The sequence below is a fragment of the Paraburkholderia sp. BR10141 genome, from assembly GCF_056155635.1.
In genome coordinates, this window is sequence record NZ_JBMIQH010000008.1 from 230687 (window position 1) to 287345 (window position 56659).

48 protein-coding genes and 2 pseudogenes (2 of these 50 cut by a window edge) are annotated in these 56659 nt (G+C 66.0%); 26 read left to right on the forward strand and 24 right to left on the reverse strand.

Features of this window, described 5'->3' with window-relative positions; translation table 11 throughout:
- A protein-coding gene (locus ACOJB8_RS14270; RefSeq protein WP_368617804.1) for an AraC family transcriptional regulator crosses the window boundary here: on the forward strand, nt 1–448 show its 3' end. It extends 512 nt beyond the left edge of the window; only the last 448 of its 960 coding nucleotides appear in the window; its start codon lies off the left edge, out of view; the stop codon is at nt 446–448.
- Between the two features lie 87 nt (nt 449–535).
- On the opposite strand, the gene ACOJB8_RS14275 is transcribed toward ACOJB8_RS14270, so the two are convergent.
- The gene (locus tag ACOJB8_RS14275; protein WP_475013005.1) at nt 536–1093 is read right to left on the reverse strand and encodes a M14 family metallopeptidase; all 558 of its coding nucleotides are present in this window, start codon (nt 1091–1093) and stop codon (nt 536–538) included.
- Nucleotides 1094–1228: 135 nt separating this feature from the next.
- Between ACOJB8_RS14275 and ACOJB8_RS14280 the strand changes: the two genes are divergently transcribed.
- The 3 genes from ACOJB8_RS14280 (at nt 1229) to ACOJB8_RS14290 (ending at nt 4158) form a co-directional block, all read left to right on the forward strand.
- Nucleotides 1229–1963 (forward strand): PadR family transcriptional regulator, encoded by a 735-nt coding sequence (locus tag ACOJB8_RS14280; RefSeq protein ID WP_475013007.1) that lies wholly within the window; start codon nt 1229–1231, stop codon nt 1961–1963.
- Between the two features lie 46 nt (nt 1964–2009).
- Nucleotides 2010–2819, forward strand: a complete 810-nt coding sequence (locus ACOJB8_RS14285; RefSeq protein ID WP_069269396.1) for a siderophore-interacting protein — start codon at nt 2010–2012, stop codon at nt 2817–2819.
- Between the two features lie 61 nt (nt 2820–2880).
- Nucleotides 2881–4158, forward strand: coding sequence for an MFS transporter (locus tag ACOJB8_RS14290; RefSeq protein WP_475013010.1), 1278 nt, complete (start codon nt 2881–2883; stop codon nt 4156–4158).
- Between the two features lie 194 nt (nt 4159–4352).
- On the opposite strand, the gene ACOJB8_RS14295 is transcribed toward ACOJB8_RS14290, so the two are convergent.
- Nucleotides 4353–5507: a porin gene (locus ACOJB8_RS14295; RefSeq protein ID WP_069266003.1), complete on the reverse strand. Its 1155-nt coding sequence runs from the start codon at nt 5505–5507 to the stop codon at nt 4353–4355.
- A 595-nt stretch (nt 5508–6102) separates the two neighbouring features.
- Between ACOJB8_RS14295 and dbpA the strand changes: the two genes are divergently transcribed.
- From dbpA to ACOJB8_RS14325, 6 genes are all read left to right on the forward strand, one after another.
- On the forward strand, nt 6103–7509 hold the full coding sequence (dbpA, locus tag ACOJB8_RS14300; RefSeq protein ID WP_069266004.1) for an ATP-dependent RNA helicase DbpA: 1407 nt from the start codon (nt 6103–6105) through the stop codon (nt 7507–7509).
- 95 nt (nt 7510–7604) lie between these two features.
- Nucleotides 7605–8255: a DsbA family oxidoreductase gene (locus ACOJB8_RS14305; RefSeq protein WP_475013012.1), complete on the forward strand. Its 651-nt coding sequence runs from the start codon at nt 7605–7607 to the stop codon at nt 8253–8255.
- A 164-nt stretch (nt 8256–8419) separates the two neighbouring features.
- A complete protein-coding gene (locus ACOJB8_RS14310) occupies nt 8420–9130 on the forward strand; it encodes a DUF3348 domain-containing protein (protein WP_475013014.1) in 711 nt (236 codons plus the stop codon).
- Nucleotides 9131–9152: 22 nt separating this feature from the next.
- Nucleotides 9153–11771 carry a DUF802 domain-containing protein gene (locus tag ACOJB8_RS14315; protein ID WP_475013016.1) on the forward strand — a complete coding sequence of 873 codons (2619 nt, stop codon included), beginning with the start codon at nt 9153–9155 and terminating at the stop codon, nt 11769–11771.
- The gene (locus ACOJB8_RS14320; protein WP_368617800.1) at nt 11768–12415 is read left to right on the forward strand and encodes an OmpA family protein; all 648 of its coding nucleotides are present in this window, start codon (nt 11768–11770) and stop codon (nt 12413–12415) included. The genes ACOJB8_RS14315 and ACOJB8_RS14320 overlap by 4 nt, the downstream gene beginning before the upstream one ends.
- Nucleotides 12405–13052: a DUF2894 domain-containing protein gene (locus ACOJB8_RS14325; protein ID WP_342950166.1), complete on the forward strand. Its 648-nt coding sequence runs from the start codon at nt 12405–12407 to the stop codon at nt 13050–13052. Before ACOJB8_RS14320 ends, ACOJB8_RS14325 begins: the two co-directional genes overlap by 11 nt.
- 5 nt (nt 13053–13057) lie before the next feature.
- Here the strand turns inward: ACOJB8_RS14325 and ACOJB8_RS14330 are convergent, their stop codons facing one another.
- From ACOJB8_RS14330 to ACOJB8_RS14340, 3 genes are all read right to left on the reverse strand, one after another.
- Nucleotides 13058–14179, reverse strand: a complete 1122-nt coding sequence (locus tag ACOJB8_RS14330; protein ID WP_368617798.1) for a 3-deoxy-7-phosphoheptulonate synthase — start codon at nt 14177–14179, stop codon at nt 13058–13060.
- A gap of 179 nt (nt 14180–14358) precedes the next feature.
- Nucleotides 14359–15366 (reverse strand): sterol desaturase family protein, encoded by a 1008-nt coding sequence (locus tag ACOJB8_RS14335; protein ID WP_342950168.1) that lies wholly within the window; start codon nt 15364–15366, stop codon nt 14359–14361.
- 13 nt (nt 15367–15379) lie between these two features.
- Nucleotides 15380–16366: a YVTN family beta-propeller repeat protein gene (locus ACOJB8_RS14340; RefSeq protein WP_342950169.1), complete on the reverse strand. Its 987-nt coding sequence runs from the start codon at nt 16364–16366 to the stop codon at nt 15380–15382.
- Between the two features lie 237 nt (nt 16367–16603).
- Between ACOJB8_RS14340 and ACOJB8_RS14345 the strand changes: the two genes are divergently transcribed.
- Entirely contained in the window at nt 16604–17929 is a 1326-nt protein-coding gene (locus ACOJB8_RS14345; protein WP_368685139.1) for an Nramp family divalent metal transporter, read from the forward strand.
- 228 nt (nt 17930–18157) lie between these two features.
- Complete coding sequence (gene zwf / locus ACOJB8_RS14350; RefSeq protein ID WP_069266013.1) at nt 18158–19633, forward strand: glucose-6-phosphate dehydrogenase; 1476 nt, start codon at nt 18158–18160, stop codon at nt 19631–19633.
- 52 nt (nt 19634–19685) lie between these two features.
- Here the strand turns inward: zwf and ACOJB8_RS14355 are convergent, their stop codons facing one another.
- Both ACOJB8_RS14355 and ACOJB8_RS14360 read right to left on the reverse strand, forming a co-directional pair.
- Nucleotides 19686–19835, reverse strand: a complete 150-nt coding sequence (locus ACOJB8_RS14355; protein ID WP_176732918.1) for a hypothetical protein — start codon at nt 19833–19835, stop codon at nt 19686–19688.
- An 81-nt stretch (nt 19836–19916) separates the two neighbouring features.
- Complete coding sequence (locus tag ACOJB8_RS14360; protein WP_133180547.1) at nt 19917–20333, reverse strand: MarR family winged helix-turn-helix transcriptional regulator; 417 nt, start codon at nt 20331–20333, stop codon at nt 19917–19919.
- Between the two features lie 204 nt (nt 20334–20537).
- Here ACOJB8_RS14360 and ACOJB8_RS14365 point away from each other — a divergent pair, with 204 nt between their 5' ends.
- Both ACOJB8_RS14365 and ACOJB8_RS14370 read left to right on the forward strand, forming a co-directional pair.
- Complete coding sequence (locus ACOJB8_RS14365; RefSeq protein WP_368729229.1) at nt 20538–21602, forward strand: alcohol dehydrogenase; 1065 nt, start codon at nt 20538–20540, stop codon at nt 21600–21602.
- Nucleotides 21603–21934: 332 nt separating this feature from the next.
- Complete coding sequence (locus tag ACOJB8_RS14370; RefSeq protein WP_475013022.1) at nt 21935–24064, forward strand: tetratricopeptide repeat protein; 2130 nt, start codon at nt 21935–21937, stop codon at nt 24062–24064.
- A 44-nt stretch (nt 24065–24108) separates the two neighbouring features.
- Here ACOJB8_RS14370 and ACOJB8_RS14375 read toward each other — a convergent pair whose 3' ends face one another.
- From ACOJB8_RS14375 to ACOJB8_RS14390, 4 genes are all read right to left on the reverse strand, one after another.
- On the reverse strand, nt 24109–24327 hold the full coding sequence (locus ACOJB8_RS14375; RefSeq protein WP_028206128.1) for a hypothetical protein: 219 nt from the start codon (nt 24325–24327) through the stop codon (nt 24109–24111).
- 187 nt (nt 24328–24514) lie between these two features.
- On the reverse strand, nt 24515–24796 hold the full coding sequence (locus ACOJB8_RS14380) for a hypothetical protein (RefSeq protein WP_475013024.1): 282 nt from the start codon (nt 24794–24796) through the stop codon (nt 24515–24517).
- The gene (locus ACOJB8_RS14385; RefSeq protein ID WP_368685137.1) at nt 24777–25295 is read right to left on the reverse strand and encodes a DUF2778 domain-containing protein; all 519 of its coding nucleotides are present in this window, start codon (nt 25293–25295) and stop codon (nt 24777–24779) included. The genes ACOJB8_RS14380 and ACOJB8_RS14385 overlap by 20 nt, the downstream gene beginning before the upstream one ends.
- Before the next feature lie 19 nt (nt 25296–25314).
- Nucleotides 25315–25797 (reverse strand): Hcp family type VI secretion system effector, encoded by a 483-nt coding sequence (locus tag ACOJB8_RS14390; protein WP_133180138.1) that lies wholly within the window; start codon nt 25795–25797, stop codon nt 25315–25317.
- A 312-nt stretch (nt 25798–26109) separates the two neighbouring features.
- Between ACOJB8_RS14390 and ACOJB8_RS14395 the strand changes: the two genes are divergently transcribed.
- The 4 genes from ACOJB8_RS14395 to ACOJB8_RS14410 all read left to right on the forward strand — a co-directional run bounded on the left by ACOJB8_RS14395 (nt 26110) and on the right by ACOJB8_RS14410 (nt 30997).
- Nucleotides 26110–26457, forward strand: coding sequence for a DUF1330 domain-containing protein (locus tag ACOJB8_RS14395; RefSeq protein WP_368604759.1), 348 nt, complete (start codon nt 26110–26112; stop codon nt 26455–26457).
- A 157-nt stretch (nt 26458–26614) separates the two neighbouring features.
- Nucleotides 26615–27073 (forward strand): hypothetical protein, encoded by a 459-nt coding sequence (locus ACOJB8_RS14400; RefSeq protein ID WP_475013026.1) that lies wholly within the window; start codon nt 26615–26617, stop codon nt 27071–27073.
- A gap of 78 nt (nt 27074–27151) precedes the next feature.
- The gene (locus ACOJB8_RS14405) at nt 27152–29281 is read left to right on the forward strand and encodes a phosphocholine-specific phospholipase C (RefSeq protein ID WP_475013028.1); all 2130 of its coding nucleotides are present in this window, start codon (nt 27152–27154) and stop codon (nt 29279–29281) included.
- A gap of 273 nt (nt 29282–29554) precedes the next feature.
- Nucleotides 29555–30997 (forward strand): NAD-dependent succinate-semialdehyde dehydrogenase, encoded by a 1443-nt coding sequence (locus ACOJB8_RS14410; RefSeq protein ID WP_069266019.1) that lies wholly within the window; start codon nt 29555–29557, stop codon nt 30995–30997.
- A gap of 35 nt (nt 30998–31032) precedes the next feature.
- Here the strand turns inward: ACOJB8_RS14410 and ACOJB8_RS14415 are convergent, their stop codons facing one another.
- A complete protein-coding gene (locus ACOJB8_RS14415; RefSeq protein WP_475013030.1) occupies nt 31033–31431 on the reverse strand; it encodes a GFA family protein in 399 nt (132 codons plus the stop codon).
- 223 nt (nt 31432–31654) lie between these two features.
- Here ACOJB8_RS14415 and ACOJB8_RS14420 point away from each other — a divergent pair, with 223 nt between their 5' ends.
- Together ACOJB8_RS14420 and ACOJB8_RS14425 are read left to right on the forward strand one after the other, a co-directional pair.
- A complete protein-coding gene (locus ACOJB8_RS14420) occupies nt 31655–32713 on the forward strand; it encodes a catalase family peroxidase (RefSeq protein WP_475013032.1) in 1059 nt (352 codons plus the stop codon).
- The gene (locus tag ACOJB8_RS14425) at nt 32710–33255 is read left to right on the forward strand and encodes a cytochrome b (RefSeq protein ID WP_475013034.1); all 546 of its coding nucleotides are present in this window, start codon (nt 32710–32712) and stop codon (nt 33253–33255) included. Before ACOJB8_RS14420 ends, ACOJB8_RS14425 begins: the two co-directional genes overlap by 4 nt.
- On the opposite strand, the pseudogene ACOJB8_RS14430 reads toward ACOJB8_RS14425, so the two are convergent.
- Nucleotides 33253–33432: pseudogene (locus ACOJB8_RS14430) on the reverse strand (2-keto-3-deoxygluconate permease); the annotation flags it as partial. The gene ACOJB8_RS14425 and the pseudogene ACOJB8_RS14430 overlap by 3 nt on opposite strands.
- Here ACOJB8_RS14430 and ACOJB8_RS14435 point away from each other — a divergent pair.
- Nucleotides 33433–33588, forward strand: a pseudogene (locus tag ACOJB8_RS14435) (DNA-binding transcriptional regulator KdgR); the annotation flags it as partial.
- On the opposite strand, the gene ACOJB8_RS14440 reads toward ACOJB8_RS14435, so the two are convergent.
- The 3 genes from ACOJB8_RS14440 to ACOJB8_RS14450 are packed head-to-tail and all read right to left on the reverse strand — an operon-like array spanning nt 33585 to nt 37828.
- Nucleotides 33585–35093 (reverse strand): efflux transporter outer membrane subunit, encoded by a 1509-nt coding sequence (locus tag ACOJB8_RS14440; protein WP_475013036.1) that lies wholly within the window; start codon nt 35091–35093, stop codon nt 33585–33587. The pseudogene ACOJB8_RS14435 and the gene ACOJB8_RS14440 sit on opposite strands and share 4 nt — an antisense overlap.
- 16 nt (nt 35094–35109) lie before the next feature.
- A complete protein-coding gene (locus ACOJB8_RS14445) occupies nt 35110–36756 on the reverse strand; it encodes an MDR family MFS transporter (protein ID WP_475013038.1) in 1647 nt (548 codons plus the stop codon).
- Entirely contained in the window at nt 36692–37828 is a 1137-nt protein-coding gene (locus tag ACOJB8_RS14450; protein ID WP_368685129.1) for an HlyD family secretion protein, read from the reverse strand. Before ACOJB8_RS14450 ends, ACOJB8_RS14445 begins: the two co-directional genes overlap by 65 nt.
- Before the next feature lie 95 nt (nt 37829–37923).
- Between ACOJB8_RS14450 and ACOJB8_RS14455 the strand changes: the two genes are divergently transcribed.
- The 4 genes from ACOJB8_RS14455 to ACOJB8_RS14470 all read left to right on the forward strand — a co-directional run bounded on the left by ACOJB8_RS14455 (nt 37924) and on the right by ACOJB8_RS14470 (nt 40767).
- On the forward strand, nt 37924–38646 hold the full coding sequence (locus tag ACOJB8_RS14455; RefSeq protein WP_406953037.1) for a CerR family C-terminal domain-containing protein: 723 nt from the start codon (nt 37924–37926) through the stop codon (nt 38644–38646).
- Between the two features lie 112 nt (nt 38647–38758).
- Entirely contained in the window at nt 38759–39394 is a 636-nt protein-coding gene (locus ACOJB8_RS14460) for a LysE family translocator (RefSeq protein WP_069266027.1), read from the forward strand.
- A 101-nt stretch (nt 39395–39495) separates the two neighbouring features.
- Entirely contained in the window at nt 39496–40062 is a 567-nt protein-coding gene (locus tag ACOJB8_RS14465; RefSeq protein WP_069266028.1) for a TetR/AcrR family transcriptional regulator, read from the forward strand.
- Between the two features lie 279 nt (nt 40063–40341).
- The gene (locus ACOJB8_RS14470; protein WP_069266029.1) at nt 40342–40767 is read left to right on the forward strand and encodes an organic hydroperoxide resistance protein; all 426 of its coding nucleotides are present in this window, start codon (nt 40342–40344) and stop codon (nt 40765–40767) included.
- A gap of 77 nt (nt 40768–40844) precedes the next feature.
- Here ACOJB8_RS14470 and recD read toward each other — a convergent pair whose 3' ends face one another.
- The 8 genes from recD to ACOJB8_RS14510 all read right to left on the reverse strand — a co-directional run bounded on the left by recD (nt 40845) and on the right by ACOJB8_RS14510 (nt 56197).
- Nucleotides 40845–43055: an exodeoxyribonuclease V subunit alpha gene (gene recD, locus ACOJB8_RS14475; protein ID WP_475013042.1), complete on the reverse strand. Its 2211-nt coding sequence runs from the start codon at nt 43053–43055 to the stop codon at nt 40845–40847.
- Complete coding sequence (gene recB, locus ACOJB8_RS14480; protein WP_475013044.1) at nt 43052–46888, reverse strand: exodeoxyribonuclease V subunit beta; 3837 nt, start codon at nt 46886–46888, stop codon at nt 43052–43054. The genes recD and recB overlap by 4 nt, the downstream gene beginning before the upstream one ends.
- A complete protein-coding gene (recC, locus tag ACOJB8_RS14485) occupies nt 46885–50469 on the reverse strand; it encodes an exodeoxyribonuclease V subunit gamma (RefSeq protein ID WP_475013046.1) in 3585 nt (1194 codons plus the stop codon). Before recC ends, recB begins: the two co-directional genes overlap by 4 nt.
- A 264-nt stretch (nt 50470–50733) precedes the next feature.
- On the reverse strand, nt 50734–51810 hold the full coding sequence (locus ACOJB8_RS14490) for a sn-glycerol-3-phosphate import ATP-binding protein UgpC (protein WP_368617782.1): 1077 nt from the start codon (nt 51808–51810) through the stop codon (nt 50734–50736).
- 25 nt (nt 51811–51835) lie between these two features.
- A complete protein-coding gene (gene ugpE / locus ACOJB8_RS14495) occupies nt 51836–52681 on the reverse strand; it encodes a sn-glycerol-3-phosphate ABC transporter permease UgpE (protein WP_475013048.1) in 846 nt (281 codons plus the stop codon).
- Nucleotides 52681–53562, reverse strand: a complete 882-nt coding sequence (ugpA, locus tag ACOJB8_RS14500; protein ID WP_475013050.1) for a sn-glycerol-3-phosphate ABC transporter permease UgpA — start codon at nt 53560–53562, stop codon at nt 52681–52683. The genes ugpE and ugpA overlap by 1 nt, the downstream gene beginning before the upstream one ends.
- Nucleotides 53563–53883: 321 nt before the next feature.
- Entirely contained in the window at nt 53884–55125 is a 1242-nt protein-coding gene (locus tag ACOJB8_RS14505) for an NAD(P)/FAD-dependent oxidoreductase (protein ID WP_475013052.1), read from the reverse strand.
- A 163-nt stretch (nt 55126–55288) separates the two neighbouring features.
- Complete coding sequence (locus tag ACOJB8_RS14510) at nt 55289–56197, reverse strand: glutamate/aspartate ABC transporter substrate-binding protein (RefSeq protein WP_069266175.1); 909 nt, start codon at nt 56195–56197, stop codon at nt 55289–55291.
- 283 nt (nt 56198–56480) lie between these two features.
- Here ACOJB8_RS14510 and ACOJB8_RS14515 point away from each other — a divergent pair, with 283 nt between their 5' ends.
- On the forward strand, nt 56481–56659 hold the 5' end (the start) of the coding sequence (locus tag ACOJB8_RS14515) for a nucleoside 2-deoxyribosyltransferase (RefSeq protein ID WP_069266034.1). The gene runs 346 nt beyond the window's last position; only the first 179 of its 525 coding nucleotides appear in the window; the start codon lies at nt 56481–56483; its stop codon lies beyond the right edge, outside the window.

The window sequence follows — 56659 nt, forward strand, 5'->3', positions numbered from 1 at the left end:
CACAATGGTGCTGGTGCAGGCGTTGCGGCTGCAGCTTTCCAACGCGCGGAGCGATGGAGTCGGCTGGCTTTTCGCTCTCGCCGACAAGCGCATGCGCGCGGTGATCAATGCAATGCACGAGGCACCGGGCACCAAATGGACCCTGCAGACCCTGGCCGGCCAAGCGGCCATGTCACGCACCGCTTTCGCGCTCAAGTTCAAGGAACTCGTAGGGCTCTCGCCGATGGACTATCTGACGCGCTGGCGAATGACGCTCGCCGCGGACAAGCTGAGGCATTCCCGTGACTCCGTTGCCGAAATTGCGCGGGCGCTGGGGTATGAATCAGAGAATTCATTCAGCACAGCGTTCAAGCGGGTCATGAATTGCTCGCCTCGCCAATATGGGCGCAGGGCAAGCACAGGCAACGTATCGGCGAAACAGAACGAGACAGGAACGCGGGTTTTATGAGTTCCGCCGCTATTGACTGAAGCCAAGCGAAATCTGCTGCGGACCACGTGGAGCGGTAGTCCGAGATTTACCCGTGAAAACGGACACCTAACCTTTTATCGGGAGGTGTCGAAATGGGCAGGCAATGTACCCATACCCAGGGGAGAGAGCATTGACAATCGCAGCATAGGCAATGTCTATCGATTTCGGATCGTCGTGCGTTCCGCACTCGACCGTCACGCCGAACCATCCAACTGCGCGCATGTACTCGGTCGTTCCACGGCCCTCTGAGACAGGGCCGCGCGGATATCCGTGACGTGCACGCACCTCGAGAAAGCGCGCGTAAATCTCCAGCCAGCCGTGAGTGACGATTGACGGCCCCAAAACTGCCGCGAACGAACCCTCTGCCTCCGCATGGTGGAACGGTTCCAACATGCCATCGTTGTTCTGTGGCCCAAGAAAGATAAACGGCTCGCCCTTGCTGCGAAACGAGTGGAGGTCGAGCAGGATGTCATGCTCCCGCATCAGCGAGCACAACTGGTTGCCGATGTGGTCCTCATAGTCCACAGGAGCGCTCTTCTCGCGTAGATCGCGATTCAGGTCGCGCTCACCTTCCCGTGTCCGCTGTCGAAATGCCTTCGGGTTGGCAACGGGAACGAACGTCACGCTGCCACGCCGGATGGCGAGCCAGCCACTGCGGCAATCCGCAAGAGCCGATAGCCAAATATTCTGTTTGACAAACACTCTTACGATATATATCTTAAGACATGTTTTAAGACACTCTCCAGACAAGGAGGCCCTATGCGCCACCATTCGCACTTTGGTCAGACTGGCCGTCACGGCCATCCCGCGCGCGATCCGCGCGACTTCTTCGGCGGCCGCCACCCAGCCATGCAGGCGCTTCACGCGCTGCGCCACGCAATGGGCCGCCATCGCGGCGGCGAAGGCCCCGGCGACTTTGGCGACCGCTTCGGCGACGGTTTCGGCCGCGGCTTCGGCGGTTTCGGCGACGGCGACGGTTTTGGTCGTGGCCGCAAGTTCACGTCCGAAGACCTGCAACTCATGCTGCTCGTGCTGCTCGCCGAGCGCCCGAGCCACGGCTACGAACTCATCAAGGCGCTCGACGCACGTTCGAACGGCTTCTACAGCCCGAGCCCCGGCATGGTCTATCCAGCCCTCACGTACCTCGAGGAACTGGGCTATGTAAGCGTGACGCTCGAAGGCAACCGCAAGCGCTACGAGCTTTCGCCCGAAGGCCGCACGTACCTCGAGGCCAACCGCGAACGCGCGGACCTGATCCTCGCGAAGCTCACGCACTTCGGCCGCAAGATGGAAGTCATGCGCCGCGCCATGGCCGGCGAAGATCCGGCCGAAGGCAGCGCCTGGGTGCGCGAGTTGATCGAGGCGCGCCGCGCGCTCAAGCGCGCGCTGCTGCGTCGCACCGACGCCGCGCCGGAGGAACAGCGCCGCATCGCAGCGATTCTTGCGCGCGCCACCCAGGAAATCGAAACCGGCAGCGACAACAGCGACATTTGACAACCCGCTTCCACGCCGCGCCACCCCAACATCATCGGAGCCATACATGCAGAACCCGTCCCAACTCGAAGTCGTCCGTGTGCGTCACCCGCTGAAGTTCCGACTGTTGCGCGTGGCGCGCGTCACGGCGCTCTCGCCCTCGCTCGTCCGCGTGACGCTCACGGGTGATCTGAGCGACTTCGTCTCGGCGTCGTTCGACGATCACATCAAGGTATTCTTTCCCGCCGCCGGTGAGGAAAAGCCAGTACTGCCAACTTTTGGCCCTGACGGCATCGTGTTCCCCGAAGGCGTCGAGCGCCCTGCCGCGCGCGATTACACGCCGCGCCGCTTCGATACGCAAACCAACGAGCTCGATCTGGAATTCGCGCTGCACGAAGCCGGCCCGGCAACGGCATGGGCGGCACAGGCGCAGGCCGGCCAGTATCTCGGCGTGGGCGGCCCGCGCGGCTCCATGGTGATTCCCACGGGCTTCGACTGGCATCTGCTGATCGGCGACGAAACGGCGCTGCCCGCCATTCAGCGGCGCCTCACGGAGCTGCCGGCCGGCGCGCGTGTAGCGGTGGTCGTCGAAGTGGCGAATCGCGCGGCCCGCATCGAGCTGCCCACCGAAGCCGATCTTTACGCCACGTGGTGCTATCGCGACGAAAGCGAGTCGGAGCACCCGCTCGTGGACGGCGTGTCCGAAGTGTGGCTGCCGCCGGGCGAGGGCTACGTCTGGGCTGCCGGCGAAGCCTCGGCGATCCGCGCAGTGCGCGCGCATCTGTGCAACGAACGCGGCGTCGACAAGAAGCGCATTCGCGCTTGCGCCTACTGGCGCCGCGGCGCGCAGGGGGCCCACGAAACGATCGACGACTGATCGATCTCGCTGGCGCGGCAATACTGCCGCGCCTTTTTACGTTCAGGCTCGAAGCCAATACATGACCACTTCTCTCACATCGCTGCGCGAACGCACCCTGCTCTGGCTGCTGGCGCTCACGCAGTTCACCGTCATCATGGATTTCATGGTGATGATGCCGCTCGGACCGCAGATCATGCGCGCGTTCGCGATCACGCCCGCGGCGTTCGCGACGGCCGTTTCCGCGTATTCGCTCTGTTCGGGTCTATCAGGACTCCTTGCTGCGACGTATATCGACCGCTTCGATCGCCGCCGCCTGCTGCAAGCGACTTACGCGCTTTTCGCGTTTTCCAATCTCGCCTGCGCGCTCGCCACGAACTTTCATCTGCTGCTCGCCGCGCGTGCGTTCGCGGGTCTCACCGGCGGCGTGCTCGGCTCGATCGTGATGGCGATCGTGAGCGACGTGATTCCCGCCGCGCGGCGCGGCGCGGCCACGGGCATCATCATGACGGCATTCTCCATCGCCGCGATCGCGGGCGTGCCGGCCGGCGTGCTGCTCGGCGCGCATTACGGCTGGAGCGCGCCGTTCATGCTGCTCGTCGTGCTCTCGGTTGCGATCTGGCTCGCGGGCTCGCGCGTCGTGCCCTCGCTCACCGAGCACCTCGGCCAGCGCACGCCGCTCGCGCAAGTGCTGCCGAACCTCTGGCGACTGCTCACGCTGCCGCGTCACCTGAAGGCCTTTGCACTGACCTTCACGATGATGGCCGGCCATATGCTCGTGATCCCGTTCATCGCGCCGATGCTCGTCGGCAATCACGGCATCGCGCCGCAGCAGCTTTCGTGGCTCTATATGGCGGGCGGCGCGGCGACGTTCGTGACCTCGCGCGCGGTGGGCCGTCTCGCGGACCGCTACGGCAAGCGCCGCGTGTTCCGCGTGATGGCGCTCGTTTCGCTCGTGCCGGTGCTGTTCGTCACGCATCTGCCCACGCTGCCTTTCCTCGCACTCGTGGCGTTCTTCGCCCTGTTCATGATCTCGATGTCGGGCCGCATGGTGCCGATGCAGGCATTGCTCACGACGATTCCCGAGCCCGCGCGGCGCGGCGCCTTCCTGAGCGCCAACAGCGCGGTGCAGGCGCTCGGCACCGGCATCGGCGCGTGGCTGGGCGGCCAGTGGCTCACGAATGGCGCGCACGGCGCGATCATCGGCTTCGGGCAGAACGGCTGGATCGCCGCAGCGCTCACGTGCGTGGCGGTGTTGTGGGTTTCGCGGGTGCGTGGGGCGTCGGAAGACGTGTCGAATGACGTCGCCGCAACTGTGAGCGCAGCACCGGCGGCTGCGGCTGCGGCTGCGAAATTCTGAGCCACAAAAGAAAACCGGTTCGCAGCCGTGGCGCGCCTCATGAGCGCGTCACGCACCGCGAACCGGTCGTGCTTCAGGTAGAAAGCGGATGAAACCGCGGGCCTTGGGTAGCTTGCCCGCGTGCAGCGCGGGACCCGACCGGCCGATCGGGTGCCCGCGCTGCGTCACTCCGCGAGGGAGCGAGCCAACGATGCTTAGAAGCGGTGACGCAGACCCACCGTTGCGGCGACCTGGTTCTGCGAGGTCGACGGCGACAGCGTGTTGATCATCGCAACGTTCGCGCCAGCGTCGCCGAGTTCGCCCGAAGCGTGCTGATACACGGCGCCGGCGTAGACGTCGGTGCGCTTCGACAGCGAGTAGTCAGCCGTCAGCGAAACGGTGTGCCACTTCGGATCGCCCGAACCGTTCGAACCCGTGACCTTGCCGTCCGTGAACGTGTACGACGCGTTCAGGGCGAGAGCCGGCGTGAGTGCATAGGCGCCGTTCAACTCGAAGTTGTCGAGGTGCAGGTTCGTGCCCGTGGGGATCGAGAACGTCGTGCCGCCCTGACCGCCGGCGATCAGGTTCTGGTACTGCGTGTGCGTCCACACGAAGCCAACCGTTGCCGGGCCGTAGTTGTAGTTCGCGCCTGCGCCGAACGTGCGTTGCGTTTGAGCCGACAGGTTGAAGTTGTTGCCGTTCGATGCCGAGCTCGCGCCGTTCGTGTTACCGGTGCGCGTGTTGTTGATCTGCAGGTAGGCAGCCGAGAAGTTCAGCGGGCCGTTGCCGTACGATGCGCCTGCGCTCCATGCGCGGTTGTTCGCGAACTGGCCGGCGTCGTTGCTGAAGCCATACAGGCCGCCGAACTTGAAGCCCTGGTAGTTGACACTCTGGTACTTGACCGAGTTCTTGATCGAGAACGAGTGGTCGAGGTTGTCGTTGTCGAACGGGTGAGCCGCGAGGTTGTTGCCGTAGCCGCTGCCGGTTGCCGAGAGCGGTGCCAGGTAGTCGACCATCGAGTCATACTGGCGGCCGAGCGTCAGCGTACCGAAGCGGTCGCTCTGCAAACCGACGAACGCCTGGCGGTTGAACATCGTGCCGCTCTCGGTGTCCTTGCCGTTGTTCAGGTTGAAGCCGTTTTCCAACGTGAAGATCGCATGCAGACCGCCGCCCAGGTCTTCGCTGCCCTTCAGGCCGAAGTACGTGTCGCCGACGGTGCCGCTACCCTGGTTCCATGCGGCGTGGCCGCCGGCATTGTTCGCGTAGACGATACCCGCATCCAGTGCGCCGTAGAGAGTAACGCTGCTTTGTGCGTGAGCGGAGGCTGCGAATGCGCCGAGGACGCCCGCGATAATCAAAGTATTCTTCATGACTTTCCTTATGACATTCAGACCGCGCTGACGCGGCTCCGGGTATTGGAGCCACACCGGCAATCCCGGGCGAAGTCTACGTGTCAAAGGCTTTAAATCGTCTTGGCAAACGCTGTAACAGTTATTTGCTAAATCTGGAAATATCGGAATAATAATCCGTAAGTCATTGTGGCGAATGGGAAATACGGAGTAATGCGCAGATCGGCCGGAATAGGCCGTGTGGCAAGGACGCGACGCCCGCTTCAGCGCGGAGATTCGATTATTGTGAAAAGTGGATTAATTCCAGGCGATTTCGCGAGATTAAAATCTTCGCGGCCGATGAAACTTTATGAGCACGATCATAGTCTTATCGCGCGCGTGCATTATTGCTATATACAGCGATTATTATTGCGCGAAATCGCGATTATCAAACCGATGATTTTCGGCGTCCTTTGAGGCGCTCGCGGGCGCCCCTCGCGCGGCACGCGCGCGGGCGCGAGCGCGCGCATCCGTTAAAATCCCGAAACGCGTGCGCACCGCGCGCGCACCACCCGCATCGACGCCACTTCTACCGAACGGCCGCGTCGCCCTCACCCGTCCGGCGCGAGACCCCGTCATGACAAACAAAGCCACTCCTACGCAAGCCCAGCCCTTCAGCGAGTTGCCGCTCGCACCCGCCACGCTCGAGAACCTCACGCGCCTCGGCTACGTCGACATGACGCCGATCCAGGCCGCGAGCCTGCCCATCGCCTTCGCAGGCCACGACCTGATCGCCCAGGCCAAGACCGGCAGCGGCAAAACGGCGGCGTTCTCGCTCGCGCTGCTCTCGCGCCTCGACCCGCGCCGTCAGGATGTGCAGGCCATGATCCTCTGCCCCACGCGCGAACTGGCCGACCAGGTCACGCAGGAAATCCGCCGTCTCGCACGCGCGGAAGAGAACATCAAGGTGCTGACGCTGTGCGGCGGCACGCCCATGCGCCCGCAGGCGGCGAGCCTCGAACACGGCGCCCATATCGTCGTGGGCACGCCGGGCCGCATCATGGATCATCTGGAGCGCGGCAACCTCGCGCTCGGCGCGCTCAATACGCTCGTGCTCGACGAAGCCGACCGCATGCTCGACATGGGCTTTTTCGACGACATCGCCACCGTGGCGCGCCAATGCCCCAAGGAGCGCCAGACGCTGCTCTTCTCGGCGACCTACCCCGAAGGCATTACGAAGCTGAGCCAGCAATTCCTTCGGAATCCGAAGGAAGTCAAGCTCGAAGAGCATCACGACGACAGCAAGATCCGCCAGCGCTTCTATGAAGTCACGGAAGACGAGCGTCTGCACGCCGTGGGCATGCTGCTCAACCACTACCGCCCCGTGAGCACGCTCGCGTTCTGCAACACCAAGCAGCAATGCCGCGACCTGCTCGACGTGCTGCGCGCGCAGGGCTTTCACGCGCTCGCGCTGCATGGCGAGCTCGACCAGCGCGAGCGCGACCAGGTGCTGATCCAGTTCGCCAATCGCAGCTGCTCGGTGCTCGTGGCGACCGACGTGGCCGCGCGCGGCCTCGACATTGCTCAACTCGAAGCCGTGATCAACGTGGACGTCACGCCCGACCCGGAGGTGTACGTGCACCGTATCGGCCGCACGGGCCGCGCCGACCAGGACGGCTGGGCGCTCAGCCTCGCGAGCATGGACGAGATGGGCCGCGTGGGCGGCATCGAGCAGGCGCTCAAGCGCGAAGTCGAGTGGAGCCCGCTCGCAGAACTGAAGCCCGCCAGCAACGAGCCGCTGTTGCCGCCGATGGAAACGCTGCAGATCCTCGGCGGCCGCAAGGAAAAGATCCGTCCCGGCGACGTGCTGGGCGCGCTCACCGGCGAAGCCGGCTTCAGCGGCTCGCAGATCGGCAAGATCAACGTGACAGACTTTTCGACCTACGTGGCCGTGGAGCGCAGCATCGCGCGCGACGCGCTGCGCAAGCTCAACGCGGGCAAGGTCAAGGGCAAGAAGGTCAAAGCCCGTATGATGGACGAATGAACTGACGAATCATCCGCGCCGGGTGCGCACGCTGCTTGCGCACCCCCGCTGCACCGCGCCTCAGTTGCCCGGCGTTCAACCGGATCAGGAAAGCCATGAAACAACCGCTCAGAATCGATTTCGTCTCCGACATCGCGTGCCCGTGGTGCGCAATCGGCCTCTCTTCGCTGAACCTCGCGCTCGAACGGCTGCGCGACACCGTCGATGCACAGATCGTCGTGCACCCCTTCGAACTCAATCCGCAGATGGGCCCGGGCGGCGAATCCGTGCTCGAGTATCTCGGCAAGAAGTACGGCCGAACGCCCGAGCAGATCGCCGAGACGCAGGACATGATCCGCGAGCGCGGCGCGAGCGTCGGCTTCACGTTCGGGCCGCGCGAGCGCATCTACAACACCTTCGATGCGCATCGTCTGCTGCACTGGGCCGGCATCGAAGGCAAGCAGCTGCCGCTCAAGCTCGCGCTGCTGCGCGCGTATCACGGCGAGGGCAAGGACACGAGCGACCACGCGGTGCTCGTCGCGGCGGCGCAGTCCGTGGGGCTCGACGCGGATCAAGCGCGTGCAGTCCTGGAAAGCGGCCAGTATGCCGACGAGGTGCATGCAGAAGAGCACGAATACCAGGCGGCCGGTGTCCAGTCCGTGCCGGCGATCGTCTTCAACCAGCAGTATCTGGTCAGCGGCGGCCAGCCCGTCGAAACCTTCGAGCAGGCGATCCAGCAGATCCTGGCCGAGAGCGCCAAGGCCTGAACCGCTCAGGCGCCTGAAGCCCCCGTGTGGCGCGGCCTCGCGCCCGCGGGCGCCGCGCTTTCACGGCCCGCTGCGCCATCACATTCAGACGCCCGGCAGACGGCCGATGCCGGCCGCCCCCTCGCGGGCGTGTAAACTAGCGGGTTTTTTGCCCAGGTGGAAAAGTGCTAGCCCCGCAGCGCCTCGCGTTGAGCGGCCCGACGCTCGTTCGCTTACTTGCCCGCTTCGGCGACGCCGAAGTGCCCGAATCCCGGCAATCGATCTCGGACCAACTGAGCCAGTGGCTCGGCTGGACGGACGCGATCGCGCTTTCGACGGCGCTGAGCGTCCAGACGCCGGGCGGCGAGCCAGCCACGCGTGTGGGCGCCACTGCCGAACAAAGCCAGAGCGAGCGCGTGCGCGCGACGCTGAGAAGGGCCATCGTGGGCGAAGGCGCGCCTGCGCGGCGCGACGGACGACGCACGCAGGCCGCCAGCCAGCCTGCCGATGTGGAAGCCGATTTCGCGGATTTCCGCCAGCGCTACCTCGCCCTGCAGCAGGCGATGGAGACTGACATCGCCACGCTGCGCGCCCGTCTGCGCGCCACGCTGGCCGCCCGTGCGCCTGCGCTCGCGCGCCTCGCAACGGTGGACGCCGTGATGGAGCAGGCACTCGGCGCGCGCGAGCGCAGCCTTCTCGCCGGCGTGCCCGGGCTGCTCGGCGCGCATTTCGAGCGGCAGCGCGCAGCGGCCGCGTTGGAATCCGCCGGAGAAAGCGGCGCGCCTCACGCCTGGCTCGCCGGCTTTCGCAAAGATATGCAGAGCGTGTTGCTCGCCGAACTTGAGATTCGGTTTCAACCGGTGGAGGGGCTGCTTGCCGCCCTTCGCACCAGCTAACCCAAACGCTATGTCCCGAGCTATGTCCCGTTTTCGCATTGAACCTGTTGTCTTCGTCGTCGGTCTCGCCGCCGTGTGCTGGATCGGCGCCGGCTACGCGGTCACGAACCCGCTTGCGAGCGCCGTCACGCTGTTGATCGGCGCGTGCTATGTCACGGGCGCCTGGGAGCTTTATCGCTTCCACCAGGCCACGACCACGCTCGCCCAGGCCATCGCGCAACTGAACACGCCGCCCGCGCGCCTCGCGGGCTGGCTCGACACGCTGCATCCGGGCCTGCGCAACGCCGTGCGCGCGCGTATCGAAGGCGAGCGCGTGGCCCTGCCGGGCCCGGCGCTCGCGCCCTACCTCACGGGCCTGCTCGTGCTGCTCGGCATGCTCGGCACGCTGCTCGGCATGGTCGTCACGCTCAAGGGCACGGGCGCGGCGCTGGAAAGCGCCACCGACCTCGACGCCATCCGCGCCTCGCTCGCCGCGCCTGTGAACGGCCTCGGCTTCGCGTTCGGCACCTCGATCGCCGGTGTGGCCACCTCCGCCATGCTCGGCCTGCTCTCCGCGCTTTGCCGCCGTGACCGCATCGAAGCCGCGCAACAGCTCGACGTGAAGATCGCGACGACGCTGCGCGCCTTCTCGCCGGCCCATCAGCGCGAAGCCTCGTTCAAGCTGCTGCAGCGCCAGGCCGACGCCATGCCCGCGCTGGTCGACAAGCTCGGCGCGCTGATGATGCTGATCGAACGCCAGGGCGCCGCGCAACACGAACAGCAGATCGCGACCCAACAGGCCTTTGCCGCCAACGCCGAAGCCGCCTGGAGCCGCCTTGCGGCTTCCGTGGGCCAGTCGCTCAAGTCGAGCGCCGCCGAAAGCGCACGCGCCGCGGGCGCGGCGCTGCAGCCCGTGGTCGAAGCGACCATGGCGGGCCTCGCGCGCGAATCGGCGTCGATGCAGGGCGCGCTCACGCAGGCCGTGCAGCAACAGCTCGAAGGGCTCGCGCGCGGCTTCGAGGCGTCGACGGCGAACGTGGCCGAGATCTGGAACCGCGCGCTCGCGCAGCACCGCGAGACCAACGAGGCGCTTGCCGCCGACCTGGGCGGCGCGCTGGAGCGCTTCAACGCAAGCTTCGAGCAACGTGCCTCGGGCCTGCTCGATGGCGTGTCGACGCGCTTCGAAAGTGCGTCCGGAACGATGTCGCAGGCGTGGCAGGCGGCGCTCGAACAGCAAGAACGCGCCGGCGAGAAGCTCGCCGCAGGCAACCAGCAGGCGCTCGCGACGGCAGCGGCGGCGTTCGAGCAGCATTCGGCGTCGCTGCTGCGCGCGGTCGATGCATCCCATGCGGACCTGCAGACGAAGCTCGGCGCGCGCGACGAAGCGCGGCTCGCAAACTGGGCCGAAGCGCTCGCGGCGATGGCCGCCACCTTGCGCACGGAGTGGGAAGCGACCAGCGCGGTTTCGGCGCAGCGTCAGCAGGAAATCTGCGCGACGCTCGCGCAAACCGCGAACGACATCGCCGCGCAAGCGCAGCAGCACGCCAGCAAGACGATCGCCGAAATCGATCGTTTGGTCGATGCCGCCTCGCAAGCGCCGAAGGCCGCAGCAAACCTGCACGCGGAAATTTCCGCGCGCGACGATCAGCGCATCGCAACATGGACCGCATCGCTCGCGGCGATGGCCGCCACGTTGCGCACGGAGTGGGAAGCGACGAGCGCCGCCACCGCGCAACGTCAGCAGGAAATCTGCGCCACGCTCGCACAGACCGCGAACGAAATCGCTACGCAATCGCAGCAGCAGGCGAGCAAGACGATTGCCGAGATCGATCGTCTCGTCGATGCCGCCGCCGACGCGCCGAAGGCCGCAGCGAATCTGCACGCGGAAATCTCCTCGCGCGACGAGCAACGCCTCGAAGCATGGAGCGCGTCGCTTGCCGCAATGTCGGCTGCATTGCGCACGCAATGGGAAGCCACGAGCGCGGCCACCGCGCAGCGCCAGCAGGAAATCTGCGCAACGCTCGCCCAGGCCGCCAGCGACATCACCACGCAATCGCAGGCCCATAACGCCAGCACGATCGCCGAAATCGGCAGCCTCGTGCAGGCCGCATCGGCCGCGCCGCAGGCGGCAGCCGAAGTCATCGCCGAGCTACGCCAGAAACTGTCGGACAGCATGGTCCGCGACACCGCGATGCTCGACGAACGCAACCGCCTGCTCGCCACGCTCGAAACGCTGCTCGACGCCGTGAACCGTGCCTCCAGCGAGCAGCGCTCGGCGATCGACGCGCTCGTCTCCACGTCGTCGGATCTGCTCGAGCGCGTGGGTGGCCAGTTCAGCGCGAGCGTCGAAGCCGGGAGCGGCAAGCTCGGCGCGATCGCCGCGCAGGTCAGCGGCAGCGCCGTGGAAGTGGCGAGCCTCGGCGACGCGTTCGGCGCGGCCGTGAGCGTGTTCGGCGAATCGAACGACAAGCTCGTGGCGCACCTGGAGCGCATCGAAGCCGCGCTCGACAAGTCGCTCGCGCGCAGCGACGACCAGCTCGCCTACTATGTGGCGCAGGCGCGTGAGGTCATCGACCTGAGCATGCTGTCGCAGAAGCAGATCGTCGAGAACCTGCAGCAGCTCGCGAGCCAGCGCGCCACCGCTGGAGTGGATGCGGCATGAGCGACGAAATCGACGGCGGCGCGGCCCCCGCTGCGCCGGTCTGGCCCGCGTTCGCCGACCTGATGTCGGTGCTGCTGGGCGCGTTCCTGCTGATCCTCGTCGGTGTGGTCGGCATGCAGCTCGAACTGTCGAGCCGGCTCGCGAACGAGGTGAAACAGCGCAAGGCCGAAACCGAGCGCCGCAAGACGCTCGAAGAGGCGCTCGCGGGCCCGCTCGCGGCGGGGCGCGTGACGCTCGTGAACGGACGCATCGGCATTAGCGGCAGCGTGCTGTTCGCGCTGAACTCGGACCAGTTGACGCCGCAAGGCCACGATCTGCTCAAGAGCCTCGCCGGGCCGCTCACGGCGTATCTGAAGAGCCGCGACGAAATCCTGATGGTGAGCGGTTTCGCCGACGACCAGCAGGTGCACGCAGGCAACCGCCGCTTCGCCGACAACTGGGAGCTTTCGGCCGAACGCGCGCTGACGGTCACGCGCTCGTTCATCGACGCGGGCGTTCCCGCGTCGTCGGTGTTCGCGGCTGCGTTCGGCTCCGAGCAGCCGGTGAGCGCCAACACGGATGAAGCCGGCCGCGCGAAGAACCGCCGCGTGGAGATTGCGCCGGTGCCGCGGCCGACCGTCGGCGAGGGCAAGCATGCTCAATGATGCGGGCCTGGAGGTCGAACGAACCGCTGCGCCCGCCGCCCGCGCGCTGCTCGACGCCTGGCGCGCACGCGGGGCGGATCAGCTCGACCCGGTGCGCTTTCACTTCATCGAGGCGCTGGAACGCCGCGCCGCCGCACACGCGGGTGAAGCGCGCCGGCTCCTCGACGCGCGACTCGCACAACTACTTAAAGCCTTTTCAGACGACCTCGCACGCGAGACATCGAAAATTACGCACCAGTTCGACGGCGATACGCCGAGAAGCGAGCTGGGCCGCCTCGTCGATTCGCTAGTGCGCGCGGAACCCGCTCAACCGGCGACGCGCGTGCCGCACGAGCCGGACCCGGAACTGGTCGAATACTTCCGGCAAACGTGGCTGCGCGTGCGCTCCGAAAAGCAGTTGCGGCAGTCGCTGGACCAGGTGCCCAGAAACGCGGGGCCGCTCAATTCGAGCAGCCTCGTGCATCGCGCGCTCTCGCTGATGCGAGAAGTGTCGCCGGGCTATCTGCAGCAATTTCTCGCCTATGCCGATGCGCTTTCGTGGCTCGAGCAGCTGAATGCGAGTGTGGGAGTGGCGGCGCCGGTCAAGGAGGCGCCGCGAACAACGTCTGCGAAGAAAGGCTCGCGCAAGGGGCGTTAGCGCCCTCAGGCCGCCTTGCGCCGCTCCCGCACCGCCTGCGCCAGCCCATCGAGCACCGGCGCCGTCTGCGCCCAGCTGATGCACGCATCGGTGATCGACACGCCGTGCTTGAGCGGAACGCCCGGCTTCTGGTCCTGGCGCCCCTCTTCGAGATGGCTCTCGATCATCACGCCGACAATGCGCTTGTCGCCGCCCGCCAGTTGCTCGCCGATATCGCGCGCCACATCGATCTGGCGCTGATGCGCCTTGTTCGAGTTCGCGTGCGAGCAGTCGATCATGACCTGCTCGCGCAGCCCCGCCTTCGCGAGCGCCGCGCAGCACGCCGCCACGGAAGCCGCGTCGTAGTTCGGCCCGCTCTTGCCGCCGCGCAGGATCACGTGGCAGTCGTCGTTGCCGCGCGTTTCGAAGATTGCGGCCATGCCCATCTTCGTCATGCCCATGAACGCGTGGCTCGCGCGCGCCGCGACGATGGCGTCGGCGGCGACCTGCACGCCGCCGTCGGTGCCGTTCTTGAAGCCGATCGGGCACGAGAGGCCCGAGGCGAGCTGCCGGTGGCTCTGGCTCTCGGTCGTGCGCGCGCCGATCGCGCCCCACGCCACGAGGTCGGCAATGAATTGCGGGCTCAGCAGATCGAGGAATTCCGTGGCCGTGGGCAGACCGAGCGCGTTGATGTCGAGCAGCAACTGGCGCGCGGCGCGCAGGCCCTCGTTGATGCGGAAGCTGCCGTCCAGACGCGGGTCGTTGATATAGCCCTTCCAGCCCACCGTGGTGCGCGGCTTCTCGAAGTACACGCGCATGACGATCAGCAGGTCGTCCTCGAGCGTATCGGCCTTCGCCTTGAGCAGCTTCGCGTATTCGATCGCCTGGTCGTGGTCGTGGATCGAACATGGGCCCACCACCACCACGAGCCGGTCGTCGCGCTGCGCGAGCACATCCGCGATCTCGCTGCGGCTCGTTTCGACGAGCGTTTGCGTCTCCTGAGGCACCGGCAGCTCGTCGAGCAGCAGCGCGGGCGAGATGAGCGGGCGCACGGCGCCGATGCGCGTGTCGTCGATGCGGGTCGTGTCCTGGGTGGCGTCGGCCACGCCGACTTCCTGGTCGTGCTGCGGATTGTCGATACGGCTCAAGGTGTTCTCCAACTGCGCTTTTGACGCGCGCATCATGCATGTGTTTGGGGGATGAATGCGCGATTATCGCATCCGGCGCGCCGCCGGCATCCCGAAACAGCATGACACGTCGTCCTGAAACGAAACGAGGCGGCCCGAAGACCGCCTCGCACGAGGAACCCCAACGAACACCGCAACGCTCAGCGCGCCGCGTCCCCCATCGGATACCCCTTGCCCGCGAGGCGCCGCGCGATGCGCACGAGCGCGAACCACTGCTGCGCGAGCAGCCCTTCGCCATAGTTCGCGCCCCGGCCGTACGGCGCGGGCAACTGGTCGCGAATGCCGGTCGGCTCATGCTGCTTGTTCCACGACGCCGTGCGGAACATCACGTCCCACCACGGAAACAGCACGCCGAAGTTGCAGCCGTAGCGCGTGCCCTCGTGGCCATAGCCGATCGCATGATGGCGGCGATGAAACGCCGGGCTCACGACGATGCGCTCGAGCAGCCAGCCGAAGTCGATTCGCGCGTTCACGTGCTGCACGCTCTGCATGAAGTTGCTCACGGCCACGAGCACGACGAACTGCGCGGGCGGCACGCCGATAAGGAGCGAGATGCCCGCAAAGAACGCGGCCTGCACGATATCGTCGAGGAAGTGATTGCGATCGTCGCACCACAGCGACATCTGCTGCTGGCTGTGATGCACGGCGTGCAGTTCCCACCACACGCCGAAGCGATGTTGCCAGCGGTGATACCAGTAGCCCGCGAAATCGAGCACGACGAGATAGATCAGGAACGACACGATCGGCTTGTCGGTCACGCCGGGCCAGAGGCTATCTACTTCGATGTTCGGTATGTTGTGGATCGCCATCAGGCTCTGCCAGTGATTGAACACGGGCGTGAGCAGAAAGAAGAACGCGATGTTCAGAATGCCGAGTTTCGCGATCCATGTGTACCAGACGTCGGCGCGCAGCGCACGGCGATCGCCCCAGTCTTCCGCGGGCCGCAGCGCTTCGAGCGGGCGCAGCAGCACATACGAGGCACAGATCTGCAGCACGCCGACGATCACCCAGTAAAGCGCGTCATAGGTGTCCTCGTCGTAGCCCATCAGGCCGACCTTGTAGAAGACCGGCTGCACCACGTCCACGTAGACGAGCGTCTGCAGCCACGAAACGAGGTTGTCGGCCTGCGAAATCAGCGTATCGAGCATCGAGACTCCTCAATCAGTCCGGGTTCGGCGCGTACACCGGCGCGCTGTTCGCGAAGTAGATGCCATGCGGCGAGCGGCCCACCGCGATCGTGTCGATCAGCTTGCGCGTGTTCAGGTCGATGATGCCCACGTGCTTCGCGAAACGGAACGTCACCCATAGGTAACGCTTGTCCGCCGAAAGTTCCATGTCGTCGGGACCGGGGCGCAGGCCCGTGATGTCGGCGACTTTCGTGAGCGTCGTGTAGTCGAGAATGCTGATCGTGCTCTCGACGCGATTCGACACGGCAATATGTTTGCCATCGTCCAGATTGCGAAAGTTATGCGCGCCGCGGCCGGTCTGGATCTTTTTCACGACCGTGCGGTTGTGCCAGTCCACCACGGCCACGTTGTCCTCACCCGTCATGCCCACGAGCAGGTACTTGTCGCCCGGCGTCATCCACAGACCCGCGGGCGTGGTGCCCACCTGCAGCTTCCAGAGCACCGTTTGCGTCGGCAGGTCGATGGCGGCCACTTCGCCCGTGTCCTGCAGCGTAACGAATGCCGTTTTGTTGTCGGAGGCGAACGTGATGTGGCTCGGCGTTTTCCCGAGCGGAATGCGCTTGGCGATCGTGAGGTTCTTGCCGTCGTAGTGATAGACGTCCACGCGGTCGAGTCGCAGGCCCGCGGTCACGAACCATTTACGGTCGGGCGAAAAGCCGAGCTGGTACGGGTCTTCGATCCCTTCCAGGCGGCTTTGCACCTGACCCGTATGCGGGTCGAGGAACAGCAGGTCGTTCGACACCGAATCGGCGACGATGAGCGACTTGCCGTCGGGAGTGATCATCAGGTGGTGCGGTTCCTTGCCCGTGGGCTCGGTGCCGACCACGGTGCGGCTTGCCTGGTCGATGAGCGAGAGCTTCGCCTCGCCCGAGTCGAGCACGATGACCTTGTCGTCGGCGTGGGCGAGCGCGCCCCATGCGAGGCCGCTTATCAGCAGCGCAGTCGCGAACGGTTTCTTCATACGGACCGGTGTAAACGAAAAGATCGGGAATTCAGGCATTTCGTAAGGGAAAGAGAGCAGCGAAGGCGCGGCGCGCCGGTTTGTGCTGAGATAGCGCCAAGACAGTCGTGCGGATTGCCTGCTTAACGCGTGAGGGCCCGATTCCGATGACGCACTTTCAACGTATTCACACCTGCTCGATGCGTGCCACAGAGCGATGGGCTGCGTCTTCTGACCCCGGCCCGCGCGAGAAGTTGCATGGATCATCGCGCCCGCGATGACGAGGTGCAGCGCGCCCCCGACGGCCTCACACGCAACACGGCCGCCGCGGTACGCGAAGCGCTCGAAGGACGCCGCCGCGGCGTCGCCCTTCTGCTGCCGCTTGCGGGTCCGGCCGTGGTCATCTCGGTGGCGTATATCGACCCCGGCAATATCGCTACCAACATCCAGGCCGGTGCGCGCTACGGCTACGCGCTGCTCTGGGTCGTGCTGCTCGCCAACGTCATCGCCATGCTGTTTCAGGGGCTTTCCGCGAAGCTCGGCATCGCCACGGGACGCAATCTCGCCGAACTGTGCCGCGACAGCCTGCCCGCGCCGCTCGTGTGGCTCATGTGGGGCGTGAGCGAGATCGCGGCCATGGCCACCGATCTCGCCGAATTCCTGGGCGGCGCGATCGGCCTTGCGCTGCTCTTTCGTCTGCCGCTGCTCGCGGGCATGGCAGTCACGGCTGTCGTGACCTATGCGCTGCTGTTTCTCCAGCGCGCGGGCTTCCGGCCGCTCGAATTGCTGATCGGCGCGCTCGTGGGCGTGATCGGCATTTGCTATGTTCTGGAGCTTTTCATTACGCCGATCGAGTGGCAGACCCTGCTGCGCCACCTCGCCACGCCACGCCTGCCCGACGCGCAAGCCGTGACGATCGCGGTGGGCATCATCGGCGCCACGGTCATGCCGCATGCGCTCTTTCTGCACTCGGGGCTCACCCAGGCGCGTGTGCTTGCGCGCAACGACGCCGAGCGCAAGCGCCTCGTGAAGTTTTCTAACGTCGAGGTCGTGGTCGCGCTTTCGGTGGCCGGGCTCATCAACATGGCGATGGTGGTAATGGCCTCCGGCGCGTTCCACCAGGGCTACGCGGATGTCGCCGAAATCGAGACCGCCTACCGCACGCTCGCGCCGCTGCTGGGCGCGGCAGCCGCCAGCATCTTCCTCGTTTCGCTGATCGCCTCGGGCATTTCGAGCTCGGTGGTCGGCACGCTTGCGGGGCAGATGATCATGCAAGGCTTCGTGAACTTTCGCATTCCGCTGTGGCTGCGCCGCGCGGTGACGATGGTGCCGAGTTTCGTCGTGGTGGCGCTGGGCGTGAACGCCACCGACGCGCTCGTCATGAGCCAGGTCGTGCTGAGCCTCGCCTTGCCGTTCCCGATGGCCGCGCTCGTCTGGTTCACGGGTCGCGGCGACGTGATGGGGTCCCATCGCAACCGCGCGCTCACGGCTGCGGCAGCCGTGGCGGGCGCGGCCGCGGTGCTCTCGCTCAATGTCGTGCTGGTGCTCACGACCTTCGGCGTGGCGGTGCCGGGGCTCGGGTAAGGATCGGCTCGCTGCCAGGCGATGGATGCATGAACGGCCGGTCGGTTTATCGACGACAGGCGTCTCGCGCGACGGCTCGTTCGCGCCATGCGTGCAAACTCGCGCGAAACCATGCACCATTAGCGTTTTCGCCGCACCCCGCTCTTGCGCCGGGTGCGGGTTCTGCAACCGCGCGCTAGCGGTCGTGCTCAACAACGTTGCCCGAGCGCGCGTCACCTCCGACCTGCCATGACGAATCAGCCTGCCCAAGCCTTGCCCGAACAGCCCGTCGACATGATCATTTTCGGCGGCGGAGGCGACCTGGCCGCGCGCAAACTGCTGCCCGCGCTCTACATGGCGCACCTGCACGGCAACCTGCCGCCGGAAACGCGCATCATTGCCGTGGGCCGCAAGAACTGGACGATCGACGACTATCGCAAGTTCATGGAAGAGCAGTCGCGTCCGTTCATCGACGCGAAAGCGTTCGATGCGCAAGCGTGGGACCGCTACCTGAACCTGTTCCAGTACGTGATCATCGACGTGAACGACCCCGTCAATTACGCGAACCTGAAGGCGGCGTCGCGCGAGCATGCCCTGCGCGTGTTCTATCTCTCGACTTCGCCGGAACTGTTCACGACGATTTGCGACAACCTCACGGCGGGCGGCCTGATCGACGGCAGCTCGCGTGTGGTGCTCGAAAAGCCGCTCGGCCACGATCTCGCCTCGGCGCAGGAGATCAACGAATCGGTGGGCCGGCACTTCTCCGAATCGCAGATCTACCGGATCGACCACTATCTGGGCAAGGAAACGGTGCAGAACCTGATGGTGCTGCGCTTCGGCAACCCGATCTTCGGGCCGCTATGGCAAGCGCCGTATATCCGCAGCGTGCAGATCACGGTGGCGGAAACGGTGGGCGTGGGCAGCCGCGCGGGCTTCTACGATCACACCGGCGCGCTGCGCGACATGGTGCAGAACCACCTGCTGCAACTGCTGTGCATCGTGGCGATGGAACCGCCCGTCTCGCTCGACCCGGACGCCGTGCGCGACGAAAAGCTCAAGGTGCTGCGCTCGTTGCGCCCCATGTCGCTCGCCGATATCGCACGCGACACCGTGCGCGGCCAGTACGCGGCAGGCGCCGTGGACGGCCAGCCCGTGAAGGGTTATCTGCAGGAAGACAACGTGCCGGCCGACAGCAAGGCGGAAACGTTCGTCGCGCTGCGCGCGCACATCAACAACTGGCGCTGGGCCAACGTGCCGTTTTTCCTGCGCACGGGCAAGCGCATGCAGAAGCGCCAGTCGGAAATCGTGATCGAATTCGCGGACCTGCCGTTCTCCATCTTCCCGAGCGGCCCGCGCAATTACGGCAACCGCCTCGTGATCCAGCTGCAGCCGGAGGAGTCGATCCAGCTGCAGATGCTCGCGAAGGAGCCGGGCAGCGGCATGAACATGCTGCCCGTGAGCCTGAATCTCGACCTGCAGCAGGCCATCCCCGAGCGCCGCGCAGAAGCCTACGAGCGCTTGCTGATCGACGTGATTCGCGGCCGCCTCACGCACTTCATGCGTCGCGACGAACTGGAAGCCGCATGGACGTGGGTCGAGCCGATTCTCGACGGCTGGAAGGAGCTGAACGACCGCCCGCGCACTTACACGGCGGGCACGTTCGGGCCGGCGGCATCGTCGGCGCTGCTCGCGCGAGAGAACATGTCGTGGGCCGAAGAGATGTAAATGTGAAGGACCGCGAGCGCCGCGCATCATGCGGGGCGCTCGCAGCACGGCTTTACCGGTCGCCCGAATCCGGACGAAAAAGATCGAAGCCGGCGAATACGATCACACCGCTGAGCGCCATCAACGGCACCGAATGGCGGCCGAGAAAAAGAACCGCGGCCGCAAGCCAGGTTGAAATACAGAAAGCGCCAATGCGCCGCATGATGCCACTCCCTACTCTTTAATGCCCTTTTGAATGAAGCGTGGCGGCGCATGACGCGTGCCGCACGTTTGCAGCCCGACATCAGCCCAACGTGGCCCGCGCCGTGCGCAGACGCGACACCGTATCCACGAACGCCTCCCCGCCGAGCGTGCGCTTCAGGCGGCTCGCGACCGTCGCGCTCGCCGCATTGAGCGCTTCGCGAATCGCGATGGCCTGGGCCGTGGGCACGATCGCCACTTCGCGGCCGTCGCCATCCGTGCGCTGGCGCTCAACGTAGCCGCGCGCCTCCAGGCCGTCGAGCACGCGCGTGGCCGTGGGGCGCGCGATGGAGAGCAGATCGGCCAGTTCGCGCTGCGGCAAACCGGGACGCTCCAGCACGGCGCGCAGCATGAAACCCTGCGGCGGCGTGAGCTCGAAGCACTCGAAGGCTTGCGCCCATTCGCGCTCGAGGCGCCGCGCGAGCGCCGTGGTGTTGAAGTAAAGGCAATGATCGAACATGCACACAGGATAACCCAATATAGTTAGCTATGCAACGATCTGCACCGAACGCATATGCCGGCCTTCTGACAAATCAAAGCGCGCAGCAGCAGAAAATAGAACGATCGGACGAATTTAGACGGCATCGGCTATGATGCAAAGACGCCGCAATCGTCTGGCCGGGCATGGCCGCCGTATACAACACTCACGGAGACATCGATGCAAATGCGCTGTTACTGCGTTATCCATCACGGCAAGCCGCTCGAACTGGTCGAGCGCGACGTGCCCGAACCCAAGGGCACCGAGGTATTGCTGCGTGTGAAGGCCGCGGGCCTGTGCCACTCCGATCTGCACATCTGGGAGGGCTATTACGACCTGGGCGGCGGCAAGAAGCTCTCGCTCGCCGACCGCGGCATCAAGCTGCCGCTCACGCCGAGTCATGAAATCTGCGGCGAGGTTGCGGCGCTCGGCCCCGACGCGCAAGGCGCACCGGAAGCGCTCCCGGCGGGCACGTCGGTAGTGGTGCATCCGTGGATCGGCTGCGGCGCATGCGCGGCCTGCGAGCGCGGCGAAGAGAACATCTGCGCGAAGCCGCAATCGCTTGGCGTGCTGCGCGACGGCGGCTTTGCCGATTACGTGATCGTGCCGCATCCGCGCTATCTCGTGGATCTCGCCGGCCTCGATCCCGTCAAGGCCGCGCCGCTCGCCTGCGCGGGCGTGACGACGTATTCGGCGGTGAAGAAGTTCGGCGCGCGCATCCATGAAGGCCCCGTGGTCGTGATCGGCGCGGGCGGCCTCGGTATGATGGCGCTCGAAGTGCTCAAGGCGATGGGCGCACAGGGCGCGATCGTCGTGGACGTGGACCCCGCGAAGCGCGAAGCCGCGCTTGCGGCGGGCGCGCTCGCGGCAATCGATGCGCGCGCGGACGACGTCGTGCAGCAAATTATCGCGGCAACGGGCGGCGGCGCACGCGCGGTGCTCGACCTCGTCGGCGCGACGCCCACCGTCAAGCTCGCGCTCGACTCCTGCGCGCGCGGCGGCCACGTGGTGATCGTCGGGCTGATGGGCGGCGACCTCACGCTCTCGCTGCCCGTGATCCCGATGCGGCCGTTGAGGATCGAGGGCAGCTACGTGGGCACGCTGCCCGAGTTGCGCGAACTCGTGACGCTGATGCGCGAAGGCAAGATGCAGCCCTCGCCCGTCTCCACGCGGCCGCTCACGGAAATCAACGCGGCGTTCGAAGCGCTCATGCGGGGCAAGGTGGTCGGGCGGCAAATACTGCTGCCCTGATGCATTTCATCGCGCGCGGCCTGTTTCGGCGCGCGCGATAGCAAATCGTTCGGAATTCGAATCAACCGGGGAGATCGGCCCACGGCGTCGATTCCCCTTCCGCGCGCGCAAGCGCCCCAAACGCTCCCTTACGGCCTACCCCTGCGCTCGCTCCATTTTGCAAGCCACCTGCAAGCTTTTGCGGGCCAGGTGCGCTTATCGCCCGAATAAGCGCACCGGATGCGCTCAATTCGCGCCGTTGACTGAGCACGAGCTGTCGTAATCTCGACACTGCCGCATTGTCCGTGTCGCCCACGCGTCGCGCCCCGTCTCTTACGATTTTCACTGTGACCATGTCGACGCCCCTCGCGCCCGCCCCCGACGACATCCTGCGGGAAGCCAATGCGCATTGCGAAGCGCACCGCTTCGCCGACGCACTCGCGTTGCTGGAACCGCATGTCGGCGGCCAACCCGATGCAATGGACGACGCCGCGCTCGCGCCGGCGCTCAATCTCGCGGCCCTGAGCGCCATGGGTACGGGCGACGCGGCGCGCGCTCAGGCGTTGTGGCAGCGCTGCCTCGCGGCAAAACCCGACTTCGCGCAGGCGTACAGCGGCCTCGCTGCACTCTTCGCGGCGCTCGGCGTCCTCGATCAGGCCCAGTCGCTCTATGAACGGCTGCTGAGCCTCACGCCCGCCGACGCCGACGCACGCAGCAACCTGGGCGTCGTCCTGCAGCGCCAGACGCGCCACGCCGAAGCGGAAGCCGCCTTTCGCGCCGTGCTCGTGGACCGCCCAGATCACGCCGACGCCCACTACAACCTCGGCCTCCTGCTGCAGGGACAAGGCCGCCACGCAGAAGCCGAAAGCGCGTTTCGCGGCGCCGTCGCGGCGAATGCGCGTCATGCGAAGGCATGCAACGCGCTGGGCACACTGCTGCGGGATCAGGCACGCGGCGACGAAGCCGCCGAAGCTTTTCGCCAGGCCCTGCTGATCCACCCGCAGTATCCGGAGGCGCTCAACAATCTCGCCACGCTGCTCAAGGCGTCCGGCAAGCTCGCCGAAGCGGAACTCGCGGTGCGCCTCGCGCTGCAGATTCGCCCCAATTTCGTCGATGCGCTGAACAACCTGGGTTGCGTGCTCACCGACCTCGAGCGCGTACCCGAGGCGGAGACGGCTTTTCGCCAGACGCTCGCACTCGCGCCGAATCACGCCGAAGCGCAGTACAACCTCGGCGTCGCGCTGCATACGCTCGAACGGATGCCCGAGGCCGAAGCGGCGTATCGCGAGACGCTGCGCCGCCTGCCGGGCCGCGTCGAGGCTTATAACAATCTCGCCTGTGTGCTGATGGCGCTCGGGCGCCGCGCCGAAGCGCTCGACGTGCTCCAGGAAGCCATCGCCGTGCGGCCCGATTTCGCCGAGGCGCACTTCAATATCGCGAGCCTGCACAAGGAATACGGCCGGCTCGACGAAGCCGAGGCCGGCTACCGCCGCGCGCTCGACGCGAACCCGGAATACGGCGACGCGAAGTTCCGCCTCGCCACGCTACTCATCAGCATGGGCCGCTTCGAAGAAGGCTTCTCGCGCTACGAATGCCGCTACACCATGCCCGGCTTCGTGCATCACGCGACGCAACGTCTGCTCCAGTGTCCCGCCTGGCAAGGCGAGCCGCTCGCCGGCAAATCGCTGCTGCTATGGCAGGAAGACGGCCTCGGCGACATGCTGCAATTCGGGCGCTATGCGCGCCTGCTCAAGGAACAGGGCGCGACGCACGTCGCGTTCGCCTGCCAGCCGCCCCTGCAGCGGCTCTTTCGCAGCGTGGACGGCATCGACGCCGTGCTGGGCCATGAAGCCGGCGCAGCGGCAGCCGGCCAGTTCGACTACTGGGTGAGCCCGATCAGCGTGCCCCATCGCCTGGGCACGACGCTGGAGACCATCCCCGCGCCGCTCATCTATACGCCCGAGCCCGCGCTCGTCGATCACTGGAGGGCGCGCCTCGCCACGCTCGCGCCGGGCCCGCGCATCGGCATCATCTGGAAGGGCAATCCGAAGCATTTCAACGACGCGCACCGCTCGCTGCCCTCGCTGGCCGCGCTCGCCCCGCTCTGGAACCTGCCGGGCGTGCAGTTCGTGAGCCTGCAAAAAGGTCAGGGAGAAGACGAGGCGCAGAATCCGCCCGCGAGCCTGCCGCTGCTCCACCTCGGCACCGACGTGCGCGATTTCGTCGATACCGCGGCGATCATCGCGCAGCTCGATCTCGTGATTTGCGTGGATACGTCCACGGCGCATCTGACGGCGTCGCTCGGCAAACCGTGCTGGGTGCTGCTGCCGCAGTACGACCTCGACTGGCGCTGGATGCACGAGCGCGAAGACTCGCCGTGGTATCCGGGCACGATGCGCCTGTTCCGCCAGCGCATGAACGAGGCGTGGAGCGCCGTCGTGGAGCGCGTGCGCGCGGCGTGCGCGGAGCGCTTCGGCGTTTGAAAATGCGCGGGATTTCGGGGGGATGAGGGAGGCGCTCGCGCGCCTCAATCCCAGATGTTGCGGAACGCCACGGCGGCGATCACCGGCACGCACATGACGAGCGGAATGGCGAAGTACGGAATCTCCAGATCGACGACCCACTTGTAGACGATCCAGCCGATACCCAGCGCGAGCGTGAGTACGCCCACGAGCGCAGTGAGGGTGTTCAGCAGCCACGTGGGCGGCTGCTTGCGCGCGGGTTTATTCTCGGGTGACGGGTTCATGGCGGCGGTGGCGGAAAACGAAAGCGTCTCGATCCGGAGTGCGGATGGTGGGTATTTTACTCTCAGAGATGCCAGGCGATTGAACCGCGCCACAATAGACATTTGCATGGACAGCGCCGCTCGAACCTGAGCAGATCACAGCGCTCGACGCTCCGCTCACCAACATCGCACTCCGACGGCATTACGGTTAGCCTCGAGCCGTCATGCCCCGGCGCTTTGTCCAGTAGTAGCGCCAGAATTTGACGATCGTCGCATATAGAAAAACCGTAACGGCGAGTTCTGCAATTAGCATCACTGGAATGTAGAGATCGTCCGGATCCCGGATACCCATGCGGTTTGAAACAGATAGCCACATGGAAAGCTGGCTCTCAGGCATCCGCAGCGGATACGTATGGACGTAGCGAACGGAAAGCAAAAACAATCCGACGAACAATGTCGCTTTAGCGAGCCTACGGGCAAGTGTCGCCATATGCTATTACCTCGATGGTTCCATACGCGCGAAGTCCCGAGTCACGAGCCGAGACGGCAGGCGTGTGCAACAGAGCCTGCCGGATCCTCGCGAAATCGGCATAACTCGGCAAGGTGATGCAGCCTAACGAGATACCGCGGCCTCCAGCCGGATGCAAGCGGAAGTGTCCGCGCTCTACGCCTTTAACCCACGTGAAATCGTCAATCTTTCCGTCGTCGCGGTAGAGCGCGAACCACTCCGAATGATGGGAAGGGATACCAGTGACGGTATTCCACGCGTCTTTCGTCCAGGTCCAGGCCTGCGACCCGATACCACCTTTAGGTCGGTCCACTATCCAGTATCGACCGGAAGGGATCGGACCGTTGTCCGGAATTGCTGTACACCCTCCCCGGTTGCGATATATACCGTTACCCGAGAACGCACTAAACGTTCCGACTCCGCAAATCGCCAAAGGTGAGAAAGGCGCGTTGTTCACGAAGAATTTTCCTTGCAGGGCCATTTGACGCTTCTCCCAATAATCAGCGCTCAGTCCATGCGTCGGTGTGTTTTATGTTTCCATCCGTGTAGTGCCACGTGATGCGATCGTACATCATGGAAACACATTCAACGTGATTCAGCGCCGATGCTTGTGCCAGCTTGATATTAACCATACCGGGATTGACACCAGTGATTTTCACACCCTCCAGGAGCATGATGAAATACACCTCTTCCTTTCCGGCGTCATTGATGCGATACCACTTTATTTCCGCTGATTTCAGCGTTTGCCCTCTTGATACTGCTTTATAAAGATAAGGGCTGGAGGCATCAAATTCCTTCTCTATCACCATCGGCGCATGCGTGCGCGCACCGGTAACTTTTCCGGCGATGCTGTCCACGGGAAGGTTGACTCCGTGACTGAAGCTGATGATTTCGATACTCCCTTCACGACTTTCGACCGTCGACGAGCCCCTGATATCGGCGCCACCATCATCTTTAAGCCATAAATGAGCAGGAATTGGCATATCGAAATACTCCCTCGAAAAGCGAATGAGCCTCGCGCCACAACGGGGCCATTTGAACAGCCATGCGCGATTAGAACGGTGAACCCACACTTCTACCCGAGGGATCTCTCCTGCGCAATGAAGGTGCAATGGGAATTGGGTAAATAGTGCCTTAGCCCGATACAGGTCAAGAAAAAGCCTTTCGAGAGAGGCTTAATCGAGAGGAAGGGCCGCCGCTCCCGCGGTCTTTACCTCCCAGGTAATCGATTCCCTGCCCGGCGCGCCCTATTCTCGCAAGCGTGGCCCCACCCTTTCACGCTCACGAGACCTGCCATGACCGCCTACGCCATTGCCCATCTGCGCGACGTCGAACCTTGCCCCGCCATCGTCGAATATCTGGAGAAGATCGACGCCACGCTCGCCCCTTTCGGCGGCCGCTTCATCATTCACGGAGGACGCGTGGAGCGGCTCGAGGGCAAGTTTTCCGGCGACCTCATCATGATCGAATTCGCGAACCGCGAGATCGCGCGCGCGTGGTATCGCTCGAGCGCCTATCAGGCGATCCTGCCGCTGCGCGCGGAGCACTCGCGCGGCGAAGTGTTCCTGATCGATCAAGTCGAGATGCCGCATCGCGCGACCGACGTGCTGCGTCCCGCTCACGAAACCGGCTCTGCAAAGTGAAAGGATTTCGTTAACTGGCGATCGGCAGCGATTGGTTATCGCACGGCACGTTTGCAAAGAAAATTCATCGTGTGCAAACGTTTTCGTGCATTTCACAATTCTTTCTTCATCGACGGCGAAACTGTGCGCGACCCATCCCCACAGAACGGATGCGCACATGAGAATACGCCTTCCCAACCGCGTGTCGACGACCCTGTCGACCGCGGCGATCGTTGTACTCGCAACCATCATGCTCGATGCATGCGGCCCGGGCGACGGCTCGTCGGCAGCTTCGTCGACGGCTGATCCATCGGAAAGTCAGAGCGCCGCAACGCAATCGCCATTGGCGAATAGTGCGCGCATATCGCCGCTGCCGACCGACACGAACACGGCGGCGAATGCGTCGGCGAACGCCTCGACCGACACTTCGGCGAACCCGAGCGCCATACCCGCTTACGGCGCGAACGCGGCCACCGCCACGAACAACGCGAGCGACCCCGTGCAAGGCGCACAGGCCAGCCTCGCCGCCGACAGCGACCAGGTCACGCCGGTCTTGAGCTACGCGCCGGGAGACAGCGCGCAGACCCAGGCCAGCAACGGCAACGATTCCGGCAGTCCCGCAACATCCAGCCATTGAAGCATTGCACCTGCGTGCCCTTGTGCGAGTACGCCGTCGGGCACGACACTCCAACCCCAAGCAGATAGGTGAGCAACAATGACGTCAAACAGCCGTCGCCGTTTCCTGCAGACCGTCGCGCAATCGGGCGCCGCCGCCGCAGCGATGACCGTTCTTCCCGAATCGATCCGCAATGCGCTGGCCATTCCGGCCAATTCGCGCACGGGCACGATCCGCGATGTCGAGCACATCGTCGTGTTCATGCAGGAGAACCGTTCGTTCGACCACTACTTCGGCCATATGCGCGGCGTACGCGGCTATAACGACCGCCTGCCCATTGCGCTGCCGGGCGGCCTGCCGGTGTGGTACCAGCCGTCGAAAGAAGACGCCACGAAGCCCGTGCTGCCGTTCCACCTCGACACGTTCAAGACGAGCGCGCAATGCGTGGGCGACCTCGACCACTCGTGGTACCCGACGCAGTACGCAATCAATAACGGTCTGTACAACCAGTGGCCGCAGTACAAGACCGACATGACGATGGGTTATTACCTTCGCGCGGACATTCCGTTCCACTACGCGCTGGCCGACGCCTTCACGGTGTGCGACAACTACTTCTGCTCGCTGCCTGGCCCAACGCACCCGAGCCGCTCGTATCTCATGACCGGCATGGTCGATCCGACCGGCACGATGGGCGGCCCGCTACTCGACAACAACGACTTCGTGGACGGCGACGTGCCGCCCACGTACCAATTGCTTTCGTGGACGACCTACCCCGAGCGCCTGCAGGCCGCCGGCATCTCCTGGCAGATCTACCAGCAGGGCACGAACGGCAGCGACCCGCTGAACGGCAACTACGGCACGAACATCCTGCAGAACTTCGCGAACTTCATCAACGCGCAACCCGGCTCGGCGCTTTACCAGCGCGCGCAAACGGTGCGCACCATCGCCGACCTGAAAAACGACGTACTCCAGAACAATTTGCCGCAAGTCTCATGGCTGCTGCCCCCCGCGGCCTTTTCGGAGCATCCGAAGTACACCCCGGCCTATGGCGCCGAATACACTTCGCAGATCATCGAAGCGCTGACTTCGAATCCCGATGTGTGGAGCAAGACCGTGCTCTTCATCATGTATGACGAGAACGACGGCTTCTTCGACCACATCGTGCCGCCGCAGCCGCCCACGACGTCCGCGCAGGGCAAGTCGACGGTGAGCGTGGACGGCGAGATCCACAACGTGGTCAACCCGCTGCGCGGCGGCAAGTACACTGCCGACGGTCTGCCCTATGGTCTCGGACCGCGCGTGCCGATGACGGTCGTCTCGCCGTGGACCAAGGGCGGCTTCGTCTGCTCGCAGGTGTTCGACCACACGTCGGTGATCCGCTTCATCGAGGCGCGTTTCGGTGTGCAGGAGCCCAACATCACGGCGTGGCGCCGCGCGGTGTGCGGCGACCTCACCACGTGCTTCGACTTCCGCACGCCCGACGCCACGATGCCCGCGCTGCCCGACACGAGCAACTACATGGCGCTCGCCGACAAGCAGTGCTCGGCCAACTCGGCGCCCACGGTGCCGGCCACGCCGCTGCCGATCGACGCGCAGGAGCCCGGCGTGCGCTACGCGCGTGCGCTGCCCTACGAGCTTCATGTGAACGGGAAGGCCGAAGCGCGTAACAACACGCTGTCGATCACGTTCGCGAACAAGGGCCGCCAGGGCGCGCACTTCTACGTGTACGGCACGAACCGCAGTGACGGCCCGTGGCGCTATACGGTCGAAGCGGGCAAGTCGCTCGACGACACGTGGGACCTCACCGTGACGAACGGCGTCTATGCGTTCGAGGTGCATGGCCCGAACGGCTTCTTGCGCCGCTTTGCGGGTGCGGCCGCGCAATCGGGTCCGGGCAAGTCGGGCCGCGCACCGGCGCCTGCCGTGACGGCGCATTACGACGTGGCCAACGGCAACCTCTTCCTCAGGTTCTCGAACGCGGGCAGCAGCGTCGCGCACCTGAACGTGACCGACAACGCCTATGGCGCGCACGAGCGCAACGTCGTCGTGCCGGCCGGCGCGCAAATCGACGAAGTCTGGGTTCTTGCGTCGAGCCATCACTGGTACGACCTCACGGTCACGAGCCGCGACGACGCGACGTTTGCCTGGCGCTTCGCCGGACACATCGAGAACGGCCGGCCGAGCATCAGCGATCCGGCGGCCGTTGCGCCGGTCACGAAGCTGAGCTGAAGCCCAGCACAGAACGAAGGTCTGACGATTGCTTTTCTGTTTCTCTGGTTGCGGCGCCTTCAGGCGCCGTTTTTTTTGCCCTCGCGCAGCGGATGCACTGCGTCTCAAAGTGTGGGTAAAAGGGGCCAACGCACCCTTCGCAATGGCACGCCCTGCAGCCTCGGCGAAGCAGTGGCACAATGGGCGCTCCGCATTTTCCGGCGCCCGCCGCGCGCAATGCCGTGCGCGCAGGCGGGCGCCTGTCGTTGAACCGTTGACAAGGATCGTCCCATCATGAGTTCCAGCGTGAAGCCCTATCCCGACACCCAGATCTACATCGACGGCGCATGGCGCGCCGGCGCGAAGACGATTGCCGTGATCGACCCCGCGACCGAAGCGGAAATCGGCCGCCTGAGCCTCGCAAGCGAACAGGACCTTTCGGATGCGGCCAGCGCGGCCGAGCGCGCCTTCCGCGAATGGCGCAAGGTCTCGCCGCTCGAGCGCAGCAAGCTCATGCGCCGCGCCGCGCAATTGCTGCGCGATCGCGCAGACGACATCGCCGCGATCATGACGCGCGAGCAGGGCAAGCCGTTTGGCGAAGCGAAGCTCGAAACGCTCGCGGGCGGCGACACGATCGACTGGTTCGCCGAAGAAGGCCGCCGCACCTATGGCCGCGTGATTCCCTCGCGTACTGACGCCGTTCGCCAGATCGTCACGCGCGAGCCGGTGGGTCCGGTCGCCGCGTTCACGCCCTGGAACTTTCCGCTCAATCAGGCCGTGCGCAAGGTGTCGGCCGCGCTCGCCTCGGGCTGTACCGTCGTGCTTAAGGGACCGGAAGAAACGCCGGCCAGCTGCGCCGAACTCGTGAAGGTGTTCACCGACGCGGGCCTGCCCGCAGGCGTGCTGAACCTCGTGTTCGGCGTGCCCGCGGAAGTATCGTCGTACCTGATCGCGCATCCGGCGATCCGCAAGATCTCGTTCACGGGCTCGACGCCGGTGGGCAAGCTGCTCGCCTCGAAGGCCGGCGAGCACATGAAGCGCGCCACGATGGAACTGGGCGGCCACGCCCCCGCCATCGTCTTCGCCGACGCGGACGTGCCGCGCGCCGCCAAGCTGCTCGCGAGCGCCAAGTTCCGCAACGCGGGCCAGGTATGCATCTCGCCCACGCGCTTCATGGTGGAAGACGCCGCGTACGACGAGTTCGTCGAGCATTTCGTCGCGACGACGCGCGCGATCAAGGTGGGCAACGGTCTCGAAGACGGCGTGCAAATGGGCCCGCTCGCGAACGACCGCCGCCTCGCCGCCATGGAGCGCCTCGTCGCCGACGCGCGCGAACAGGGCGCGAAGGTGCTGACGGGCGGCGAACGCGTGGGCCGCGAAGGCTACTTCTTCGCACCGACCGTGCTCACCGACGTGCCGCTATCCGCGCGCATCATGAACGAAGAGCCGTTCGGCCCGATCGCGCCGATCTCGCGTTTTTCGAGCTACAAGGACGCGATCGTCGAAGCGAACCGTCTGCCGTACGGTCTCGCCGCGTATGCCTACACGCGTTCGAGCGCGACTTCGGCCGCTCTCTCCGACGACGTGGAAACCGGCATGCTGTCGATCAACCACCACGGCCTCGCCCTGCCGGAAACGCCGTTCGGCGGCGTGAAGGACTCGGGTTACGGCTCGGAAGGCGGCAGCGAAGCGATGGAAGCCTATCTCGTCACGAAGTTCGTGACCGAGCATCGTTGATTGCTTCGCGCTGAAAACGCGCGCGCTTCTCCGGCTTACGGCCCGGGAAGCGCACGCGGATATTGCGGCAAGCCGTCCGCGAGCTGCACCCAGGCCAGCTTTTGCGAGGTCCAGCTGTGATTGTCGGGCGGCGCGTCGTCGGGACGATCGAGCGTGCCGGTCGCGATGTCGATCTCGCCCACGAACGCCGCGTGCCGGTACGTGAGCGGCGTGCCACAATCGGCGCAGAACGCGCGCTCGACACCCGGACTCGACGCATGCGTTTTCGTTGCGCCCGCAACGAGCCGGAACGCACTCCACGGCACGCTGAGCCAGCCGACGAACGGCGCACCTGTTGCACGCCGGCAATCCGCGCAATGGCATACCGTGCTGCCGACCGGCGCAGCCGAAATCTGGTAGCGGACCTTGCCGCATAAACAGCCGCCAGTCAGCATCGCTCTCTCCTTCGCACACCACGCCTGCTCAACGCTTTCGGCACGGTAACCACGGCCGCCCGGGCATGGTTGCACGATTTCGCTTCGCGCATGGAATAAAACGCGGCGACGTGTTGTTGACGCCAGTAACGACCCTCGGACCATCGACTGGATCCATCATGCATACACTCGCACACATTTCGCTTTCGCATGCGTTGCGGCGCATGCGCACCGGAGCCCGCCCGTGAACCGCGCCTCGATCTGCGTGCCGTGCCGGCTCGCGGCCATTGCGGTGGTGGTGGGTTGCGCTGGCGCGGCATTTGCATGGACGGCCGGCTGGCTCACGCCGAAGCGCATCACCGCGCCACATATCATCAATACGTTCGAGTCGAACTACGGCATCCACACGGGCTATCGGCGCAACCACGCCAAGGGGCTTTGCGTGGAAGGCTGGTTCGAAAGCAACGGCAACGGCGCGCAGGTCTCGCGAGCAGCGGTGTTCGCGCCAGGACGCACACCCGTGATCGGACGCTTCGCCATTCCCGGCAGCAACCCCGGCGCGCCGGACGCGAGCACGCCCGTGCGCAGCATGGCGTTACTGTTCCAGCTGCAGGACGGCGAGCAGTGGCGCACCGGCATGAATTCCGTGCCCATCTTCGTCGTTCGCACCCCGAAGCAGTTCTATAGCCAGCTAGTCGCCTCGAAGCCGGACCCGGCGACGGGCAAGCCCGATCCCGCGAAGCTCGACGCCTTCTTCCAGGCGAACCCGGAAACGCTGCCGTTCCGCCAGTGGCTCAAGGCGCACCCGCCCTCCTCCAGTTTCGCGAATACGGCGTTCTACAGCGTCAACGCGTTCATCGCGACCGATGCCGCGGGCAACCAGCACGCCGTGCGCTGGCAGACCGTGCCCGAAGTGGCTTATGCACCGCAAACCGCGGCCGAAAAAGCCGATCCGAACTTCCTCGCCGACGACTTCTCCACGCGTTTCGCCGGAGGACCGCTACGCTGGCATCTGGTGCTCACGGTCGCCGCACCGGGCGACCCCACGAACGACGCCACGCAGTCATGGCCAGCGGACCGCCAGCAGATCGACGCCGGCACGCTGGTCTTGCAGCGCGCCGAGCCGCAAGCCAACGGCATGTGCCGCGACGTGAACTACGATCCGACCATCCTGCCCAACGGCCTGAAGCCTTCGGACGACCCCTTGCTCGCCGCCCGTTCGGCAGCGTATGCCGTTTCGTTCAATCGACGCACGCGTGAAGAGGCCAACCTCACGCAAACGCATGGAGACGCGCAGCCATGAAACAACCGGGCCAACACTTCAGCGCACTCCAGCGCCTGCTTCACTGGTCGATGGCAGTCCTGATCGTTACGATGCTGTTCGTCGGCGTAGGGATGGTCTCGACCGTCTCGAGGCTGCATGACACCTTGATCGCGCTCCACCGGCCGCTGGGCATCGCGCTGCTCGCGCTCGTGCTGCTGCGCCTGGCCGTGCGGCTCACGCGCGGCGTACCGCCCCTGCCGGCCGATCTGCCCGTCTGGCAGCGCCTCGGCGCGCACGCCTCGCATCTCGTCCTCTATGCGTTGATGATCGCCATGCCGCTGATCGGCTGGTCGATGCTATCCGCGGGCGGCTATCCCATCGTGATGTTCGGCGGCGTGCACCTGCCGCCCATCGTGCCGCATAACGTCACGCTCTATGCATGGCTGCGTGCCGCGCATACGTGGCTTGCGATGGCGCTCTACGCGACTGTGCTGCTGCATCTGGGCGCCGCGCTTTTTCACGCGCTCATTCGCCGTGACGGCGTACTCGCCAGCATGGCACGCGGCGAGACACGCAGCTGACGCGAGCATCGGCACGAGGATCGCGGTCACGAGGCAGGCGGTGGCGACCATCGCCGTCGCCGCCGGCACGAGCGGTTCGAAACGCGGAATCATCTCGCCGATGATGGCCGGATTCGCCACCGCCGCGCCCGCCGTTGACGATGCCGCGAGGCCCGCCGCACCGTTGCCGCGCGCAACGCCGGCCTCTCGATCTCGTTTCCGACCATGCGCTGCGGCGCGGATACGAAAGCGCACGACCTCGCCCTGCTCGAGCGCGCGAGCGCGGCGATCTCGGCGCGGCTCGGCTATCGTAAGCCGGCCGCGCACGAGCATGCGCCTGCCGAACCCTGTTAGCCCGGCGCGGCGGCTGTCGCGACCGTGGCTGCCGCAGTGGTCTGCCAGCCGAGACCGAGGCTCTTCTGCAGCGACACGTAGTCCTTGAGCAAATCGGCCTGGCCCGACACCACGTTCTGCTGCGCGGCGAATTCCGTGCGCTGCGTGTCGAGCAGGTCGACGAGGCTCGACGCCCCTGCGCGGTAGCGCTGGCGCATGAGCGTCGCGGAACGCTCGGCAGAAACCTGCACCTTCTGCAAAGTCACCAGATGCTCGCGCTGATAGCCATAGCGCGAGAGCGACGCGTTGGCGTCCTGCAACGCCGCGAGCACGGCCTTCTCGTAATGCGCTTCGGCTTCGTCGCGCGAAGCTTGCGCGCCGTGCACCGCGCCCAGCGTGCGCCCGAAGTCGAACACGTTCCACTGCAGATACGGCGCCCCAACCCAGCTGAAATTGCTTTTACGGAACAAGTGCCCCGGCTCAGCAGCCGTAAAGCCGAGGTCGCCGAACAGCGTGAGCTTGGGCAGAAAATCCGCCACGTGCTCGCCGATCTGCGCGTTGCTCGAGGCGAGGCGGCGCTCCGCCGCGCGAATATCGGGACGCTGCGCGAGCATCGTGGTGGGATCGCTCACGGGCACGCTGGCGGGCAGCGTGGGCAGCGGCTGCGCCGTCGCCAGTTCCGCATCCAGCGCGCCGGGCGCCTTGCCGGTGAGCACGGCCAGTTGATCCAGCGATATTTCCACTTGCGCCGCGAGCGGCGTAATCGTGGAGCGCGTGTTCTCCACCTGGGTGGTGAGCCGCTCCACGTCCACCTCGGCCGCCGTACCGCCCGCGCGGCGCTGCTCGGTGAGCGTGAGCATCTCCTGCTGCAGTTGCGCCGTGCGCTGCGCGATGGTCAGGCGCTGCTGCTCGTCGCGCAGGTCGATATAGGCCTGCGCGACTTCGGCCGCGAGCGATACCTGGGTATCCGCAAGATCGGCGTCCACGGCATCGGCCTCGTCGCTCGCTGCTTCCACGGCGCGGCGCGTGCCGCCGAACAGGTCGATTTCCCACGAGGCATCGAAGCCCGCCGTGTAGAACGTGATCGGGCCGCCGCCCGAAGAGCCGCCCTGACCCGAGCTGCTGCTCGACGACGTCAAGGCGCCCAGGTTGGGCTCACGCATGCGGATCGCCGCCGCGCTCGCGCCGACCTTCGGCAATTCGGCGGCGCGTTGCTGCTGCAGTTGCGCGCGCGAGGCGCGCAGACGCGCCTGCGCCGCGCGCACATCGGGATTGTGGGCAAGCGCCGCTTCGATCAGCGTGTTCAGTTGCGGGTCGTTCAGCGCAAGCCACCATTGGCTCGGTGCACGCGCGGGCGTCACGCCTCGCGCGGGCGTGCGCAGGAACGAAGCGGCGTTCGCCGCTTCCGGCGCGACGGCCGGTGCGCCGTGATAGTCGGGGCCGACGGTGCAGGCGGCCAGCGAGCAGGCGGCCGCGAACGCGCTCAGCGCGGCGTAGGAGATTCGGGAGTAACGGGTTGCCGTCATGAGTCAGTGATAATCTTCAGTGGCCGCCAGACGGCGTTTGTGCGCCAGGCTGCGGCTTCTTGAGCAGGAGCGCGAGCGGCACGCACGCCGCCAGCGCGATGCCGAGCACCCAGAATGTTTCGGAGTACGTGATGACCATCGATTGCTGCGTGATCTGCGCCGCGATCTGGCCGAGCGCCTGCATTTGCGAATGCGCCATGTCGCCCGTCTGCGTGAACCAGTTGGCCGCGCTCCCGGCCACGCGCTCCTGGCCGATGACCGAATTGGCGCTGAGCGCTTCGCGCAGCACGGCGGTATGGAACGTCTCGCGCCGGTCGATGAGCGTGCCGATGATCGCAAGACCCACCGAGCCGCCCAGATTGCGCGCCATGTTGTAGAGGCCGGCCGCGTCGCCGGAATCTTCGCGCGACACCGCCGCCATCGACGCCTGGTTCAGCGGCATCATCGCGAGCATTTGCGCGACGCCGCGTACGAGCTGCGACCAGACGAAATCGTGACCGACGCTCTGCGCCGTGAGCGAAATGTCGAGCATGCAACTCAACGTGAAGAGCAGCAGCCCGGACACCACCAGGATGCGAAAGTCCACCTTGGCTAGCAAGCGCGGCAGAATCGGCATCACGAGGAAAGCGGGCAGCCCCGAAAGCAGCATGATCGCGCCGGACTGCTGCGCGTTGTAGCCGGCGACGAGGCTCAGAAACTGCGGCAGCAGATACGAAATACCGTAAAGCCCGGCGCCGACTGCAAACACGATGACGATGACGCTCGCATAGCGCGGATTGCGCATGAGCGACAGACGCAGAATCGGCTTTTTCGCGGTGAACTGCGAAAGCGCGATGAGCACCATGCCCGCGAGCGAGACCCACGTGAGCGTGACGATGAAGCTCGACTCGAACCAGCGTTCGCGCTGGCCTTCCTCGAGCACGACGGTCAGCGAACTCAGGCCCACTGCCAGTCCGGCAATGCCGAGCCAGTCCGCCTTGAGAAAGGCTTCCCAGTGCGGCCGGTCGGGCTCGAGGCCGACGATAAGCAGCGTGATGAGTGCGAGACACACCGGCAAATTGATGAAGAAGCACCAGCTCCAGCTGATGTTCTCCGCCAGCCAGCCGCCCACCACGGGCCCGAGCAGCGGGCCGAGCAGCACGATCAGGCCGAACACCGTCATGCCCACGGGCAGTTGCGAAAGCGGCAGGCGCGTGCGGATGATGGTCTGCCCGGTCGGAATCATCGCGCCGCCCGTGAAGCCCTGGCCGATACGCCCGGCGATCATCATGCCGAGCGTAGTCGACCAGCCGCACATCATCGAAAAGGCGATGAAGAGCGCCGAGTTCGCGAGCAGGAAATTTCGCAGTCCGAACACCCGCGTGAGCCACGCGGCGAGCGGAATCATCACGATCTCGGACATCAGATAGCCCGTGGAGATCCACGTACCCTCGGTGCCGGTCGCGCCAATCTGCCCCTGGATCTGCGGCAGCGCCGAGTTCGTGATGGAAATGTCGAGCGTGGCCATCAATGCGCCCAGCGCACCCGCCGCGACGGCGATCCAGTCGGCCGCGCTCGCGCGCTCGCCGTGCGAATGCGGCACCGCTGCGCGAGCCGTATTAGCCACGGTGGTTCTCTTGGTCGATACGGCGGTCGTCCTCACGCGCGGAGCGCGTGTCGACATCGACGGTCACCGACATGCCCGGCAGCAGCACGCTGCGCGTTTCGGGCCCGGTATCGAGGCGGATGCGCACCGGCACGCGCTGCACGATCTTCGTGAAGTTGCCGGTGGCGTTCTCGGGCGGCAAGAGCGCGAACTGCGCGCCGGTGCCCGGCGAGAAGCTGTCCACCACGCCGTGCAGCGTGTGGCCAGGCAGCGCGTCGACGTGCAGCTCCACGGGCTGGCCCGCGCGCATGCGGCCGATCTGCGTTTCCTTGAAGTTCGCTGTGAGGTAGGTGCGCTGCACGGGCACGACGGTCAGCATGCGCGTGCCCGGCTGCACGTACTGGCCCACACGGACGGTGCGGTCGCCCACGCGACCCGCCAGTGCGCTCTTCACCACGGTATTGTCGAGGTCGAGTTGCGACTGCGCGGCGTTCGCACGCGCCGCCTCGAGCTGCGCGCGCGCCTGCGAGAGCTGCGCGTTCAGCGCCGAGATCTGCGAGCGTGCGGACGTGACGGCGGCTGCGTCGGCGGCGAGCGTGGCCTGCGCCTTGTCGCGTTCGCTCTTCAGTTCGGCAAGCCGTTCGGTCGTTTCTGCCCCCGTGGCCGCGAGCGGCGCGTAGCGCGCCACTTCGTCGTTCGCGTGGCGCAGGCTCACCTGGGCGACTTCCTGCTGCGCCTGTGCCTGAGCGACGTTCGCCCGCTGCTGCTCGATCTGCGCCTGCGCATGCTCGATGTCCGCTGTGCGCGCATCGACGGTGGCCTGCGCCTGGTCGAGCGCCACCTGATACTGGCGCGCGTCGAGCTTCACGAGCGGGTCGCCCATTTTCACGGCCTGGTTGTCGGCCACGTAGACGTCCGTCACATAGCCGCTCACCTTCGGGGCGATCGTCACGCTGTCGGCCTGCAGATAGGCGTCGTCAGTGGATTCGATGAAGCGCCCGACGACCCACCAGTGGCCCAGCCACACCGCAGCGGCGATGAGCGCTGCCAGTCCCAACAGGATCAGAAGGGTTCGTTTCGCGCCGCTGCGCGCAGGTGCAGCGGCGGCGTCCGGCGCGTCGCGTCCGGGCGCGCCTGCAGTCGTAGACATGTGGTTGATTCTCAATTTATTCCAGTCGGCAAAATTATTCCACCTGGAAAAATTGTGTCAAGTGTTATATTTCGCAGGGATACGAAAGGAAATGCATGAGCGAAGGTAAGAAACTGCGACGCTCGCCCGACGGAGGCTATGCGCGTGGCGACGAGACACGTCGCAAGATCATCGAGGCGGCCATCAGCCTGTTCGGGCAGCACGGCTTCGACGGCGCCTCCACGCGCGACATCGCCGCGCGCGCGGGCGTGAACGCGCCGGCGCTGCAGTATTACTTCGAGAACAAGGAAGGCCTCTATCGCGCCTGCGCGGAGTCGATCGCCGACGAATCGTGGCAATCGTTCGCGCCGGCCGTGCTGCGTGCACGCGAAGCGCTCGAGCACAACGCGGACATCGAAGCGCTGATCGACGCCTTCATCGACATCCAGTCGGCCGTGGCCGACCGTTCCTTCGTCAAGCAGCACGGGCCGGACCAGCGTCTCTTCTTCGCGCGCGAACAGGGCGGCGGCGAACCGGAGATCGGCTCGGAAATCCTGCGTGAGCGCGTGCGCTCGCCGCTGAACACCATCAACGTGGAACTGCTCGAACGCATTACCGGCATGCCGGCCCACGATCCGCTCACCGTGGTGCGCATGTTCAGCCTGTATGGGCAGTTTCTGCTTTTCTTCATTGCCCGCCGCTCCACGCTCTCGATGCTCGGCTGGGACGACATCGACAGGGCGAAGGCCGATTTTCTGAAAGACAGCATCGCGGAACAAACGCGCGTGCTGCTGCGCCACTGGAATCGCGAGCGCGACAAGCCCAATCGCTCAAGATAACTAAGCACTATTCGGGCGGCCGGCACGATCCCCCGGCGCCAGTGAGGAATCCCCGCGGCGCATCTGCGCGCGTGTTAGCGTTCGAATTTCCCACCCGCATGGAGCCGCCAGCATGTCTCCCCTCGCCGCCGTTGCCAGCATTCTCCTCGCTGTCCTGATCGGGGCCATGAGCCCCGGGCCGAGCTTCGTGCTCGTCGCGCGCAACTCGATCGGTCTCTCGCGCCGCGACGGCGTCGCCACCGCGCTCGGCATGGGCACGGGTGCGATCTGCTTCGCGGGCATCGCACTCGCCGGCCTCTACACCCTGCTTGCCACCGTGGCCTGGCTGTACGCCGCGCTCAAGATCGCAGGCGGCGCCTATCTGCTCTATATCGCTTCGCGCATCTGGCGCGGCGCGGGCTCGCCCGTCACGGTGAGCAGGACGGCCGCACCCGGCGAGCGCCCCGGCAAGTCGTACTGGAGCGGCCTCACCACCCAGCTCAGCAACCCGAAAACGGCCATTGCCTACGGCGGCATCTTCGTCGCGCTGCTGCCGCATAACCCGCCGCTGTGGTGCTACTTCGCGTTGCCACCGCTCGTCTTCGCGATCGAAACCGGCTGGTACACGGTCGTCGCGCTGTGCTTTTCGAGCCAGCGTCCGCGCGATCTCTATCTGCGCGCCAAGAGCTGGATCGACCGCGTTGCGGCCGGCGCGATCGGGGCCTTGGGCCTGCGCCTCATTTTCAGCGCCGGGCATCGCGGGATCTGACGCCGCCCCGCCGGACGCGGCCACAAGGTCGCGCCCGGCGCACTGGAATTTATTTCGTGAGGCGCTTGACAATCTATCTTCCAGTAGATAAATTGGAGCCCATGAACACGAAGCTGACAGTGCGGGAGCAGGTTCTCGACCACGCCATCACCCTCATGATGCTGCGCGGCTACAACGGGTTCAGCTACCGCGACCTGTCAGAGCTGGTGGGCGTGAAAACGTCGAGCATCCACTATTACTTCCCGTCGAAAGACGACCTGGTGCTCGAAGCGGTGAGCCAGTACAGCGGCGAAGTCATGGCGGGATTGCAGTCGATCGACGCGGCGCTGCCGGCGCGCGAAAAGCTCGCTACGTACACGCGGCTCTTCGGCAAGACGCTGGGCGACGGCAACCAGATCTGTCTGTGCGGCATGCTGGCCGCCGACATCGAATCACTGCCGGAAACTGTGCGTCACGCTGTGCAGGCGTTCTTCCGCGCCAACGAAAGCTGGCTGGCCGAGGTGCTGGCTCAAGGCGCGAAAGAAGGCACGCTGGTCGTGCGGGGCAAGCCGGAAAGCTCGGCCCGTACGTTGTTCGCGGCCTTGCAGGGCAGCGTCCTGGCGAGCCGGCTGTTCCATACGAAGTCGCGCCTCGAAGATGTCGAAGCCATGTGGCGCGTGGCTCAGTAACGTACTCTGGCCTGAAACACGGGGCGGCTCAGCGCCCTTTTATCGGGCCGCGAATTCTATCTTCTGATAGATAGCTCGAAAGAGGAGCATCATGAACGTGTTTCGACGGCCGGAAATCTATCTGTCAATAGATAGAATACAAAAACTGACGACCGAAAATTCGCAAGCGCCGCTCTTCTGCTGGACCCTGGTGCACATGGCTGTCGCCTTGCACCAGTAAATTGAATGCCGTACTCCGCCGTACCTTCAACGAACCGTCTTTGCTCAAAGGAGCCTGTCATGTCGATCGAAAAAGTTCTCTACCGCGCCGAAGCCAACGTCACCGGCGGCCGCGACGGCCGTGCCGTCATTCCCGCCAGCAACCTGGACCTCAAGCTCACCACGCCGCGCGAACTCGGCGGCGCGGGCGGCGACGGCACGAACCCCGAGCAGCTGTTCGCCGCGGGCTACAGCGCATGCTTCATCGGCGCAATGAAGTTCGTCTCGGCGCGCGACAAGATTGCCCTGCCCGCCGATGTCTCGATCACCGGCAATGTCGGCATCGGCCAGATTCCGAATGGCTTCGGCATCGAAGTCGAACTGAAGATTTCGCTGCCCGGCATGGATCGCGCGGCCGCCCAGGCGCTCGTCGACAAGGCCCATATCGTGTGCCCGTACTCGAACGCCACGCGCGGCAACATCGACGTGACGCTCACGATCGTCTAAGCCGCGAGCCGCATGCAGCACGCGCCGAGGGCCGCCAAAAGCGGCCCTCGGCCTATGTGCCGGCCGCTCACGCAGGTTCACGCAGCCTGAGCGTCGCGCGCGAGTCCCGCCATGAGGCCGCTGGCGCGCTGCACTTTGGCGAGCACGGCGCGATCGAGCACGGAGCGCCCCTCGGGCACCGCGAGCGTGAGAAACGAGCGCGCACGCGTAATGCCGGTGTAGACGAGTTCGCGCGTGAGAATGGGGCTGTATGTGTCGGGCAGCACGAGCGCGGCGTGGGTGAACTCCGAGCCCTGCGATTTGTGGACGGTGAGCGCGAACACCGTCTCCACGCCCTGTAACCGGCTCGGCGAGACCCACTTCACGCCGCCCGAGCCGTCGCCGGCCGGGAAGGCCACGCGCAACACGGGCGGCTCCCCCGCCGCAACGGGCAGCTCCAGCGCGATGCCGATATCGCCGTTCATGAGCCCAAGCTCGTAGTCGTTGTGCATGACGAGCACGGGCCGGCCCGCGTACCAGTCGCCGTGCGGATCGATGAGCCCTTCTTCGTGCAGCAGACGCGCGACGCGCCGGTTCAGGCCTTCGACGCCCCACGGACCGCGCCGCAGCGCGCACAGCAGCTGAAACGCGCCGTGCGCCTTGAGCACGCCAGCGGCCCAGCCGGCAACCGCCTCGGGCGTCGCGCCGGGCTCGGGCCGGGTCGTGCGCATCGTTTCGAGGTAGTGGCGGTAGCCCTGGCGCTGCGTGTGGGCGGCGCTGTGTTCGCCCACGCGGCCATCGACGATCAGCGAGCGCAACGGGCCGTCATCGTCGGCGGGACACACGAGGCGTGCCAGATCCTCGTAGCCGCGCGACCAGATCTTCGCGACTCCCACTGCATCGCCCAGATTGACGAGTTCGGCCAGCGCGCCGATGCCGCTCTCCGATGCGAAACGATGGCTCTCGCGCAGCATCGCGATGGCCTGATCGAGCGGCAGGCCGTGCGCGTCGAGCATGGCCGCGTCGATGCGCTCGCCCGTGGCCGCTTCGAGCCACGCCCGCGACGCCTGCGTGTAGTGCCCTTCGCGCGCGCGGTCGCACAACTCGCCCAGCACCGCCCCGGCCTCGACCGAAGCGAGCTGGTCCTTGTCGCCAAGCAGGATGAGCCGCGCGGAGGGCGGCAGCGCGTCGAGCACGGCGGCCATCATTTCGAGGTCGACCATCGAGGCCTCGTCGATCACGAGCACGTCCACGGGCAGCGGATTCGCGGCGTCGTGCCTGAAGCGCCGGCTGCCGGGCCGCGTGCCGAGCACGCGATGCAGCGTCGTCACGACGGTTGGAATCGCGTTGCGCAGCGCCACGGCGTCGACATGCGCCTGCAGCGCATCGAACGGCAGCCGCTCGACCGCGCCTGCAATCGATTCGTTCAAACGCGCCGCGGCCTTGCCGGTGGGCGCGGCAAGCCGAATGCGCAAGGGCCGCGCGGCATGCGCTCCCTGCCCTGCACGGCCGAGCGCGAGTGTCTGCAGGAGTGCCAACAATCTCACCACCGTCGTCGTCTTGCCCGTGCCCGGCCCGCCCGTGACGATGCTGAACGCGCTGCGCGCGGCGAGCGCGCAGGCGAGCTTCTGCCAGTCGGCGGCGCGCGCAACTTGACCGGCGCGTGGCGCAAACAGCGCATCGAGCGCCGCGCGCGCGATGTCGAGCGGCAACGCGGCTTCGAGCTGTGCCGCGCGTGTGAGCCGGCGCTCGATGCCCTCGCGCACGTCCTGCTCGTATTGCCAATAGCGCCGCAAGTAGAGCCGCGTGCCCGTTAGCACGAGCGGCGCATTGCCTTGTGCCACGTCGGCAATCGCTGTCTCCTCGCTCACGAGATCGGGCACCGCGAGCGCCGCGCGCCATTGCGCGAGTGTCACGCCGGCGAGCACTTCGGCAGGCGGCTGCGCCGGCACTGCAGCCAGCATTTGCGGCCCATCTGGAGGAAGGGACAACGCGAACGCCGGATCTTCCAGCGTGGCCTTCAGGTCGAGACACACATGACCACGCCCAAGCTGATGGCTCGCAAGCGCGGCCGCCAGCAGCAGCAACGGCGGACTGTGCGGCGTTTCCGTCCACAAAAAGCGTGCGAAGGCGGCATCGAGCGTGCGGAGCCAGCCGCGCTCGACCCAATTGTCGAGCACGCCGAGCATTTGCCCGGCCGTTTCGCGCGCGGCGCCGGGCCTCGGTTCCGGCGCGGCGTCCGGCATCTCCAGATGCTCGAACAGATCGCCGGTGAGTCCGTCCTGCCCTTTCGTGCGGCGCCTCGTCATGCCACATCCTCCAGCGTGTTGTGACGCGCGAAGAGCGCGTCGAGTCGTTCGATCAGCTCGCGTGGCGGCCGCTCGCAATGCAGCCCCTGCCCCGGCGCGCGGCCGCCGCGCAGGAACAGATACACGGCGCCGCCCACGTGGCGGTCGTAGTCGTAATCGGGCAGGCGCGACTTGAGCAGCCGATGCAGCGCGAACAGATAGAGCACGTATTGCAGTTCGTATCGCGAATGCAGGATCTGCGCGCGCATTTTCGCGGGCGTGTAGGACGCATCGTCGGGGCCGAGCCAGTTCGACTTGTAGTCGGCCACGTAATAGCGGCCTTCGTGTTCGAACACGAGATCCACGAAGCCCTTGAGCATGCCGTTGAGCGTCGCGGCGTCGAGCGCGGGGCGCGCTTCGCCGTCCAGCGTGAATTCGGTCACAAGCGCGTCGATTGCGAGCGTATCGACGGCATGCGCCGTGACCCAGAACTCCAGTTCGGCCATATACGCGCCGGGTTCGAACGCCGCGAACGCCACGGGCGCCACGCTCTCGCCGTCGATGTCCGGCAGACGCAGCGGCGTGCGCACAAGTTCGAGCATCCACGCCGTGAGCGTCTCGATCCACTGCGACCAGCCGCGCACGCTGCAGCGCCGCGCGACCATGTCGCGCACGCGCGCTTCGTCCTGCGCGATTTCGGCGAAGCCTTCGTTGGCGGCCCATTCCATCAGTTCGTGCAGAAACGTGCCCGCGTCCGCGCCGCGTTCGAACCCGTGCATCGGCGCAAGCGCGGGTGCGACGAGCGTCTGGCCGGCGCTTGCGAATGCATCGTCGTCTTCAGGCGGCACGCTCGCGTCGAGCAGTTCGAGGAACACGTCCTCGCTGCGCGTGTCGGGCGCGCCGCGCGCATCGTCCGCTTCGACGGGCACGCCCGAACCGATCGACGTTTCGAGCGTCTTCAGGCTCGAATAGCTCGCGATCCACCAGCGTTCGCGCTCGCGATGCGCGAGCGTGCGCGCCTTACCGCGCACGGCGCCGGTGTCGCGCAGCGCGAGCAGATCGCGGCGCGCTACGGGAACGGGCGCGACGGCAATGTCCGTGCACTGGCCGCGCAACATGTCGAGCCATGCTTCGGTTTCCTGAGCAGGAATGGCCGCGCCGCCGCCAAGCAGATACCCGAACGCGCTCGCCTCGACGCCCTGCACCGGCCCATAGCCGACCCACGTGGCGTAACGCGCGCGCGTCAGCGCGACGTAGAGCTTGCGCAGGTCCTCGCCGAGGCGCTCGCGATCGGCCTGACGCAGCACGCGCGCGTCGGCCTCGAGCGTGACGCGCAATTCGCCTTCGTCGTCGTGCCACTTGAACGGCACGTCGTCGGGTTTGACGGCGCGGTGCGCGCACGCGAACGGCAAAAACACGAGCGGATATTCCAGGCCCTTCGACTTGTGGATCGTGACCACCTGCACGAGTCCCGCATCGCTTTCCAGACGCAACTGGCGCGCGTCGCCTCCGCCGCCCGCGCTTTCGTCTTCGCGCTGCTCGTCGAGATAGCGGATCAGCGCGTGCTCGCCATCGAGCTGCGTGCTCGCCTGTTGCAGCAGTTCGGCGAGATGCAGCAGGTTCGTGAGCGCGCGCTCGCCATTGAGCCCGGCACCAGCGGTTTCGCCAAGCAGGCGCTGCGGCACGTGAAAGTCGTTGAACAAGCGGCGCAACATCGGCAGCACGCCCTTCCTGCGCCAGCATTCGCGGTACTCGCGGAACTGCAGCACGCGCGACTCCCACGCGATCTCGTCGTGCCCGAGCCGGTCGAGTTCTGCCCACGCGAGCCCGAGCGTGGGGGTGGCGAGCGCCGTGCGCACGAGGCGGCCGTCGTCGGGCTCGGCACAGGCCGCGAGCCAGAAGCGCAGTTCTTCGGCCTGCGGCGTCTGGTACACCGAGTCGCGATCCGACAGATAGACGCTGCGCACGCCACGCGCGGCCAGCGCTTCGCGTATCGCCTGCGCCTCGCTGCGGTTGTTGACGAGCACCGCCATGTCCGCGGGCTGCAACGGCCGCATGCCGCGCTCGCCCGAGAAACCCGCTGCCTGCTCCTGGCCGAGATTGAGCAGGCGCACCATCTCGGTCGCGCAGCTGCCGGCCATGCCCGCGAGATACGCGCCCTTGCTGAGCGGCTTGCCATCTGCGGCAGGCGGCATCCACCAGACGTTGAGCGCGGGCAGCGCCGCGCCGGCGGCAACCAGCCTCTCGGGGCGTCCATGCGCATCGGCAGCCACGAACGGCAGTGCGTTTTCGCGTCCATCAGGGCTGCGAAACAAAAACGCGCCGCTACCCTCTGGCCGCGATTCCGCCGCCTCGAAGCAACGATTCACCGCCTCGACCATCGCGCGCGTCGAGCGGAAATTCTTCTTGAGCGTGTAGAGCCGCCCCTCGCAGGCACGACGCGCACGCAGGTAGGTGTAGATGTCCGCGCCGCGAAACGCGTAGATCGCCTGCTTCGGGTCGCCGATCAGGACGATGGCCGTTTCGGCGTCGTGTTCGGCGATGCGATAGACCGCATCGAAGATCTGATACTGAACCGGGTCGGTATCCTGAAACTCGTCGATCAGCGCGACCGGATACTGCTTGCGGATGATTTCCGCGAGACGTGGGCCGTTCTCGCGCTGCAGCGCCGCGCGCAGCCGCGTGAGCAGATCGTCGAAGCCCATTTGCGAGCGGCGCGCCTCTTCTTCCTCGAAGCGCTTCGCCACCCAGCGTGCCGCATGGCACAGCAGGTCTTGCTTCGCCGCGGGCGGCGCAGCCAGCGATTCGCGCAAGCTTTCCATCGCCACGAAGGCCGCATGCCCGGGCGGCTCGCCCTTCACCCAGATCTCGGCAAGGCCCGCGGGCGTGAGGCGCGTCCACACGGCCGCCTTGTCGTCGAAACCGGGATGCGCGGATTCGGGATCGTTGGCCCAGTCGCGCAGCTTGCCGATCCATGTTTCGCTGTGCTTCGAATTGAGCTTTCTGGCGTCGAACTGTTTCGCGGCGCGCGCCGCGTTGAGCAACGCCTCGACTTCGTCGATCCAGATGCGCCACGGCGCCTTCAGCGTTTCGAGTTCGTCGCGTGCGCGCCGGCGGGCGTCTGCCAGTGCCGCGCCGGGGTCGCATGCGTCGGGCAAAAGATCGGCGTGCGCGAGCAGCCCGCGTATTGCGTCGTGCAATTCGTCGGGACTCGCGAACCATGCCCTCACTTCGGCGGCGCTCGCCGCGTCGAGGGGCGCCATGAAGGTGCGCCAGTAGTCGCGCACGACTTCGGCGCGCAATTCCGTCTGGTCGGTTTCGAGCGTCTGCGAAAAGAGGCTGTCGCTGTCGAACGCGTGCTCGCTGAGCATGCGATTGCACCAGCCGTGAATCGTCGAGACCGCGGCTTCGTCCATCCATTCGGCCGCCAGTTGCAGGCGGCGCGCGCACGCGGGCCACTGCTCCGGCGCGTAGTCCTCGCGCAGATCGTGCAACAGGTCTTCTCCCGGCTCACGCTCGGGCACGTCTTCAGGCTCGACGCGGAAGCATTCGGCGGCTTCGATGAGGCGCGCGCGAATGCGCTCGCGCAGCTCCTTCGTGGCCGCGTCGGTGAAGGTCACGACGAGAATTTCGGGCGGCGTGAGCGCGCGGCCTGACGTGCGCGCCTCGTCATCGAAATCCGCTTCGTCGCTTGCTGCGTTGAGCGCGCCGTGCCCCAGCACGAGGCGCACGTACAGCATGGCGATCGTGAAGGTCTTGCCCGTGCCTGCGCTCGCTTCGATCAGGCGGCTGCCGTAAAGCGGGAAGCGCAGCGGCTCCAGGACTTGGGCGTCCATGTTCCCGAGCGGATTCATGCCGCCCCTCCTGCCTCGCTGGAGGCCCGTTTCGCACGCGACGACGCGAGCGGCGCGCGGCTCACCGGCAGCAGCAGCGTCGTGGCGAGCGTAATGAACTCGTCGTGGGCAACGAGCGCGTCGAAATCGGGGAAGGCTCGGCGCAAATACGCGTTCGTCTCGCGCTCGCCCGGCGTGCGGGCATTGCCCTCGTAGGCCGCGCGTGCGGCTTCCCACGCTTCGGCAGGCACCATCGCGCGCGTGCCGTCGAATGGATCAGGCAGCTTGCGCAGCCATGCGAACGCGGTCTTCACCGCGAGCGGCAAGGGCCGGCGCGCACCGTCGTCCCACGCGGCCAGCAGCGCCACCAGATAGTCGCGCGCAACCTGCGCGTCGAGCGGCGCGAACTCCACCACGCCCACCTTGCTCACGATCACCGTGGTCACCGGCCCGGCCGCGATCTGCGCGGCCACATGCGCGACCCAATAAGGCACGAGACGGTCGCTGCGATAGCGGCTGTCCTTCACGAGCGTGCCCGGCTCCAGAATCACGCGGCCGAGCGCGCCGTCCGGGCCCGCGCGCAAATCGTCGAGCCAGTCGTCGAGCGAGACGATGCGGCCTTCCCGCGTCGCATCGAGACGGATTTCGTATTGATGCTCGAGCGGCTCGGGCCAGCGCGCGAGCGCCTTGCGATATTCGGCGAACAGTTCGGGCATGGGCGCGAGCAGTTCTTCGCCGATCACCTCGCCAAAGCCGCCGGTCGCGAGGTCGCCGCTGCGATGCATGCGCTCGAGGCGCGCAAGCGCGGCCGGTTCGAGATCGTCTTCGCCGCGTTCCATTGCCAGAACCTGCGCGCGGATCAACTCGCCCTGGAGCTGCCACGCCTGCAACGCGTCCACCTCGAAGGGCTCGTGATTTTCGCTCGCCGCGTCCACGCTTTCGAAGGCCACGCGCAGACGCTGCCGGAAGAAGCTGCGAACCGGCTCGCGCAGGAATTCGCCGAGCTCGCGAATCGACAGCGGCTCGTCGCGTTCAGTCGGCGCGAGGACGTCGGCGTTCGCTTCAGCCGCGGGCCGCACCTTGGCGGGCTTGCCCCACTCGTGCGCATACGTATACAGCGTCGCCTCTTCCGGCCGCGGCGGAAAATAGTCCGGGCTGAACGGCTGCAGGCGATGCTCGATGGTCAACGCGTCGAGCAGCGCTTCGCCGTTGTCGTTTTCGTCGCCTTCGAGCCGCCAGCCGGCCTTGAGATGATCGCGCAACTGTCCGACCAGCACCGAAGGCGGACGCGGCGTGTTGTCGGTCACGCTGCGCCCGATCCACGAAACATGCAGATGGTCGCGCGCCGAAAGCAGCGCTTCGAGGAACAGATAGCGGTCGTCTTCGCGGCGCGAGCGGTCGCCGGGGCGATAGTCGCGGCGCATGAGGTCGAAGTCGAGCGGCGTGCGGCTGCGCGGATAGTCGCCGTCGTTCATGCCGAGCAGGCACACGCGCCGGAACGGAATCGCCCGCATCGGCATGAGCGTGGCGAAGGTCACCGCGCCCGCGAAGAAGCGCTGCGAGAGGCCGCCGCCTTCGAGCGCCGCGAGCCAGTTCTCCGCGACGATGGCGAGCGGCAAGCTCTGCGTGAGCGCGGCTTCATCACAGGCCTCGCGCCACGTTTCGAGCGCGCCGTCGAGGCGGTCGAGCGTGTAGGCGTCTTCGTCCTGCGCCGCGAAAAACGCCGCCTTCAACGCGCGCAGACGCTCGCACCACACTTCCACCGTGGCCGGTTCGCGCAGCGTGCGCCACGCGTGGTCGAGCGCATCCACGAGGCGCGTAAGCGGGCCCAGCAACGCGGCGTCGAGCCCACCGATTTCGCTGTACGGTTCGATGCCGCGCCAGGCGCCCGCACGCTCGCCCGCGGCGTAGCCCAGCAGCATGCGCCGCAGACCGAACGCCCAGCTATTGGGTGCGCTGAGTTCGTCGGCCTGGGGGAGCCCGAGGCTCGCACGCTGGCCCGCATGCAGGCCCCAGCGGATATTCGCGCCGTCGATCCAGTTGCGCAGCGTGGGCACGTCTTCGGCGTCGATGCCAAAGCGCGCGCGCACGGCCGGCACTTCGAGCAGGTCGAGCACGTCGCTCACCGTCACGCGCGAGTACGGCAGCGAAAGCAGCATTTCCAGCGCGCCGATGAGCGGGTCGAACGTGCGCTGTGCGCGGTCGGCTACGCTGAACGGAATGCTGCGCGGGTCGCTGCCGTCGAGCAGGCCGAACACCGCCTGGATATGCGGCGCATAGACCTCGATGTCGGGCACCATCACGATTACGTCGCGCGGACGCAGCGTGGGGTCTGCCGCAAATGCGGCGAGCAGGCGATCGTGCAGGATCTCCACTTCGCGCTGCGCGCTATGCGCAACGTGAAAGCGAATGGATTCGTCCGCCTGCACATCGACAGGCTCCCAGTGCTCGCGCGTCTCGCCAAGCGGACGCAGATCGCGAATGTCGTCCTGCAACTGCGAGAGCAGTGTGAGCGCGTCTTCGCCGTCGAACAGATCGATACGCTGACCAATGCGCGAGAAATGCGGCGTGTAAGTCTCGCGCGCTTCATCGCTGTCGTATTCGTCGAGCAGGCCGATGAAGTCGCGTCCCTGCTTGCCCCAGGCCGCGAGCAACGGCTGCGAATGCAGATGCAACTGCGCCTCATCGATCCGGTCGGGCGCACCCGCGCGGCGGCGCTGACGCGCGTGGCGCGCGCGCAGCAGATCCTGATCGGCGACGATGTCGGCCCAGTAGTGCATGCAGGGGTTATGCACGCACATCAGCACCTGGCTCCAGCGCGCGAGCGCCGCGAGCACTTCCACCGACTGGCGTGCGAGGCTCGAAATGCCGAACACCACCAGCCGGCGCGGCAGGCCTTTCGGCCGGGCGTCGCCCGCCTGCCACGACTGCGCGCGCGCCATGAACGCTTCGTGCACGGCGGCACGCCCCGTGTCGCGCAGGCCGATGCCGTCTTGCGCCTGCGCGCCCACATCCGCGAGCAGCGCGCGCCAGAGCGCCGCCTGCCAGCGCGCCTCCTCGGGCAGCGGCGTGCGCGCGTTGCGCGCATCGATCAGCACGTCCTCGTTCGCGGCCCACGCAGCGAGCCAGTCCGCGCGATAGACCTGATACTGGTCGAGCAAATCCGCCACGCGCTGCGCGAGCTGGAAGCACTTGCGCTGATCTTCGTCGTTGGCCATGAAGCGCTTGAGTGGCGCGTAGCCCGGCTCGTCGAGCAGCGCCGGCAGCATGCGCATGAGACGCCAGACGAGGCGCGACTTGTCGAACGGCGAGACCGCGGGCACCGCGTCGTTGCCGAGCACGGCGCGATACACCTGCCACAGGAAACGCGACGGCAGCGACATTTCGAACGCCGCCGCGATCCCGCAGCCGCCCTCCTCGGGATCGGCGGCAAACGCGAGCTTGAGCCACTGCGCGATGCCGTTGCTCTGCACGAGGAACATTTCCTTTTCGAGCGGCGCGATCGGGTTCTGGCCGATCCAGCTCACGATCAGGTCGCGCATGCGCTCGGGCTGATTGCCGTGAACGAGCATCAGCCCGGTGGGCAGTTCGCGCGCGCTCAAGCGCGGCTCCGGCGCGCCTGACACAGGTTACGCGCGGGTTGTGCAGATGGGGCGGGGAAGCGGAGAAAAGGAATTGCGGCCATGTCGCCTGTTCGTGTTTAGTGCCGGTACATACCGGTACATGCCGGTACGCGCCGTTACTTGCCGATACGAATGGCGCGGGCGGCATTTGCGCCCGCGCGATGCGACAGTTTACGACAATCGAGGCCGTGGCGAGCGCCGCTTTCGCGCGCAGGCCGCGGCGTTGGCACCGGCAGGCGCAGCCTAGCCCAGACGCTTGCCCGTAGCCGGATCGAAGAAGTGCAGGCGCGCCGGCGGCAGGTGCACGGCCAGCCGCTCGCCGGGCGTGGGCCGCGTTTCGTGCGGCAGGCGCACCACCACATCCGCGCTGCCCCAGCGGCCGTGCGCGAGGTTGTCCGCGCCGAGCAATTCACAGGTCTCGACTTCGAGCGTGACCGGCTCGTTGGCGCCGCGCGCGTGCATATGCTCGGGCCGCACGCCCAACACGCATTGCGCGCCCTTCGGCAGCCAGGCCGGCGCATCGCCGAGCGGCAGATGCGGCCCGTTGCCCGCGACTTCGAAGCGCCGGCCGTCGTCGCTCACGCGCCCGCGCAGCAGGTTCATGGCCGGCGAGCCGATGAAGCTCGCCACGAACATCGAAGCGGGCCGGTCGTACACGTCGCTCGGCGTGCCGATCTGCTCCGCGCGTCCGCCGTTGAGCACCATCACGCGCTGCGCAAGCGTCATCGCCTCGATCTGGTCGTGCGTGACGTACAGGCTCGTCGTACGCAAACGCGCATGCAGACGCTGGATCTCGAGGCGCATCTGCACGCGCAGCTTCGCGTCGAGGTTCGAGAGCGGTTCGTCGAACAGAAACACCGAAGGCTCGCGCACGATCGCGCGGCCCATCGCCACGCGCTGACGCTGGCCGCCCGAAAGCTCGCGCGGCTTGCGCTCGAGCAGCTTGCCCAGTTCGAGGATTTCGGCGGCCGCCGCCACGCGCGAATCGATCGTCGAGCGGTCGAGCCCCTGCAGCTTCAGGCTGTAGCCCATGTTGCGCGCGACCGTCATGTGCGGATAGAGCGCGTAGTTCTGGAACACCATGGCGATGTCGCGATCCTTGGGCTCCACGCGATTGACCACCTTCTCGCCGATGGCGATCTCGCCCGACGTGATCGTTTCCAGCCCCGCGACCATGCGCAGCAGCGTGGACTTCCCGCAGCCCGACGGGCCGACGAGCACCATGAATTCGCCGTCCGCCACCTGCACGTCGATGCCGTGCAACACCTGTTGCGCGCCATCGTAAGACTTCGTGACGCCCCGTATGCTCAATGCCGCCATGCCGTCCCCCGAATTGCCTTCATGCTTATTTCTCCACGTCCACGAGGCCGCGCACGAACCAGCGCTGCATGGCCAGCACCACCACGAGCGGCGGCTGCATGGCGATCATCGTCGCGCACATCACGAGATGCCATTGCGTCGCTGCGTCGCCGCTCGAAATCATGCTCTTGATGCCCACCACGGCGGTCGTCATCGAAGCCGTGCTCGACATGAGAATCGGCCACAAATACTGGTTCCAGCCGTAAATGAACGTAATGACGAACAGCGACGCGATGTTCGTTTTGGAAAGCGGCAGCACGACGTCCCAGAAGAAACGCAGCGGCCCCGCGCCGTCGATACGCGCCGCCTCGATCAGCTCGTTGGGCAGCGTGAGGAAGAACTGGCGGAACAGAAACGTGGCCGTGGCCGAAGCGATGAGCGGCAGCGTGAGGCCCGCGTAAGTGTTCGTGAGATGCAGTGTGGCCGCGACCTGCACCGTGGGGAAAATGCGCACTTCCACGGGCAGCATGAGCGTCACGAAGATCAGCCAGAACGCGAGACGCCGGAACGGAAAGCGGAAAAACACGATCGCATAGGCCGAGATGATCGATATGGCGATCTTGCCCACCGAAATCACGAGCGCCGTGATGACGCTGTTCATGAGCATCACGCCGAACGGGCTCGCCGCGCTGCCCGTGCCCACGTTCCACACGGTGGCCATGTTCGCGAACAGATGGGTGCCCGGCACGAGCGAGAGCGGCACCGAGAAGACTTCTTTCTCGTTCATCGTGGCGGCGCAAAACGCCACGTACACGGGAAAGGCCACCACCGCCACACCGAGCAGCAGCATGACGTGGCAGAACAGGTTGAAGTATTTGCGGTTCTCGACCATCAGTACTGCACCCGTCGTTCGATAAAGCGAAACTGGAAGATCGTGAGCGCGGTCACGATCACCATCAGCACGACTGACTGCGCGCCCGAACTGCCGATGTCGAGGCCCCGGAAACCTTCGTCGAAGATCTTGTAGACGAGCGTGCGCGTGGCCTGGCCAGGCCCGCCGCCCGTTGCCGCGTCGATCACGGGGAAGGTGTCGAAGAGCGCGTAGACCACGTTCACCACGAGCAGAAAGAAGCTCGTGGGCGAGAGCAGCGGGAACGCAATGCCGAAGAAGCGCCGCACGGGACCCGCGCCGTCGATGGCGGCCGCCTCGAAGAGGGACTGCGGAATCGACTGCAGGCCCGCGTAGAAGAACAGGAAGTTATAGCTGATCTGCTGCCAGACCGATGCGTTCACAACGAGCGTCATGGCCTGGCCGGGGTTGAGCGCGTGATTCCACGTCACGCCGAAGCGTGCGAGCGCGAAGGTCACGAGACCGATGCTCGGGTTGAACAGAAAGCCCCACAACACGGCGGCAATGACCGGCGCGACCGCATACGGCCAGATCAGAAACGTTTGATAAAAGCGCTTGCCGCGCGTCACGTGGTGCGCCATGGCTGCCAGCAGCAGCGAAATGGCGAGGCCGCCGAACGTGACGAGCGCCGTGAACACGAGCGTCGTCTCGACCGAGGCCAGATAGAGCGGATCGTGCAGGAGCCGCGTGAAGTTGGCGAAGCCGACGAAGACCGACGACGTGCCGAAGGCGTCCTGGGCCTGGGTGGACTGCAGGAGCGCTACCCCGGCCGGCCACAGGAAAAAGATCACGGTCACCGCCAGTTGCGGCCCGACGAGCAGGTACGGCAGCAGGCTCGCCCCAAAACGGGAGCGTTGTTCCATTGCGTCACTCTCCTCGAGTGGCGGCGTTCGGACGGGCGCGAACACCGGTTGACGCGGCTTGTTGATCGAATTGAGCCGCTTCATGGGCGGCGCCGCGTTCGCATTCTAGCCGAGACTCGTGACAATACGGGCCAAAGCGCGGGGCAAAGCGCGGGGGAAAGCACGGGACTGGAGGCCGCGCTCGGGCGCCGGGAGCGGGATTGACGCGGGGAGGTATGGGGCGAGCGGGCTGCGCGGAGGTTGATCCGGCGCACAGCGTCTCCCGATCGCGAAAATAGCGGGGACGTCGCCGCCCCCTGACTTCATCGTTCGACTCGCCGCTCAGGCGAGCGCCGCCGCTGCGAATTTGCCCATGTCGGTGGCGGGATCGCGCAGCGCGTCGAGATCGAGCTTTACGCCCTTGCCAACGAGCTTCTTGCCGCACAGGAAATCGGGCATCGAATTGACGGCGTCGACCGCGAGCAGCACACGGTCCTTCAGGTAGTACACCGCGAAGCGCCGCGCTGCCGGGTCGCCGCGCACGATGGCCTCGTCATAGCCTTCGAGCAGGCCCACCGTCTGCAGCTTGAGGTCGTACTGATCGGACCAGAACCACGGCGCGTCGCAGGCAGGACGCGGCTTGCCGACGATCGCGGCGGCCGCGAGCTTCGCCTGCTCCACCGCGTTGTGCACGCTTTCCAGGCGCCCCGCGCGGCCATAGTGCGCAAGCGGCCGATGCGCGCAATCGCCGATCGCGAAGACCTCCGGGTCGCTCGTGCGCGTGTCGTCGTCCACCTGAATACCGTTGGCGCATGTGATGCCCGCCGCTTTCGCGAGCGCCTCGTTCGGCAGGATGCCGATGCCGACCAGCGCGAGCGTGGCGGGGACGATCTCGCCGTCCGCCAGCTTCACGCCGGTGAGCTTGCCGCCCTCGCCCACGAGCGCCTCGATCTTCGCGTTCAGGCGCAGTTCCACGCCCTGCGCGCGATGCTCGTTCGCATAGAACGTGGAAACGGTCTCGCCCGTCACGCGGCCCAGCACGCGCGGCGCGGCTTCGAGCACGGTGACCTCGTGGCCGAGCTGGCGCGCCGCCGCGGCCGCTTCGAGGCCGATATAACCGGCGCCGATCACCACGAGCTTCTCGCCCGGCTTCACGCGCTCGCGCAGCACGTCGGCGTCGGCGAGCGAGCGCAGCGCGACCACGCCCGCGAGATCGTGGCCCGGCACCGTCAACGCGCGCGGTGTCGAGCCGGTGGCGAAAATCAGTTTGTCGTATTGCAGCTGGCTGCCGTCGGCGAGCGTGAGCGTGCGGCTCGCGCGGTCGAGCGATTGCGCGCTCGCGCCGAGCTTCAGTTCGATGCGCTGCTCGTCGTAAAACGCGCGCGGTTTGAGCCACAGGCGCTCGACGTCGGCCTCGCCCTTCAAATACGCCTTGCTGAGCGGCGGCCGGTGATAAGGCGGCACCGGTTCTTCGCCGACCAGCACCACGCGGCCGCCAAACCCGTATTGCCGCAGCAGCGCCGCGGCGTTGCCGCCCGCGTGCCCTGCCCCAACGATCACCACCGCACTGCCGTCTTCCTGCATGTCCGCTCCCGCCTTTTCCGCTTTCTACCCGTTAATTGATTCATTGCGCGCAGCGGCGGCCGCGACGCATAGGCGCGCTGGAAGCCTCGCGCCTATGGGCCGCCCTCGCCGTTCGCCGCGTCAGGAACGAGATCATCTCATGGTTCGCGCTTGCGCAAGGCAATCAGTCGAAGGCGCGGTCGTTCGGCGCGGCATAGAGCGCGCGCAGTTGTTCGCTCATCGGAAACTCGAAATTCACGCGCTGGGGTGGCACCGGCTTCTCGAACCACTTCGCGTACATCGCATTGATTTCGCCACTCTTCATGAGCCCCGCCATCGTGTCGTTCACGAGTTGCCGGAACTCAGGGTCGCCGTTGCGCATCATGAAGGCATAGGCCTCCGACGATTGCGGCGTGCCCACGATCACCCATTCGGAAGGCTTCGCCGTGAGTGAGCGCGTGCCGGCGAGCAGCACGTCGTCCATCATGTAGGCCACTGCGCGGCCCGACTCGAGCGTGGCGCGCCCCTCGCCATAATCGCGCGCGCTGATGATGCGCATGTTCATCTGCTTGTCGATGTTCATGCGCCGCAAGATACGCTCGGACGTCGTGCCCTGGTTCGTGAGCACCGTCTTGCCCGCGAGATCGGCGAAGTCGTGAATGCGCGAGTCCTTGCGCGTGAGCAGGCGCGTGGTCGCGACGAAGAACGTATCGGAGAAACTCACCTGGGCCTGGCGCGCCTTCAGGTTCGTCGTGACGCCGCATTCGAGGTCCACGGTGCCGTTCTGCACGAGTGGGATGCGGTTTTGCGAAGTGACGGGAATGAAATGCACCTGCAAGTTCGGGCGCTTCGTCCTGAGCTTGACTGCGTCGATGACCTTGTCGCAGATGTCCTGCGAAAAGCCGATCACCTGGTGGTCGCCGACCACGTACGAGAACGGCACCGAGGTCTCGCGATGACCAATGGCGATGATATTCGCCGAGCGGATCTTCTCGAGCGTAGGCTGCGCGACCTGCGCGGCCGCGGGCTGCAGCAGACAGAGGCACGGCACGATGGCCCAGCAAGCCGGCGACAGCCGCTTCAGTCGGTTCATGGGTCGGTCCTCGTCGTTCGCTTCGTCTGCGGGGATCATCTTGCGCGGTCGAAGCATCCATTTGTCGCCACAATCGACCATCGCGCAACATGCGGGAAATACCAGGGGTACGAGCGAAGGCAGCGCTTCGATCAGGAAGATGATCGTAGCGAGAGGCAACAAATGTTGTCAATCGTCTGTAAGCAACAGGAAGATAGACGAAACCTCACCGGCCCGGGACCCGGCGCTAGAATCGTCGAACCGGGGGTCTCGACGACCCCCTTGTACTGGAGGACCGCGCGCCATGAATTCGACCCTGCTGCCCCGCCGCCCGCGCGTGTATCTCGCCGGCTTCGACGTCTTCCGGCGCGACGCGCTCGAGCACGGCGCACGCCTCGTCGCCGCGTGTGCGGAATTCGGCTTCGAAGGCGTCTATCCGCTCGACGCGCAAGCGCCCGCGGACCTCGACGGCCCGCGCCAGGC

What these genes read in the sequence shown, in the direction of transcription:
- ACOJB8_RS14280 (WP_475013007.1), top strand. Translation starts at nt 1,229, where the DNA reads ATGCGCCACCATTCGCACTTTGGTCAGACTGGCCGTCACGGCCATCCC.
- ACOJB8_RS14285 (WP_069269396.1), top strand. Translation starts at nt 2,010, where the DNA reads ATGCAGAACCCGTCCCAACTCGAAGTCGTCCGTGTGCGTCACCCGCTG.
- ACOJB8_RS14290 (WP_475013010.1), top strand. Translation starts at nt 2,881, where the DNA reads ATGACCACTTCTCTCACATCGCTGCGCGAACGCACCCTGCTCTGGCTG.
- ACOJB8_RS14295 (WP_069266003.1), bottom strand. Translation starts at nt 5,507, where the DNA reads ATGAAGAATACTTTGATTATCGCGGGCGTCCTCGGCGCATTCGCAGCC.
- dbpA (WP_069266004.1), top strand. Translation starts at nt 6,103, where the DNA reads ATGACAAACAAAGCCACTCCTACGCAAGCCCAGCCCTTCAGCGAGTTG.
- ACOJB8_RS14305 (WP_475013012.1), top strand. Translation starts at nt 7,605, where the DNA reads ATGAAACAACCGCTCAGAATCGATTTCGTCTCCGACATCGCGTGCCCG.
- ACOJB8_RS14315 (WP_475013016.1), top strand. Translation starts at nt 9,153, where the DNA reads ATGTCCCGTTTTCGCATTGAACCTGTTGTCTTCGTCGTCGGTCTCGCC.
- ACOJB8_RS14320 (WP_368617800.1), top strand. Translation starts at nt 11,768, where the DNA reads ATGAGCGACGAAATCGACGGCGGCGCGGCCCCCGCTGCGCCGGTCTGG.
- ACOJB8_RS14325 (WP_342950166.1), top strand. Translation starts at nt 12,405, where the DNA reads ATGCTCAATGATGCGGGCCTGGAGGTCGAACGAACCGCTGCGCCCGCC.
- ACOJB8_RS14335 (WP_342950168.1), bottom strand. Translation starts at nt 15,366, where the DNA reads ATGCTCGATACGCTGATTTCGCAGGCCGACAACCTCGTTTCGTGGCTG.
- ACOJB8_RS14340 (WP_342950169.1), bottom strand. Translation starts at nt 16,366, where the DNA reads ATGAAGAAACCGTTCGCGACTGCGCTGCTGATAAGCGGCCTCGCATGG.
- ACOJB8_RS14345 (WP_368685139.1), top strand. Translation starts at nt 16,604, where the DNA reads ATGGATCATCGCGCCCGCGATGACGAGGTGCAGCGCGCCCCCGACGGC.
- zwf (WP_069266013.1), top strand. Translation starts at nt 18,158, where the DNA reads ATGACGAATCAGCCTGCCCAAGCCTTGCCCGAACAGCCCGTCGACATG.
- ACOJB8_RS14355 (WP_176732918.1), bottom strand. Translation starts at nt 19,835, where the DNA reads ATGCGGCGCATTGGCGCTTTCTGTATTTCAACCTGGCTTGCGGCCGCG.
- ACOJB8_RS14360 (WP_133180547.1), bottom strand. Translation starts at nt 20,333, where the DNA reads ATGTTCGATCATTGCCTTTACTTCAACACCACGGCGCTCGCGCGGCGC.
- ACOJB8_RS14365 (WP_368729229.1), top strand. Translation starts at nt 20,538, where the DNA reads ATGCGCTGTTACTGCGTTATCCATCACGGCAAGCCGCTCGAACTGGTC.
- ACOJB8_RS14370 (WP_475013022.1), top strand. Translation starts at nt 21,935, where the DNA reads ATGTCGACGCCCCTCGCGCCCGCCCCCGACGACATCCTGCGGGAAGCC.
- ACOJB8_RS14375 (WP_028206128.1), bottom strand. Translation starts at nt 24,327, where the DNA reads ATGAACCCGTCACCCGAGAATAAACCCGCGCGCAAGCAGCCGCCCACG.
- ACOJB8_RS14380 (WP_475013024.1), bottom strand. Translation starts at nt 24,796, where the DNA reads ATGGCGACACTTGCCCGTAGGCTCGCTAAAGCGACATTGTTCGTCGGA.
- ACOJB8_RS14385 (WP_368685137.1), bottom strand. Translation starts at nt 25,295, where the DNA reads ATGGCCCTGCAAGGAAAATTCTTCGTGAACAACGCGCCTTTCTCACCT.
- ACOJB8_RS14390 (WP_133180138.1), bottom strand. Translation starts at nt 25,797, where the DNA reads ATGCCAATTCCTGCTCATTTATGGCTTAAAGATGATGGTGGCGCCGAT.
- ACOJB8_RS14395 (WP_368604759.1), top strand. Translation starts at nt 26,110, where the DNA reads ATGACCGCCTACGCCATTGCCCATCTGCGCGACGTCGAACCTTGCCCC.
- ACOJB8_RS14400 (WP_475013026.1), top strand. Translation starts at nt 26,615, where the DNA reads ATGAGAATACGCCTTCCCAACCGCGTGTCGACGACCCTGTCGACCGCG.
- ACOJB8_RS14405 (WP_475013028.1), top strand. Translation starts at nt 27,152, where the DNA reads ATGACGTCAAACAGCCGTCGCCGTTTCCTGCAGACCGTCGCGCAATCG.
- ACOJB8_RS14410 (WP_069266019.1), top strand. Translation starts at nt 29,555, where the DNA reads ATGAGTTCCAGCGTGAAGCCCTATCCCGACACCCAGATCTACATCGAC.
- ACOJB8_RS14415 (WP_475013030.1), bottom strand. Translation starts at nt 31,431, where the DNA reads ATGCTGACTGGCGGCTGTTTATGCGGCAAGGTCCGCTACCAGATTTCG.
- ACOJB8_RS14425 (WP_475013034.1), top strand. Translation starts at nt 32,710, where the DNA reads ATGAAACAACCGGGCCAACACTTCAGCGCACTCCAGCGCCTGCTTCAC.
- ACOJB8_RS14440 (WP_475013036.1), bottom strand. Translation starts at nt 35,093, where the DNA reads ATGACGGCAACCCGTTACTCCCGAATCTCCTACGCCGCGCTGAGCGCG.
- ACOJB8_RS14445 (WP_475013038.1), bottom strand. Translation starts at nt 36,756, where the DNA reads ATGTCGACACGCGCTCCGCGCGTGAGGACGACCGCCGTATCGACCAAG.
- ACOJB8_RS14450 (WP_368685129.1), bottom strand. Translation starts at nt 37,828, where the DNA reads ATGTCTACGACTGCAGGCGCGCCCGGACGCGACGCGCCGGACGCCGCC.
- ACOJB8_RS14455 (WP_406953037.1), top strand. Translation starts at nt 37,924, where the DNA reads ATGAGCGAAGGTAAGAAACTGCGACGCTCGCCCGACGGAGGCTATGCG.
- ACOJB8_RS14460 (WP_069266027.1), top strand. Translation starts at nt 38,759, where the DNA reads ATGTCTCCCCTCGCCGCCGTTGCCAGCATTCTCCTCGCTGTCCTGATC.
- ACOJB8_RS14465 (WP_069266028.1), top strand. Translation starts at nt 39,496, where the DNA reads ATGAACACGAAGCTGACAGTGCGGGAGCAGGTTCTCGACCACGCCATC.
- ACOJB8_RS14470 (WP_069266029.1), top strand. Translation starts at nt 40,342, where the DNA reads ATGTCGATCGAAAAAGTTCTCTACCGCGCCGAAGCCAACGTCACCGGC.
- recD (WP_475013042.1), bottom strand. Translation starts at nt 43,055, where the DNA reads ATGACGAGGCGCCGCACGAAAGGGCAGGACGGACTCACCGGCGATCTG.
- recB (WP_475013044.1), bottom strand. Translation starts at nt 46,888, where the DNA reads ATGAATCCGCTCGGGAACATGGACGCCCAAGTCCTGGAGCCGCTGCGC.
- ACOJB8_RS14490 (WP_368617782.1), bottom strand. Translation starts at nt 51,810, where the DNA reads ATGGCGGCATTGAGCATACGGGGCGTCACGAAGTCTTACGATGGCGCG.
- ugpE (WP_475013048.1), bottom strand. Translation starts at nt 52,681, where the DNA reads ATGGTCGAGAACCGCAAATACTTCAACCTGTTCTGCCACGTCATGCTG.
- ugpA (WP_475013050.1), bottom strand. Translation starts at nt 53,562, where the DNA reads ATGGAACAACGCTCCCGTTTTGGGGCGAGCCTGCTGCCGTACCTGCTC.
- ACOJB8_RS14505 (WP_475013052.1), bottom strand. Translation starts at nt 55,125, where the DNA reads ATGCAGGAAGACGGCAGTGCGGTGGTGATCGTTGGGGCAGGGCACGCG.
- ACOJB8_RS14510 (WP_069266175.1), bottom strand. Translation starts at nt 56,197, where the DNA reads ATGAACCGACTGAAGCGGCTGTCGCCGGCTTGCTGGGCCATCGTGCCG.